Here is a 57,671-nt window from a genome sequence, read left to right on the forward strand (position 1 = left end):
CGCGACGCGCGCATCACATAGCGCCGTAGCTAGCGCGGCTTGGCCGCGGAGGCCGACCCGTTACCCCATCTACGAAGTCCCCGCGCCGGGAGCAGAGGAGCCCTGTCCGGCCCAAGTTCCCGTTGCGCGCGTTCCCCCCGTGCGCTATCCGGCCGGAAAGGCCTGAGGCGGCTTCGAAATTTTGCCGCGCCCGGCCAGCCAAACCCGAGGACGGAAACCGCCATGCCAGCCTATCGCTCCCGCACCACCACCCACGGCCGCAACATGGCGGGCGCCCGCGGCCTCTGGCGCGCGACCGGCATGAAGGATGGCGATTTCGGCAAGCCGATCATCGCGGTGGTCAATTCCTTCACCCAGTTCGTGCCCGGCCACGTCCATCTGAAGGACCTCGGCCAGCTCGTCGCCCGCGAGATCGAGCAGGCCGGCGGCGTGGCGAAAGAGTTCAACACCATCGCGGTCGACGACGGCATCGCCATGGGCCATGACGGCATGCTCTACAGCCTGCCGTCGCGCGAACTGATCGCCGACAGCGTCGAGTACATGGTCAACGCCCATTGCGCCGACGGCATGGTCTGCATCTCCAATTGCGACAAGATCACCCCCGGCATGCTGATGGCGGCGCTGCGGCTCAACATCCCCGCCGTGTTCGTCTCGGGCGGACCGATGGAGGCCGGCAAGGTCACGCTGCAGGGCAAGACCAAGGCCGTCGACCTGATCGATGCCATGGTCGCCGCGGCCGACTCCAAGGTCAGCGACGAGGACGTCAAGGTGATCGAGCGCTCAGCGTGCCCGACCTGCGGCTCGTGCTCGGGCATGTTCACGGCCAACTCGATGAACTGCCTCACGGAAGCCCTTGGCCTTGCGCTCCCCGGCAACGGCACGGTGGTCGCGACCCACGCCGATCGCAAACGCCTGTTCGTCGAAGCCGGCCACACCATCGTCGATATCGTGCGTCGCCACTACGAGCAGGACGATGCCTCGGTGCTGCCGCGCAATGTCGCGAACTTCAAGGCGTTCGAGAACGCGATGACACTGGACATCGCGATGGGCGGATCGACCAACACGGTGCTGCATCTGCTCGCCGCCGCCCATGAAGGCGAGGTGAAGTTCACCATGCAGGACATCGACCGCCTGTCGCGGCGCGTGCCTGTCCTTTGCAAGGTCGCCCCCTCGGTCGCCGACGTCCATGTCGAGGACGTGCATCGCGCCGGCGGCATCATGGGCATTCTGGGCGAGCTCGACCGCGCCGGCCTGATCGACACCTCGGTCTCGACCGTGCACGCGCCGACCATGAGCGACGCGCTGGAGCGCTGGGACATCAAGCGCTCGAAGAGCGAGTCCGTCCGCACCTTCTTCCGGGCCTCGCCCGGCGGCATCCCGACCCAAATCGCGTTCAGCCAGGAGCGCCGCTACGACGAACTCGATTCCGATCGCGAGAAGGGCGTGGTCCGCAACCTCGAGCACGCCTTCAGCAAGGACGGCGGCCTCGCCGTGCTCTACGGCAACCTGGCGCAGGACGGCTGCATCGTGAAGACCGCCGGCGTCGACGCCTCGATCCTGAAATTCGCAGGCCCCGCCCGGGTGTTCGAGAGCCAGGATGCCGCCGTGGAAGGCATTCTGGGCGGCAAGGTCGTTGCCGGCGAGGTCGTGGTCATCATCTACGAAGGCCCGCGCGGCGGCCCCGGCATGCAGGAGATGCTGTATCCGACCAGCTATCTGAAATCGATGGGCCTCGGCAAGGCCTGCGCGCTCGTCACCGACGGGCGCTTCTCGGGCGGCTCGTCGGGCCTGTCGATCGGACATCTGTCGCCGGAAGCCGCCGAAGGCGGCAACATCGGTCTCGTCAGGACCGGCGATCGCATCGCCATCGACATCCCGAACCGCAGCATCACGCTGGAGGTCTCCGACGAGGAGCTGGCCAAGCGCCGCGCCGCGGAAGAGGCGAGGGGCGATGCCGCCTGGCAGGCGATCGGCCGCAAGCGCAACGTCTCCACCGCGCTTCAGGCCTACGCCGCGCTCACCACCAGCGCCGCGCGCGGCGCGGTGCGCGAGGTGAAGCGTCGCGCGCGCTAGGTCAGAACGCCCAGGAGAATTTGCCCTTGGCGGCGTGATCGGTGACCGTGTTGCCGATCTGACCCACATAGGAGAGGCCGACCGTGATGTGTCGGCCGATCGCAAGATCGAAGCCCGCCTCCGCGAGCAGCGAGTCGCGCGCAACCGGCACACCCGCGATCGTGAACGGGGCCGGGGCGACCTGGAACGCCATCACGGCAGCCGGGGTCACGTTGTTGAATGCATGCTGCCAGGCGACGGTCGTGCGGGGGATCAGCGTCATGTCGTGCGCCAGCGGCACGAAGGTCGCGGCGCGCCCGCCGAGCGTCGCATAGCCGGTTTCGAAGGTCTGCGCCGCAACGTTCAGCGCCGCCGGGCCGCCGAGTTCGGCGGTGGCATCGGTGTGCACACGCACCCAGGCAGCCCCGGCAAACGGCTCCAACGCAACCTTGCCGAAGGGGATTCCGTAGCCGATCTCGCCGAAGATCTGCCCGGTGCTGCCGTCAGTCCGTGAGGTCAGGCGATCAGCGAAGCCGACGATGTTCACCAGCCGATCGGTGTCGATCGTGTGGAACGCATACGCGCCGCCCGCCCGCAGGTTGACGTTGCCGAAGCGCCAGCCGCCGTAACCGGCAATATGCGCGGTATCGACATTCGAGGAACCACGACCGTCGAGCATATTCTTGGTGCCAGTATAGCCTGCGGCCATTCCGAGACGGCCAGCGCCGCCGACGCGCGTATCGAAGCCGGTGATGAAGCCGGCAAGATCCCGCCGCACGCCGGCTGCATTGCCATCGCCATTGAAAGTGCCCCAGGCGCTCAAGCCCTGGGCCCAGAACACGGTGTCGGAGATCGCTCGCGGCGGCGCCATCGGCGCCTTCGTCACAATCGGCGATTTGCCGTAGGCGAGTGCGCTCTCCATCGCGTATGCCGCGAACGCGGCCTGCGATCCGCCGAACGACAGCGCGGCCATGGAGTCGATGTCGCCTCCATACGAGGCCTGCCGCAGCCGCCCCAGGATCGCGCCGCGCATCGCCAGGCTGTCATTCGCCAGCGTGCCGACCGTCGAGGCGTGCACCTCGCCCGAAAGCTGATCCAGCGCGGCGTTGAGTTGCGGCGAGGTCAAGCCAATCAGCGCCGAGAATGCGCCGCTGCCGCCGAGGAAAGCGGAATCGACCGCTCCCGCCGTCGCGACCTGGTTGCGGGTGCCGTTGATCAGGAACGGCGAGACGAGCGCCTGATCAAGCACGAGATAGACGTTGTTGGCGTCGTATTCGACGTGCGGCCGCGTGACGCCGAAATTGCCCGAGATCGCCAGCGCGCCGAAGCTGCCGCTGAGTGTGCCTGCTGCATTCAGGACGGTGTAGTGCGTGCCCGGCGTGTAGGTCCCGCCGGTGCCGATGGCGCGGAGCGTGCCGGCGAGCGTCGCGTTGCCGGTCACGTTGGTGCGATCCGCCGTGGCCGGCGAGACCTCGACCACGTAATTGCCGCCGCCGGCGAAGGTGAGATTACCGCTCACCGTGAGCGTGCCGATCGAGTTGCCGGGCGCGAGCGAGCCGCCGGCATTGATGATGGTGGACGACACCGTGCCGATCCCGCCCAGCGTGGCGCCGGCATTCACCGTGACGCCGCCGGTCGAGCTGATGTCGCCGTTGACCGACAAGGTGCCGCCGTTGACCGTCACGAATGCGGTTGTCGTCGACGTTCCGGTCAGCGCCCAATTCGAGGAGCCTGTCTTGTCGATCAGCCCCCAGCCGGCGTCGATCTGGCTCGCATCGAATGTGTTGGAGCCGGTGCCGGAGAAACGGATCGTATCGGAGCCGCTGCCGACGACTTGGCCGGTGAGAGTGGCGTTGGGTCCTTGCATCTCCAACGTGCTGCCGGCGCTATCGAACCGGACCCCCTCGGAAAAACTCGCAATCGTGCCGGCATTGACGATCGTGGTCGCGCCGGTGGCACGGACACCGCCGAATCCGCTGATGGTGCCGAAATTGTTGATCAAGTTGTTCGTGCCGCTGACCGTGATGCCCTCGAACTGAGACCCGGTGACGGTCGCGCCCGCCGCGATGTTGATGGTGGCGCCGCCGCTGCCGGATGCGGTCGCCGCGATGCCTGGGGCGAGAAAGCCGGCGGCGCTGCCGCGGACGGTGCCGGCGTTCACGTTCACGGTGATGCGGCCGTCTACCGCGTTTGCGACAATGCCGCCGCCGAAGGGGCCGTTGATCGTGCTTGAGGTCGTGATGTTGATGTTGCCGGTTCCCGCGGTGACGGCGTTGATGCCTGTGAATGTAGCATCGACCGTGCCGCTGCTCGTGACGGTGATGTCGCGCGAATTGGCGGCGTTGAAGATCACGGCATTGACGCCGAGGGCGCCGCCCGTGATCGCGCCAGCCTGGTGCACCGTTACGGCACCGGTGCCGTTCGTGCTGGCGTCGATGCCGCTCGCCGCCGGATCGGTGAGTGTGATCGCGCTGCCGGACGCCGTGTTGACGATGACGGAGCCCGATCCCGTGGCGCCGCTGCTCGCGTTGATACCGAAGTTTGTCGCGAAGATCGTGCCACCGGTCTGATTGACTGTGACGTCGCCGCTGCCGGCGGTCGCTATCGCGAGGATGCCGGTGCCGAACGACGTGGCGGCGCTGGCGCCGCCGATGGTCGCATTCGACGTCACGGTCATAGTCCCGGTGCCGAAGACGTCGAGACCTCTGGCCGCGGTAGCGCCGCTCGCGTTGACGATGGCGCCGTTGCCGGTCAGTGCGACGGAGACGTCCCCGCCGCTGATCAGGGCGCCATCGCCGAAGGACGACAGCGTCGTCAGCGAGCCTCCGTTCAGGGTCATGTTTATCGAGCTGGCAGCAATGAGCTGCATGGCCGTCGATCCCTGGAAGTTCGGGGTGACGGGGGTTCCGCTCGTCCCCATCGTGATGGTGCCGGGCCCGTTGGTGTTCATGTTGAGGCCGATGCCGGAGCCGGCCGTATTGCTGGCGCTGCCGTTGCCCGAATAGACGATGTTCCCGGTGCTGGTGCTGATGTCGAGCGCGTGCACCGCCTGGGTGGTGGTCACCGCGCCGTTGTTGACGACGTTGATGCCGGCACCGTTCGCGCTGATCGCAAGGCCATAACCGCTGACCGTCTGGCCCGTATTGATCGTGGCGCTCACGGCCCCCGCGCTGAAGGCCTGCGAGCGATCGACTGACGACGCCGTTGCGGCGTCGGTATTCGTGGTGTTGGTGGTGACGGTGCTGTTGCAGGTGACCGTGTTGGGACCAGCGGTGACGGCGCAGGCGGCGAGCGCGCTGCCGGGATGCCCGGCAATGACGGCAATGAATGCGCCCGTGAAGGCCGTGCTGGCGAGCAGGGCGCGCCTGTGGCCGAGGGCGAGCTTCCCGCTCAAGGCGCGCTGGTGGCGCCGTGACACTGGTCGATGATGCATCCTTCCATCCCCTGCCGGCGGGTTCGCTTAGGTCACGGGCAGTGATTCCCAACCATGAATTATGGCAAATCCGGCTGCGGGCGTCAGCAGGACGCGATGCAATCAGCGCGCGAGAAATGCACAAGATGCGGTCACACCCCGGGCCTGTTGGCGGATTTTCCGGAGAGTGTGATCCGGCGGCAACGCCAACCCGCACCGACAGCGGCGGGCCGCGCCAGCGGCCGGGCGCGAGCGGCACCGGAAGGCGCCTGGTCGAGCGTTGGGGATCCGCCGGGCGCCATGATCGTCGATCGCGAGCCGCGACCATTGGTCGATGGATCGACAGGCGCGCCCGAATGGTCAACGAGTCCTTAGCAGCGGGCGCAAGCCGGCCGTTTGCATTAAGGATGCCCCGACGAACTTCGGCAGCTCAGAATTTTGCGGCGTATACTGCCAGCTACCTTCGCAAATCCGTTTCGGGCAATTGGGGCACCACAACAATGTCTCGCACTCTCGCTGTCGTTTTCTCAACAGTCGTCGCTGCGATTTCAATGACCGGTGCGGCTTCCGCCGGCTGCTACAATTGCTACACGCCGCCGCCGTGCACGACCTGCTACCAGCAGCAATACGTGCAGCCGCAATACCGAACTGTCGACGAGACTGTGATGGTGTCGCCGGGCTCCGTCGTGGCGCACCGCGCGCCGGCGCAGTACCGCACCGTGATGGTGCCGCAGACCGTGATGGTGGCGCCGCCGAGCGTCCAGTACGAGCGCATTCCGCCCCAATACGCCACGCGCCAGCGCGTCGAGATGGTCCAGCCGGGGTATTCGTATTACGCCCCGGTGCAGATGGGGTGTGCGTCCTGCGGCGGCTACTGAGCTAGAGCAACAACGCAGAATTCAAGCGGCGCTCCCTCGGGGGCGCCGCTTTTCTTTGCAGCCGGCAAATGATGCCCGGAAACGGAAGCGACTCCAAACCGGGCCTCGCAACCGGCGACGCCTTGGGAGATGTCGCCAGTGTCCGGGATTGCCGAGAGGGCATAGGGTAAGGGAACAGGCTGACGCTCGCCTGACAGATCCGATGCCGGAGAAGGGGACGGGCGCCAACTTCGCGTTGCCATGCGCCGTCGACTACGTTAAGCGACAGCCACTCCGGGTTTGGAAGGGTGGCCGAGTGGTTTAAGGCACCGGTCTTGAAAACCGGCGTGCCCGCAAGGGTACCGTGGGTTCGAATCCCACCCCTTCCGCCAGTACATTGTATCCCGCTGGCGCCCGGCCTTCAGAAGCCGGTTCAAACCGCGAGCACCACTACCATGTCCAACATCATCGCACTTCCCACGCGCACCGTGGTTCGCCCGGGCTTGCCTCCTGAGAACGTCGCCGAGGTGAAGGCGCTTCCTACAGCGTCAGCCGCGGGGCCCACTCCGGGAAGCCCCGCCGCTCCAAGAACGGCACTCCGGAGGAGCGAGCGGGGAAGCAGCCGGTCCAAGTGCTCTATGCCGGCCGGATGTACCTCACGCCCGCGCGGAGCGGGGACCCGACGTTCGTCCGTATCGTCGAGCATCGCGACGCTGTGAGACGGTATGACCGCGCCGTCAGTAAGTCCTCCGCAAATAATCGATTTAGTAGGTCGAGGCGGTCGCGAGCCACTGCGCGTAGTGGGTGTCGAAAGCGAGGCAACGCGCCAACCAAACTACGCAAGCTGCTCGGTCAAAACCCGCGGTTTGCTCAACCGCTCGCTCAGACGGATCATCGGGCGCTCGATTGCTATCCATGTGAAATATGAAAGAAGGCAGCAGGCGAGCAGAGTCGCGAAGCGCCAGATTTCGCAGCTCCACGCCGGCAAAGCGAAAGGTAACCACTGGCCGCCGACTATGGAGGCCGTCAGGAACACGATGTAGTGCAACAGGTAGATCGAGTAGGACGCGTCGCCTGCAGCAACTAGCCAGCTGAGCGGGCGTCGGCGCCAGGGCAGTTCGAGAGTGGCCAAACCAGCAAGGATCAGCGCCATCGAGAGCGGCACCGAAAATATGAAATCGTGACTGCGCGTCCAGATCAGCAGAGCAACGCCCGCGATCAGCGGCAGCGTGCTTCCGGCGCGGACGACCACGCCGCGGGCGAGGAAAACGACGACACCGGCTAGGAAGTCCGCCTGCGTCGTCGAGACCAAATGAAACGACCACGGATTGCCAAGGTACCAGCCTGTCGCGGCGAGCGTTGCGAGCGCGGTCGCCAGTCCGCCGACGCCCGCAATTGGGACGACTGCAGCAGCCAGCGCATAGAACACGATCTCGCGCTCGAGTGTCCAGCTCGGGTCGTAGGCCGATGCGCCGGCCTGTGGCAGCAGCGTCATCGAATACAGAACGTGCGATGCGGCTTGGGGCGCGTATTTGCCCGAGGCAATCAACCCCAGCACGGCCGCAATGGCGATCCAGTACATCGGATAGAGACGGAAGGCGCGCTTCAGTGCGAAGCTCGCGACCGTGAACGAGGGTTTTGCGACGACTAGGCAAATCACGTAGCCAGAGATCGCGAAGAACAGGTTCACCCCGAGGAAGCCCCACTGCTTGAGCCATGGGATGGGCATCCACGCGGTTTCCGGAAACGCTCCGCGCACCGCGACGTAGGAATGGAAATAAGCCACGGACAGCGCGGCGAGCGCCCGAGCGGCCTGTAGTCCCTCAAGCTTGTGCTCTTTCCCCATGATGACTGGCTACAGATGTCGGTGCGATCGATCAAGCCTCCTACGTCTTTCCAGGGCTTCGCTCCTTCTTGACGAACCGAGCTTGAACGCGGCGCGTGACAAGGCGTTGAGATAGCGCCGCCCACTTGCAAACAGGAACCGGCCGAAGTCTGATCGGCCGCATGGGTCGCCATCAGCACGACGTCGACGAGCTCGCGTACATGGAGCGTCTGCGTCGCGACCTGGCGGAGGAGAGCAGGGTGCCCGGCGAGGCCGATGCACTGCTTGAGATGGCCGAAAACTACGGTCGTGAGGCTGCGAAATTCGCCGTGGATAGGACCGTAGATCGCTCGCGACGCGCTCGAAAGAGTCGAGCAATTTCAAGACGATTGATCGGGCGCCCCTTCCGCCACCTCCTCGTCCGACGGTGTCCTGATACGTCTTTTTGTGTCGAAGAAGCGCTTGATCTAAAACGGCTGGGTTCGTTGCTTGCGCTTGGTGGCAGCGCGGGCTCCGGCAGCGTGCCCACGTGGTCTGGTGCCGCTCTCAGCGCCAGAACGGGCGGCCACTCCATTCCCATGTTCGCAAGCGGCACCAGTTCGGCGCCGAGTGGACATGCCATGGTCGGCGAGAAAGGTCCCGAACCTTCCGTGCGGCGCGCGCGCAGGTTTTCAACGCCGGTCTAACGCGGGGAATGCGAGGGGATCAGAGCGGCCCTGCAGTGTTCATGCAGGACGTGTGCTGGGAGTAGCTGCCGAACTTGTGGACTGACCGCCCCGCCGCTACGATTTGCAGCATGGGAAGGACCAAAAAGCTGATCGATTGCCACGACTGCGACCACCCGGTGCCAGCGAGTGCGTCGGCCTGTCCAAATTGCGGCTCGAAGGTGCCGTTCGGTCCTCCCATTCTTCACCGCAAAAGGCCCCCGATCTATAACGTCGAGGCGCGCAACGACCGCAACATGGTCGTCTTTGCCGGGACGCTGGGAGGCTTAGGCGCAGCCTATGGATTTGCGACAAGCGCGGGGCCGCTTGGTGCTGCGCTGCTGGTCACGTCGTACGGCATGCTGGGTGTCTTGGTGGGCGTCCCGCTTGCGGCGTTGTTCAACATCACGCGCCGGCTGTGGCAGTAGCGCCCCCCCGGAATATGGGAAGTCTACGTACCGCCTAGCGTCGCTCCCGGCGCTCTGATCCGCAGCCGGGAGCATGGGGCTGGTAAGGAACCGGTGCCATTTCATCTTCCGGGTGACAATCTGGGCCGCTTGGAATTCCGGTAGTCTTACGGAATCCTTATTCGGAACACGGTGTTCTACTGTGAGAACACCGGCGAGATTTAAGTACCAGTTTCTAATTTGCCCGGGATGGCCGCAGTGGGGGCTGGAACCACCCTGCGGCCTTTCGCTTTAGCGAAACCCATTTTTAAGTTGAGCCGTACCGTCTCTGGGGCGAAGCCGGCGGAGAATTTGTGAGCATTCAAATCATTATAGCCGCCATGTTGGAGCGCGAGCTAGCGGCGCGCGGCGTGCAATCGTTGGGACCTTCCGATTGCATGGAGATCGTCGAGAACCTGCTCGGGCGCCTGAAAGATTTGGACCGGGAGTTAGCTGCGCGAGGCGCCAACCTAGCGGTAGTCTCATGGAGAGACGGCCCCGGCTCAGAGGGGCCGGGGACTGGTTAGACCGAGGCCGCTAGGCGAGAGCCTTTTAGATCGTCTTCCGGTGTCCAATGGTCGGCGCGTATTTGTCCGCTCCAGGCTCAAGATGCTGAGGCCAGTCAATTGCCGTGCAAAACAAACCGCGCCGCTCGATTTCGCGTGCAAGAGCCTCCGCGCGCAGCCTCGCTGGCAATCCGACAAAACGCGTGCCGGCTAGCCTATCTGCTTGCACCTCTTGGCGGATGAACTCGTGCATCCGCAGAATGAACTGGTCAGATAGGCCTTCGAACTCGCTCATGCCAGCCAATCGCGTCAGCCAAAGATATAGGCAACCAAAAAGGTGGCTGGCTGCCAAGCGATGAACCCAATCGCCTCCAGCGAAACAGCTGTTGCCAGGACGGCTACAGCGCTGAAGGTGAGGGGAATGGCGATATCGAAAAAGTTGTGGGGCTCGTCTGCATCTGCAGTTTGAAATGCGGTTCTAGTGGACATTCGAATATTCCTCTGCTCGAGGTCATATCGAATTGGACGCTCTCAGCAAAACGTTCGCCGGAGTTAACCTGACCGCTAAACCTTAACAGCGAAGCTAGTCCCTTCAGGAATGTGTCGCGGCACAAAACCGATCGACGGCCTTGATCACTGCGTCTTTCAATGCACCAGTCTGCCGCGACTAACCTCAGCAAGCGCAGGGATCAAAGCCCGCTGACTGCAAGCTCGAAATACTGTGAACACGACGCAGCCGCCAAAGCCAAGGCGCAACCTCGTTCGGCTTGTGGTGGTCTGCTTCCGAACGGTGATCTGTCAGTTGCGGTAGAATTTGAGCGAGAGCGTCGATTGGAGTGAAGCCTCGTCTCTGCATGTTACGATCAAGTGCGGCGAGGTCGTGCACCGCACGGTAGATGGAGAGCGAGGTCCGTTCGAAAAAGCGTCGAAGATCAATACAGTTGACAAGACACCCCTTCCGCCAGTCTATCCGACCGGGTTCTATACGTCGGGTTTACCCGGACAGGTAATCAGTGCATCAGACCTCCAATCCAGCCGCGCTCGACAAGCTGAAACTCCGCATTCAGGCGTTGCGCGCCAAGACGATCGCCAATGGCTGCACCGAGGACGAGGCGCTGTCTGCCGCCGCCAAGGTTGCCGAGCTGCTGGATCGCCACGATTTGTCGCTCTCGGACGTGGAACTGCGGGCTTCGCCATGCGAACGGAGGGTCTACGAGACTTTTCGTAAGAAGCGCATTCCGCTGGGCGACTGCATCGGCGCGATCGCTCGTTTCTGCGATTGTCGGGTCTGGCGCGAGAAGAGCCCGGCCGGCGAAAACCGCTATGTGTTCTTCGGTCTCGGCGCGGATATCGAGGTCGCGCATTATCTGGCTGAGTTGATCGACGGCGCCGTGCGCACTGAGCTCGGCCGCTTCAAGACCTCGGTCGACTACTCTGGGTTCCGGCACCAGGAGCGGCACCTGGCCAATGCCTCCTTCGCGCTCGGCATGGTCGCCTCAATCGCGGATAGGCTGCTGGCGATCAAGGCCAGTCGCGATCAGGTCAACGAAAGCTCCGGTCGCGGGCTCGTGGTTCTCAAGGCGTCGGTGGTCGATGCAGAATTTGACAAGCTCGACCTGAAGATGCGGACCCAGCGCAGCGCCAGCCGGATGGTGTCGATGACGGCCTATGAAGCCGGCGGCGCCGCCGGAGCGTCGCTCGCCATCAATCCCGGGCTTGGCGAGTCGCAGGCGGGGACAGCTTGCAAACGGAGTTGAACGCGTCGGGCGAGGCCGTGCAGCGTCACCGTCATCGCAGTTCAGTCGATGGACTTCTCGAGCTTCTGGGCTGCCCGGAAGTCGTCCATATGCTGCAGGTTCGGCCCGTACGCAGCCTCCTTGGTCAGCAGGTGGTAGATCCGGGCCACGATGGTTTGCAGATGTTTCATGCGTCCGCGCGGCATCGCCCGGGCCTTGCAAAGGGCCCGGACCGCGTGCGCTCGGAGATAATCAAAAGCGTCTGACATCGCGGACTCAACGTCGCGCGCAATGATTGGTTCTTGGATTGGTCCTTGGATTGATTCTTGTTCGCGCGTCCCAAAACGCCGCCAGGAACGCTGTCGAATGGGAGAACTTAGCCCGGCACGAAGCTATGGGATGGGCAACGCATGTTCTTCTTTTTCTCGAACCGGCTGGGATGCCTCGGCTCGCTGCTGGTCTCCGGATTGATCACTCTCGCGCTGCTTTTTATGTTGGGGATCGTTCGGTTTTAAACGCTCGCGCGTTCAGGAACCTCGCCCTCGCTGGCCTGTTGTTCGCTGGTCCAGCAACGGAGGGCGCCCTTGGAAAGCACGATCATCGGAGAATTCGACACGCGGCGCGGCGCCGAGCTTGCGGTTGAGCATGTCGTGCAGGAATGCGGCGTGCCGCGAAGCGACGTCTTCGTCCAGGCCGTCGGTGGCGCGAACACATCGGGGACACGCCCGGCCGGTCCTGACGCCAAGGCCGCGCCTGCGCCGGAGGGGCATCAGAAGCTGGAAGGCCCGATCGAGGTCTCCGTGGATTTCCACGGCGACGCGCCCGAGAAGATCGCGGACGCCTTGAAAGGCGCAGGTGCAAAGACGGTCCGAACCAAGTAGCGGCGAGGGGAGACTGTGGGCGCCGGAATCCGCACACGCTGAACAGTGACTCCCGGGGCTGAGTTGGGGAACCCCTTGCGCGTTCAATGCGTTTCAACGCGAACGCAATTTGCGAGGTCTCCCTGCTTCAGAGCTCATCGACCCTGATCCCCGGCGACACCGTCTGGCGGCGCTGCGAGGCGCGGCGCGTGGCGGTTCTGAACGATGCCGCCGCTTATTTCGCGGCCCTGCGGCAGGCCCTGCTGCAGGCGCAGGATCTCGTTTATATCGTCGGGTGGGATATCCATAGCGAGACCAGGCTGGTCGGCGAGTCCGGACGAGCGGAGGATGGCTTGCCGGAACAGCTCGGCCCATTGCTGCGCGCGCTGGTCCAACGACGTCCCACCTTGCGGATCAACATTCTCGTCTGGGACTTCGTCTCGTTCTACGCCTCCGAGAGGGAATGGAATTCCGCGGCCAAGTTTACCGCCGACACAGATGGCCGCGTCCGGTTTCACCTGGATGCCACGCTTCCATTCGGGTCCGCCCAACACCAGAAGATCGTCTGTGTCGACGGCTCACTGGCGTTCGTCGGCGGGCTCGATCTGACGATCAGGCGCTGGGACACCAGTGATCATCGCGCCGCTCACGCCTCGCGCTGTGATCCCCAGGGCAAGCCATATCTGCCGTTTCATGATGTTCAATGCCTGGTCGACGGCGACGCGGCGGCGTGGCTGTTCGACCTCGTGGAGCAACGCTGGCGCGCGGCAGGCCGACAGCCTGATGATCGGCGCGTACGGAAGGGCATTCGGTGGCCGGAGACGGTGCCGGTGCAGGCCGAGCACTTGCCCGTGGGTATCGCCAGGACCGAGGTCGTCTTTCCCGCAGGTGCTGGCACTCATGAGGTCGAACGCTCGTTGATCGCAGCAATCCGGTCCGCGACGAGCTTCGTGTACATCGAGAACCAGTTCACCAGCGCCACCAAGATCGCGCGCGAATTGGCGGAGCAGATGCTGCGCGTGCCTTCGCTTCGGGTTGTGGTCGTCACGCCGAAACTGCATTCCTCGTGGCTGGAATCCCAGGCCATGCAGAACGGCCGGGGCGCTTTCATCGACTGCTTCAGTTCGGCCGGCGTCGCCGATCGCATTCGCTTCGTCTACCCGGTGTCGCGGACGGGGGATACGGAATCGGCCGTGATGGTGCACAGCAAGCTCATGGTCGTCGACGATCGGATCTTGCGGATCGGTTCGGCCAATCTGAACAATCGATCGATGGGCGCCGACAGCGAGTGTGACCTGATCTTTGAAGCCGCCTCAGACGAGCATCGAAATTTCATCGCCTCGGTCCGCCGTCGCCTCATCGGCCATTTCTGCGGTCTCGATGAACAGGCCGTCGCGCAAAACGAGGATCGTCTTTTTGCGCTCCTGGACGACGTCTCTAAGGCCAGGGGGACGAAGGCCCTGCGGGACGTGGAATCCTCGGTGCTGACCAGCACTCTGGCCACAATGGTTCAGCCCGTGGCGGATCCTGAGCGGCCTCTTCATCTGGAGCGGGCGGCATCTCGCATGTGGAACACGAAGACGATCATCGGGATGGTATCGATAGCCGTGGCGCTTTTTGGACTGGCGATGGCCTGGTCATACACGTCCTTGAGCGATTTTGCCGACGCGGGCCGAATGTCGACGTTGCTGTCTGCCTACTCGCAGTCCGTCTGGGGGCCGCCATTCGCGATTGCAGCTTTCGTCGTCGGCGGGTTGGTCGTGTTTCCGGTTCTCGTGCTCATTGCGGCAACTGCTGCCGCACTGGGGCCGTGGCTGGGCTTCGTCACCGCCATGACGGGCGTCGTGCTCAGCGCCTTTGTCCTCTTTGCAATTGGTCGGGCACTCGGCCGCGAACGCCTCCAGCGTTTGCTCGGACGACGTATCGCGCGCATCCAGGAGCGTGTTGTCGGCAAGGGCATTCTGGCTGTCGTCATCATCCGGATGATTCCGATCGCGCCGTTCTCGGTGGTGAATGTCGTGGCTGGCGCGAGCACGCTGCCGCTGCGTGACTTCCTGGTCGGAACGCTGCTCGGCATGACGCCCGGCATTCTCGCCATGGCCGTTTTGGGTGCTCAGATCGCAGATCTCGCCAGGAATGCGTCTTGGCTCAACATATTGCTGCTCGCACTGGCGTTCCTGGGCTGGCTCGCGATCTGCGCAGGCGCGCAATTCGTCGCGACGTGGCTCGCCGGGAGGCGCTGATGCGCTTCATGACATGGAATGTGCATGGCACCTTCAATCTCAATCCGAAATTCGATCTCGAGGGTATCTGTTCCATCATTCGCAAATGGGCTCCCGATGTCGTCGCGCTTCAGGAGGTGGATTCGCGATCCCGATCGGACGATCCGTTTGCGAAGCTGGCGAGTGTCGTCGGCGATCACCGTGTTCACGCCAAGTCGATCGTCACGGCCGATGGTGAATACGGCCAGACGCTCCTGAGCCGCTTCCCATTCTCCGGCCCCCCCGAGATCGTCGACGTATCGTATCGTGAGCGCGAGCCGCGCCGAGCGATCGCCGCGGGACTGCTGACGCCGGTCGGCGATGTCCGTGTGGTGGCCACGCATCTCGGCTTGAGCATCCACGAGCGTCACGCGCAAGCTCGGGCGCTGGTGAGCCTGGTGAAACCTGCAAGGACCGTCGTCCTCGGGGATTTCAACGACTGGTTCTGGATCAAATCGGTGCGGCGCGTGCTGGCGCAGGTCTGCCCGAACCGTACGCGGCTGCGAACTTTCCCGTCGCATCTGCCGCTGCTGCGGCTTGACCGGATTTATGCGACGTCCGACAGCCCGATCGGGAAGGTTTGGACCGACGAAGGGGCGAGGGCCTATTCAGACCATTTACCTGTTATTGCCGACATCGAGATCCCAGCCGAGTCGAACGCACCGTCAGCGCGATGAAAAAGTGCTATCTGCAGAAGCACTTGGCTACTGTGCATGGGGTTGTTTTCGCACATTTGTACAGTCGGCCCAACGTGCCGCCCGGCGGGACCAGGGGAACCCTTTCCTGACCTCCGCGTTATCTGGCCATGACGGAAGACATTTCCTACCGGCGCAAGCCCTTGACCCCCGAACAGCGGCAGGCGCGCGATGCGACACGCCGTATCGAAGCCGAAAAAGCCATGCGCGATCATGAGGCGGCGCAGAAGGCGTTTTATGCCAACAAGGAACGGCTGAGGGCCGAACGGTTGGCACGTGAACAGACGGAAGCGAAGGGCTGACCGCACGCGGTCGCCCCCTCAAAGATGTCCTTGCCCGCGAGCGCTGTCCTTAGTGCCGGTGAGGGACGCGCGTCACGCTCAACGCCTGCTTCAGCGCCTGAACGGCAGTTGCGAAAGGTCTGCGAGGCGATTGTGCCTCAATCGCTTCGGCTGCGACGCGACAATCGTCAGCGACCTTGAGCAACCCGCTTCGCGCGAGGTCCATGGTGGAGAGGGCTGCCTGCTCCAGGCAGACCCGTTCAAGCCGTCGAAACTCCCGCAGTTCTTTGTTCATGCGTCAGCTCTCGATGTCCCCCGGCCATGCGGCGCTGAGTCTGCTTAATGAACGGTAAACATCCCTGCCTAGCAGAACTGGCTGGCGTGGAGCTGGTCTGTGTCCTGCGCACGCCCGGTCGGCACGCCCAGCGGGCTTGACGGCATTTGGCTTCCGCCGGAAGCTTCAGATGATCCTGATTTGAACCGCGGAGACGTTCGCTTCCAGCCAGTCCGATCCCGATCAGCGAAAACGACAATGGAGCTGACCATGACCACGTTCGACAAGCGCGAGCAGGGCTTCGAGGCCAAATTCGTCCACGACGAGGAGCTCATGTTCAAGGCCACGGCCCGGTCCAACAAGCTGCTCGGGCTCTGGGCCGCAACCCAGCTCGGCCTCAGCGGCGATGCCGCAGCCGGCTACGCGACGGCGCTGGTGACGGACCATCTCGAGAACCAGTCGATGGACGAGATCCTCGACAAGGTGGCAGGCGATCTTGCCGCCAAAGGCGTCGCGCGCGACCAGGTCGCAGCCAAGCTTCAGGAATGCATGCACCACGTGCTACAGCAGCTCGAAGCGGATAAGTGAAACAAAGCCGGCCCTCGACGGCTGGGATCGGGAGGCGGGTGGTGGCTTGCGGACTATCCTGCGGAGCATCTTGCAGCAGCCTCGGCAAATGGCCCGGCGTGATCGCGCTCGCTGCTGCGATCCTGGTCGGCTGCAGCGCCGCTGAGGTATCGGCCACGCCGCTGACGCCATTTCGCTACGAGGCGCAGGCGCAGCGTCATTGCCCGCACGACCGGGTGGTCTGGCTCGATTTCAGAAAAGGCATCTACTACGGCAAAGGCCAGAAGCGGTACGGCCAGGGTTTTGACGGCAGCTTCGTCTGCCTGAGCGAAGCCCGTGACAGTCTCTATCGGCGCTCGCTGCTTGGACTGCGGTAAGCGTATTTGTCGGGAAGTGCCGGGCTGCTCATGCGAAGGCCAATGCCACGAGGCTGGAGCACAGCAGGACCAAACCGCCGGCGGTCAATGCCAGGAAGCCGCCGGATACGAGGTCATGGGATACGAGGTCATGGTTGCGCATGGGACACCTGCCGCTCTCGTCTGCGATGCTCGATCGGATCGATTAAAAATGTCCGAACGCGCCGTCTTGAAAGGGTGATGCTTGCCGTCCGCGCGAGTGCCTCAGGCCCTCGTGCGGTAACCTTCAAACGCATGGGCCAGGAAGATCCCCGCGCTTACCAAACCCATCAGTGCCGAAACCGTCTCGATCATCGTCTCATTCCATTCCGCCCTGCACGCGAGAAAACGCGGGCGGCCTTGCACAGTCAAAAGAATTCCAGTGAGCGGCGCGACAATGGGGGTGGAGTGAGGATTTGGCGCAACAGAATGTCCGGCCGTGGCACGGAGCAGGGCGCCCGCGCCCCGTAGTTCAACGGGGCGAACGCATACGCCCCGTTTACCATCCCGGCGTGAACGCTGTGCGCTCCCCATTTCCGCCGTGTTCGGGTTGCGTTATCGTTACCACTTCCGATGCGGTGGTGGGCCGCCTCGGAGCAAAGGACCGGATAGCGCTGCCCCGTAGCCAAAGCGGGTTAGGTACGCCTCCGGCAAAGTGGTATTTGGGGCGAATGGGGATCCGACGTTCAGATTCGGTTTTGCGGGCCGCGCGCGCTGCTGCGGCGGTCGCGACCTGCCTTGCGCTCGCCAATTGCGCGTCCTCCAACAAATTCGCCAGCCGGGTCGATCCGAAATACGGCGTGTCCTCGAGCCCCCGGGTCGTGGCTTTGGGTGATCCGGTCCCAAAGGGCGGCGGCGCCTACCGCGTCGGCAAGCCCTATGTGGTAGGTGGCCGGACCTATGTGCCCGAAGAGGACGTCAACTACCGTGCCGAGGGCATGGCGTCCTGGTACGGCGACGACTTCCACGGCCGCTTGACCGCCAATGGCGAAGTGTTCGACATGGGCTCGCTGACCGCGGCGCATCCGACCCTGCCGATGCCGTCCTATGCGCGGGTGACCAACGTCTCGAACGGCAAGTCGCTGATCGTCCGCGTTAATGACCGCGGGCCCTATCATGGCAACCGGCTCATCGACGTCTCGAACAAGGCCGCCGAACTGCTGGAATTCAAAGGCAATGGCATCGCCAAGGTTCGTGTCGAATATGTCGGCCGGGCGCCGCTGGAAGGCTCCGACGACCGCCAGTTGATGGCCACCTTGCGCACCGGGACCCCGGCGCCGTCACCCTCGATGGTCCGGGTCGCCTCCGCGAGACCCTTCGTGCCGGAGCTGCCGTCGTCGAACCGCGGCGCCATGCGCGGCGAAGTTCCGACGCCGGAGGGACGGCCCTATAATCTCGGCAACACCTCCGCCGACATGGCTTCACTCAGTGCGACCTCGGAAATGTCGGCCTCGAGCCGCAACCGGGGCCGGGCGCTTCAGAACGCTCACGCCGTGTCCTATGACGGGGACGGCCGCTATGCGACCGAGAGCGCACCGTCCGGCGCCTACGCCTCGGACGGCGCTGCCGAGGCCCGGGGCATCCTGAGCGGCCGCGGCCTCTACTGAGCCGCGCTTTCCTTCAGGAAGGTCACCAGCGCCGCATTCACCTCGTCCGGCCGCTCCTGCTGGACCCAATGGCCGGCGCTCTCGATGATCAGCTTTCGCTTCAAATTGGGCAGCACGCGCACGAGCTCGTTGACGCGCTTGGCTCCGATCAGGCCGGTGATGACGGCGTCTTTCGAACCGGCAATGAAGAGCGAGGGCTGGTGGATTTGCGCGTCCTGCCACGGCGCCGTCAGCTCCCAATTGCGATCGAGGTTGCGATACCAGTTCAGCCCGCCGCGAAAACCGGATTTGCGGAAGGTTTCGGTGAAGTAGGCAAGGTCAGTCTCGGTGAGCCAGGCCGGCAAAGGCTCCTCCGGGTTGCCGTGGCCGAGGAATCCCTTGCCCTCCTGCACGAACATGGCCGCAGAGGGATCGGCAAGGCCGCGCCCGCCGAGCACGATGCGCATGGTGCGCGCGACGTCACGCTCGAACTCGGCTTCGGCAACGCCGGGCGCCTGGAAATACTGCCAATAGAAATTGGTGATGCCGCCCTGGCGCAGAAGGTCGAGCGGCTTGCCGCGACCGCGGAACGGCGGCGGCACGCTTAGGCCGGCGACCGCCGTGAAGATGTCAGGCCGGAACAGCGCCGCGTGCCAGGCCACCGGTGCACCCCAGTCGTGGCCGACCACCATGGCCTTGGTCTCGCCAAGCGCCTGCACGAGGCCGACGATATCGCCGACTGTGTCGAAGATCGAATAGGCCGTCGCTTCGGGCGGCGCTGAACTCTGGCCATAGCCGCGCATGTCGGGGGCGACGACGCGAAACCCGGCCTGCGCCAGCGCCGGGATCTGGTGGCGCCAGGAGTAGGAGAGTTCCGGCCAGCCGTGGCACAGCACCACCAGCGGCCCCTGACCGGCTTCGCGGATGAACAGGTCGATCCCGTTGGCCTTGATCACGCGGGTGGAGGACATCGCTTTTCCGCCTTGTTTCAGGGGTTTGGTCAGAAAATCTGAGGTGCCACGATAGGGGCCGGACGAGAATCGTGCAATCTCGGGACAAGCGGCCACCCCGTGTTGTTCGCACCGGCTCCAACTGTTAGAACGCCGCTCTCAGGGCTTGGCCATGGAATTTCATCTTTCCTCGTTTGGGCGCACCCGGCTCACCGCCGGAGCGCTGGCGCGCGGGCTGATCGCGACGGCTCTGGTGGCGACCATCGGCTGGGGCGGAGCGCTCTACGCGGCCAACCAGAGCGTCCAGGGCGCTAAGAAAACAGATGATTCCGGCTTCGACGGCGACGCCCCGACCGCGATCCTGATCGAGGCCTCCAGCGGCAGCGTGCTGTTCGAGAAGAACGCCGACGAGCTGCGCGCGCCCTCCAGCATGATGAAGCTGATGACCGCCGAGGTCGTCTTCAACGCGATCAAGAAGGGCGACATCAAGCTGACCGACGAATACCGGATCAGCGAGAACGCCTGGCGCAGGGGCGGCGCGCCCTCCGGCGGCTCAACCATGTTCGCCGCGATCAACAGCAAGGTCACAGTCGACGATCTCCTGCACGGGGCGATCATCCAGAGCGGCAACGACGCCTGCATTGCGCTCGCCGAAGCCATGGCGGGCAACGAGCGGATTTTCGCCGCCGACTTCATGACCAAGCGCGCCCGTGAGCTTGGCCTGACGAAATCGACCTTCGGCAATTCCAACGGTCTGCCCGACCCCGCCAACAAGATGACGGTGCGCGAGCTCGGCATCCTTGCCCGGCACATCATTCTCGACTTCCCCGAATTCTACAAACTGTTCGGCGAGAAGGAATACACCTGGAACAAGATCCGCCAGCCCAACCGGAATCCGCTGCTCAATTCCATGGAAGGCGCCGACGGTCTGAAGACCGGCTACACCAAGGAAGGTGGCTACGGCATGGTCGGCTCAGCGGTCCAGAACGGCACGCGGCTGATCGTCGTCATCAACGGGCTGGAAGACCCCGAAGATCGCGCGACCGAAGCCAAGAAGATGCTGGAATGGGGTTTTCGCAATTTCGAGACCCGCACGCTGATCGCGGCCGATCAGCCCGTCGGCTACGCCAAGGTGTTCGGCGGCGAGAGCCGCTCGGTGAAACTGGTGGCCAAGACGCCCGTGAAAGTGATGGTGCACAAGAACGGCAGCGACAAGCTGATTGCGCGCGTCGTCTATAGCGGTCCGGTGCGCGCGCCGGTCGAGGCCGGGCAGAAGGTCGGGCTGGTCAGGGTCTGGCGCAGCGGCAACATCGCGGTGGAGACGCCGGTCTATGCCGCTGACGCGATCGGCACCGGCTCGACCGTGCGCCGTGCGATCGACGGCGCCAGCGAGCTTGTGATCGGCATGTTCCGTGCGGGCGCCGAGAAGCTCTGATCATGAGTGAAAGCGCGGTAAAGTGGCCGTCCGGACGCGGGCGTTTCGTCACCTTTGAAGGCGGCGAGGGCACGGGCAAGTCGACCCAGATCAAGAAGCTCGCTGATCGCCTCAAGGCGGCGAGGATGCGTATCCTCGTCACGCGCGAACCGGGCGGCTCGCCGGGCGCCGAGATCATGCGGCATCTGGTGCTGTCAGGCATGGGCAAGCTGCTCGGACCCGAAGCCGAGACGCTGCTGTTCGCGGCGGCCCGCGATGACCATGTCCGCACCCTGATCCAGCCCGCGCTCAACCAGGGCACCTGGGTGCTGTGCGACCGCTTCGCCGACTCGACGCGGGCCTATCAGGGCAGCCTCGGCCAGGTGCCGGCGGCGCTGATCAACGCGATGCAGCGGGTCACGATCGGCGATCTCAAGCCGGACCTCACCATCATCCTCGACCTGCCGGTCGAGATCGGCTTGCAGCGCGCGGCCGCACGCCGCGGCAGCGGCACGCCAGACAGGTTCGAGGCCGAGAAGCTCGGTTTCCACCAGGGCCTGCGCGAGGCCTATCGCAAGATCGCGGCGGACGATCCTGCGCGTTGCGTGCTGATCGACGCCAATTCCGATCCCGACACGGTTGCCGGACGCATCTGGACCGCGCTGCGTGATCGCCTGCTTCCGACGCCGGCATCGGTGGTGTCCATATGAGCCCGCGTCAGACCGAGCGCGAAACCGCCATGTCTCATCCGCGCGAGACGGGCGTTCTGTTCGGCCATCGCGAGGCCGAGACCGCGCTGCTCGCCGCCTATCGCAGTGGGCGCATCCCGCATGCCTGGCTGATTGGCGGGCCGCAAGGCATCGGCAAGGCGACGCTGGCATATCGGATGGCGCGCTTCGTGCTCGCTCACAGCCAGCCGCTGGCACCCTCGGTGCAGCGCGCCGAAGACCTCGCCATCAATCCTGATGACGCCGTGGCGCGGCAGGTTGCGGCGAGCTCGCATGGTGGCCTGCTGACGCTGGAGCGCACCGCCAACGACCGCGGCGTCATGCGCACCGTCATCACCGTGGACGAGACGCGCGAGACGATCGGCTTCTTCGGCTCGACCGCAGCGGCCGAAGGCTGGCGCGTCTGCATCGTCGACACTGTCGACGAGCTCAATCCGAATGCCGCCAACGCGCTGCTGAAAATTCTCGAGGAACCACCGCAGCAATCGCTGTTCCTGCTGGTGAGCCACGCGCCGGCGCGCGTGCTCGCCACGATTCAGTCGCGCTGCCGCAAGCTGCGCCTGCGCGCGCTCGCAACCGACGACGTGATTGCTGCAGCCGCAACCGCCGCCGATCTCGACCCGAATGATCCGGCGTTGCGCGAGGCGGCGGAGGCGTCCGAGGGCAGCGTCGCGCGGGCGCTGACGCTGCTCGGCGGTGACGCCCTGAAGCTCCAGCAGCGCACGGCCGCGCTGCTGGCGCGACTGCCGCAGGTCGATCCGCGCGAATTGCACACGCTCGGCGAATCGCTCGGCACCAGTGACCGCGTTGCCCTTGCCGCCTTCATCGACGGCATCGATCGCTGGATCGCGGAACGCCTGCACACCGACGAGGCCGACGCCAACCAGAACCTGCCGCGCCTTGCGCGCCTAGCTGAGGTATGGGAAAAGATCGTCCGCGCCGCGCGCGACACCGAAACCTACAATCTGGAGCGAAAGCCCTTGGTTTTCTCGGTGTTCGGCTGGCTGGCGGACGCAACACGCTAGAGCATGATCCGGAAAAGTGTGCAGCGGTTTTCCCGATGGGATCATGCTCAAGACAATAAACTAACGCAAGTTCGTTTCCAAATTTCGAGAAGCCGGTAAAGGAATTCGTCGTGGCAGCGCGAGCTAAGAAAACCGCCAAGGGCAAGAGCAGCAAGAAGAAGGCTGCCACAAAAGCCGTCAAGAAAGCCACGAAGAAGGCCGTGAAGGCGCGCGCGCGCAAAGCTCCCAAGAGCGTCAAGAAAGCCACCAAGACCAAAAAGACGGCTGCCAAAAAAAACGGGAAGAAGAGCACCGCGAAGACGGCAAAGAAGGCAGCGAAGAAGCAGGTCGTTGCCAAGAAGACGGTGAAGACAGCGACCAAAAAGCCAGCCAAGGCTTCGGCGAAGAACGAGACTTCGGCAAAAAACAAGGCTACGGCGAAGAACAAGACCCCGGCGAAGAAGATAGCCAAGACGGCGAGGGTGGCTGCGCCTGCCGTGACCACCACATTAGCTCCTGTCGCCACGCCGCCGAAGGCTGTGAAGCCCAATGCATCGAAGCCCAAGGCCCCGCCCGCACCGAAGTCCGTCGCAGCGCCGCAGGCCACCACGCCCGTGGCCGTGGCCGTGCCCGCGCGGGACAACGTCTTCTACATCACGACCGCGATCGCCTATCCCAATGGCAGTCCTCACATCGGCCACGCCTATGAGGCGATCGCGACCGATACGTTGGCGCGTTTCGCGCGACTCGACGGCAAGGATGTGTTCTTCCTGACCGGCACCGACGAGCACGGCCAGAAGATGGTTCAGACCGCGGCCAGCGAAAAAATGTCCGTCTCGGAGCTCGCGGCCCGCAATGCCGGCCGTTTCAAGCAAATGGACGAGCGCCTCAACGTGTCGTTCGACCGCTTCATCCGCACCACCGAGGAGCAGCATCATCGCTCCAGCCAGGAGATCTGGCGGCGCATGGAGGCGAACGGCGATATCTATGCCGACATCTATGCCGGCTGGTATTCCGTGCGCGACGAAGCCTATTACGCCGAGGACGAGACGCGCCTGAACGACGACGGCGTGCGGCTCGGACCGCAGGGCACGCCGGTCGAATGGGTCGAGGAGAAGAGCTACTTCTTCCGCCTGTCGGCCTATCAGGACAGGCTGCTCAAGCTCTACGAGACGCAGACCAATTTCATCGGCCCCGACTCCCGCAAGAACGAGGTGGTGAGCTTCGTCCGAGGCGGCCTGCGCGATCTTTCGATTTCGCGCACGACGTTCGACTGGGGCGTCAAGGTGCCCGGGGACGAAGAGCACGTGATGTATGTCTGGGTCGACGCGCTCACCAACTACGTCACCGGCGTCGGCTTCCCCGACGAGAGCGACAACAACTGGCGTTATTGGCCTGCCGACGTGCACATCATCGGCAAGGACATCATCCGCTTCCATGCGGTGTACTGGCCGGCTTTCCTGCTGTCGGCCGGGATCCCGCTACCGAAGCGGGTCTATGCCCATGGCTTCCTGTTCAGCAGGGGCGAGAAGATGTCGAAGTCGGTCGGCAACGTGGTCGATCCCTTCAACCTCGCCGACCAATACGGCGTCGACCAGATGCGCTATTTCTTTCTGCGCGAGGTCCCGTTCGGCCAGGACGGCAACTATAATCACGAGGCCATCGTCGCGCGCATCAATGCCGATCTCGCCAACGATCTCGGCAATCTCGCGCAACGCTCGCTGTCGATGATCGCCAAGCAGCTCGGCGGCGTGCTCCCGGAGCCCGGCGAATTCAGCGACAACGACAAGGCGATCCTGTCGCAAGCTGACGGCATGCTCGCGGCGTCTCGCGAAGCGATGGCGACGCAGCAAATCCATCACTGGCTCAACGCCGTGTGGGCTGTGGTCGCGGAAGCCAACCGTTATTTCGCGGGCGAAGCGCCGTGGGCGCTCGCCAAGACCGATCCTGTCAGGCAGAGGACGGTGCTCTACGTCACCGCCGAAGTCGTGCGCCAGATCGCGATCCTGGCCCAGCCGGCGATGCCGACGGCCTCGGGATTGCTGCTGGACAGCCTCGGGATCCCCGAAGGGGAGCGCAGCTTCGCCGCGCTCGGCGGCGCAACGCGCATCGCGCCCGGTACGACGCTGCCGGCGCCGACGCCCGCTTTCCCGCGCTACATCGAGCCGGCGGCGTAAGGCGCTCGCACCATGCTGGTCGACAGCCACTGCCACCTGGATTTTCCGGACTTTGCGGAGGATCTCGACGGGATCGTGTCGCGGGCGCGAGCGGCCGGCATCGGCCGCATGGTCACGATTTCGACGCGGGTGAAAAGGCTGAACCAGCTCTTGGCCATCGCCGAGCGCTACGACGACGTCTATTGCTCGGTCGGCACCCATCCGCATAACGCGGATGAGGAAGACGGCATCGCACCGGACGAGCTGATCGCGCTGACGCAGCATCCCAAGGTCGTCGCGCTCGGCGAAGCCGGGCTCGATTATTTCTACGACAACGGCTCGCCGGAGGCGCAGGCGAGGGGCTTTCGCGCCCACATCGCCGCCGCCCGCCTCACCGGCTTGCCGCTGGTGATCCACACCCGCGAGGCGGACCAGGATTGCGGCCGCATCCTTGAAGAGGAAGCCGCCAAAGGATCGTTTCGCGCCGTGTTGCATTGTTACACCGGCGGGCGCGAGCTGGCGCTGAAGGCGGTCTCGCTCGGGCTCTATATCGGCTTCACGGGCATCCTGACCTTCAAGAAGTCCGAGGCCCTGCGCGCGCTTGCGGCCGAACTGCCGTCCGACCGTATTTTGGTTGAAACAGACTCGCCCTACCTTGCGCCGGGCAAGTTCCGGGGCAAGCGCAACGAACCGGCCTATGTGGTCGAGGTCGCAAAAGTGCTCGCCGAAACACGCGGCGTGTCGTTTGACGAGATCTCGCGCCAGACAAGCGAAAACTTCTTTCGCCTGTTCTCCAGGGTGAAAGCTTAGAACTGGGAGCCGCATGACGCTGACGCTGACGATCCTGGGCTGCGGCTCCTCCGCCGGCGTGCCGCGCCCGGCACTCGGCTGGGGTGCCTGCGATCCCAACAATCCCAAGAACCGCCGTCGCCGCTGTTCGCTGCTGGTCGAGCAGACATCGGGCGAGGGCACCACGCGTATCGTGATCGACACCTCGCCGGACCTGCGCGAGCAATTGCTCTCGACCAATGTCGACCACATCGATGCAGTATTCCTGACCCACGAGCACGCCGATCAGACCCACGGCATGGACGATCTGCGTTCGGTCGTGATGCACATGCGCCGGCGGATTCCGACCTATCTCAATCAGTCGACTGCGAACGACATCATGTCGCGGTTTTCCTATTGCTTCGTCTCGCCGGCGGGCAGCGACTACCCGCCGATCCTGACGGCGCAGTCGATCGAGGCCGGTGAAAGCCAGACCATCCAGGGAAAGGGCGGCGCGGTGACGATGACCGCCTTCCTGGTGCAGCACGGCAACATTCCCGCGCTAGGCTATCGCATCGGCGATGCCGCCTACACACCCGATCTCAACGACATCCCGCGCGAGAGCTGGGGCGCCCTGGAAAATCTGGATCTCTGGATCGTCGATGGCCTGCGCTACACCAGCCATGTCAGCCATTTCAGCATCAACGACGCGTTGTCCTGGATCGAGCGCTTCAAGCCGAAGCGCGCCGTCATCACCAACATGACGGCCGACGTCGATTATGAGGTGATCCGGCAGTCGCTGCCGGCGGGCGTGGTGCCCGCGTATGACGGGCTGCGGCTGGAGACCCGCTGAACCTGCGGTGGAAATTCCGGCGAGAGCCGGCATACTCCTTGCTTGCGCTGGGCCCATCATGTTGATCTAACGTCTGAAAGACAGGCGCTGGGGCAGGGGCGATATTCATGCAGGACCGGCGCGCGACGTGCGATCGCCGGGACCGTCTGAATCGCCTCGTGTGAGGATGGGGATCGCGTTGGCAGGGGACGATGTCACGAGCCGGGGACCGGTGCGACGCGCGCTGGATCTCCTTTATCTCGGTGCGGGTTACGCCGCCGGTGCCTTCATGGTTGCGATCTTTGCAATCATGATGATCATGTCGATCGGGCGCCAGTTTGCGGTCAACATTCCCGCCGGCGATGATTTCGCCTCCTGGTGCATGGCCGCGATGGCATTCCTCGGCCTCGCTCACACCTTTAAGCGCGGCGAGATGATCCGCGTCGGCCTGCTGCTGGAGCGTCTGCATGGGCGCTCCAAACAGGTTGCGGAGGTCGTGGCCCTCGGTATTGCCGCCGCTTTCATTCTCTATTTCACCCGGCATGCCGTGCAGATGACCTACGATTCCTGGCGCTTCAACGACGTGGCGCAGGGCGTCGTCGCGCTTCCGCTCTGGATTCCGCAGCTCGGGTTTTCCGGCGGACTCGTGATCCTGTCGATCGCGCTCATTGATGAAATGGTCAGTGTCATCAGCGGCAACCGGCCGAGCTACGAGAAGGGCTCGCCGAACGAGACCCCGGACGAATTCATCGAGCGGATCTCACAAGGCGGCGGAGGTTGACGATGGCCAATCTCGGCATGATCGAACTGTCGTTTATTCTGCTCGGCGTCATGATCGTGCTGCTGGGAAGTGGCATCTGGATCGCGGTTTCGCTGGGGCTCGTCGGCTTCGTGGCGATGGCGCTGACCACCAGCCTGCCGCTCGGCTCGGTGCTTGCGACCACGACATGGAGCGCAAGCTCGTCATGGACGCTGGCGGCGCTGCCGCTCTTCATCTGGATGGGCGAGATTCTCTTCCGCACCAAATTGTCCGAGGAAATGTTCCGGGGCCTGTCGCCCTGGGTGCAGTGGCTCCCGGGGCGTCTCACTCATGTCAACGTGATCGGCTGCGGCATCTTCGCGGCGGTGTCGGGCTCGTCGGCGGCGACCTGTGCGACGATCGGCAAGATCGCGCTGCCTGAACTGGACAGGCGGGGCTACGATAAGGGCTTGAGCCTGGGCTCGCTCGCGGGCTCCGGCACGCTCGGACTGCTGATCCCTCCGTCGATCCCGATGGTGGTCTATGCGGTCACCGCGAACGTCTCCGTGCTTCAGGTGTTCCTCGGCGGCTTCCTGCCCGGCGTGCTCGTGATGGTGCTCTATTCCGGCTACATCATCATCTGGTCGCTGCTCAATCCGAAGAAGATTCCGCCGCGCGATCCTCCGATGCCGTTTCGCCGGAAGCTGCAAGAATCCGCCAAGCTCGCCCCATGCCTGCTTCTGATCCTGGCGGTCTTCCTCTCGCTCGTGCTCGGGTTTGCGACCGCAACCGAATGCGCAGCCTGGGGCGTTTCGGGCGCGCTGCTGCTGGCGTGGTGGAGCCGCACGCTCACACGCAAGAACTTCCTCGAAAGCATCATGAGCGCGACGCGCCTGACCTGCATGATCATGCTGATCCTGGCAGGCGCTGCCTACACGACCGCAGCGATGGCCTATACGGGAATTCCGGCGGCACTCGCCACCTGGGTCCAGGGCCAGCAGCTCACCCCGGGCATGCTCGCGCTGTATCTGAGCATCATGTATATCATCCTGGGATGCCTGATCGACGGCATCTCGATGATCGTCCTGACCGCCGTGATCGTGCTGCCGATGGTCAAGCAGGCCGGCCTGGACCTGGTCTGGTTCGGCGTCTATCTCATCATCCACGTCGAGATGGCGCAGATCACGCCGCCGGTCGGTTTCAATCTGTTCGTGCTCCAGAACATGAGCGGCCGCGATACCTTGACCGTCGCGCGGGCGGCGTTCCCGTTCTTCGTCCTGCTGCTCGCGGCCGTGTTCATCATCACGGAATATCCGCAGATCGTGATGTTCTTGCCCAAGCTCGCTTTCCCGGACTGAGCGTACCGTTTTGAAATTGACTGTGAGGAGAAGCCCCATGATCTCTCGTTTAATCCGCGCATCCCTGATCGCCGGCGCCGTGCTGGCTGCGACACCCGCTTTGGCTCAGACCAAATGGAATCTGCCGGCGGCATATCCGGCCGACAATCCGCACTCCGAGAATCTCGTCGCGTTCGCCAAGGACGTCGAAGCCGCGACATCAGGCAAGCTTCAGATCACGGTTCATCCCGGCGCCTCGCTGTTCAAGGCGCCCGACATCAAGCGCGCGGTGATGACCGGGCAGGCGCAGATGGGCGAAGTCTTGCTGTCGATCCACGAGAACGAGGATCCGGTATTCGGGGTCGACGTCGTGCCGTTTCTGGCGACCAGCTTTCCGGACGCCATGAAGCTGTATCAGGCGTCGAAGCCGTTGATTGCCAAGAAGCTCGATGCGCAGGGGCTCAAGCTGCTGTTCGTCGTGCCGTGGGCACCGCAGGGCGTCTATGTCAATAAGCCGCTTGCAACGATCGAAGACATGAAGGGCCTGAAATGGCGGGCCTATAATGTTGGTACTGCGCGCATCGGCGAACTGGTCGGCGCGCAGTCGGTCACCATCCAGGCCGCCGAGTTGCCGCAGGCGCTTGCCACCGGCGTCGTGAACTCCTTCATGTCGTCAGGCGGCACGGGCTACGATGCGAAGGCATGGGAGTCGCTGAAGTACTTCTATGACGTGCAAGCCTGGATCCCGAAGGACTACACCTTCGTCAACAAGGCGGCGTTCGAGGCGCTCGACAAGCCGACCCAGGAGGCCATCCTCAAAGCCGCCGCGACCGCGGAAACCCGCGGCTGGAAGGCCTGGCAGGACAAAAGCACCTGGTACATCGATCAGCTCAAGGCCAAAGGCATGACGGTCGAGCCGCCGAGCCCGGCCCTAAAGGCGGGCTTCCAGAAGATCGGCGAACAGCTCACCGCCGACTGGCTCAAGAAGGCGGGAGCCGACGGCCAGGCTCTGGTTGACGCCTATAAGAAGATGTGAGGGCGGCAATACCTTCCGTTCGCCTTCGCGAGGCGGGCGGAAGGTCTCTCCCGTATCAGCGGCAATTGACCACCAGGCAGGATCACGAGGCGTAACGCAGCACGGCCTTGCCGGTGGGAGCGCACGGAGCGCCGAGCCGAAAGCCTCGCGCCGGCGACACGGCTGCTGCGTTTCAGAACATGGTCATCCGGGATTAAGCTTTGCGGACCAGTCGCCAGCGTCCTGGCGTGGCACCCGTTGCCGCCGAGAACACTCTGGTAAAATGACTTTGGTCCGCGAAGCCGCATTTGACGGCAATTTCCGTGAGCGACAGCGGCGAGCTTGCCAGCAGGCTCTTGCTTTGCTCGATCCGCTGATTGATCAACCATCGATGCGGCGGTGTTCCTGTGCTGACTCTGAAAGCGCGGGCGAAGTGGGCGGCTGACACGCCACACTCAGCGGCAATTCGGGCCAACGCGATCTCGCCATCGAGATTTGCGCGAAGGAGCGCCTTCGCCGTCCGCAGTTGCCATGGCGCCAATCCGCTGCGGTGAGAGCGATTGCGAGGTTGGCCGATGGCATAGGTCTTGAGAAAATGAGTGTTGATCGCCATCGCGACGTGGCCCACGAAAAGCTCGTTGGCCTCATGCGGTCTTTCGAGCGCCGGCAGAAGGCAAGCACCCAGATGAGCCATGACTGGATCCATGAAGTTCGCGCCCGCGCCAACGTCATATTCAACGCGACCAAGATCAAGCTGGTTCGCCAATTCATTTAGCGTGCCGTGCGGCAGATACAGGTAGAGAAAGTCAAAGGGATCGCGGAAGTGAACGACCGTTTCACATCGCAGATCGTAGATGCTGGTCTCGTCCTTCAAGGCGCCCTTGGGTGCGTATCGACCATCCAGCCACGACTCGGCTCTCTGATGCTGCAGCCGAAGGCAGAGTGCGAAGGCCTCGTCCGGAGGCGACGGCAGCGTCGGATCGCCGACCGGTCCGGAATATGCCATCCGCACCGCGGCGAACGTTCCCTTTTGGAGCGACTTGACGAGGCTCGAGCTCGGCTCGCTGATCATTGGAAATAGCTGCGCAAGCCGGTCGCCGTAGAGGCCATCATCGCTCATGATGTGTCTCCACTGCGCGGCCGATCACGACCGACCCACTCTGCGTTCGGTTTTGAGGCCCTTGCCTGATTCCTTCCAGGCCGGTTTCGATCAATCGCGGCTCAGGACGTTCAAGCACCTTGGGTCGGATGACCTTAGATGGAGGCAACACTTCAGCTTTCACGTTGGTTGCCTCCGGGAGCATTGATGTATTTTAAGACGATCAAACCGCACGTCATGTCAGGGTCAGCACAGACCAATCTGTCTTTCCTGGAAGATATCGTCCGCGCGGCCCGTTCTCGGTTCGCTGCGCTTGTGGACAAACTCGCCGGATTGCAGGCCAGGCAATCATCGAAGCCCTCGATCGAGCGGAGTTCACATGACGACAATCCGGGCAGCCGCGCGCTCGGTCTGGCGACCGTGACCGATGATCTGCTCGCGATCGTCACCGTGATGGATCGGATGGCAGGCGAGCTCCTGCTGGAATCCGAGCAATTATGGGCCTCGGTCGGATTTGTTTCCGGGAACGTCCACAAGATCGCCTTTGGACGATGGCGTTTGCTCGGTAGCCGGAAGCGGAACGACCTGTTCGCCGCCGCGGTCGACGACAGGCTCAGGCGCACGCCGCGCTTGGTGATCTCGCTGCTGGAGGTTGCTACCATCCTGGAGGAAGCGGTTGCAGACCTGCATCCAGTCCAGACCGGGGAAGGGGCTCGCAGCAGGTAACGATATCGCCACCGATCATCGCGACGTCGTATCTGGCTAGCATGCGCGTTCGACCGAACGCGCATGCCAACAATATTGCGCGGCCGCCGCCCACATGGCGGTGGACCCGCAACTTCGAACGTCATTCGCCCGCCCCGACAATGACGGAAACCGGCCTTTGCTCCTTCGAGAGGGCTCGGTAGATCAATCCGCCGGCAGTGGCCCCGATGAGCCATCCCCAGTCGCCGACGTTGAAGATCAGCCCATAAGCACCTGCCAGCGAGAGTCCGATCGACAGAGTGCCGGATACCGCAAGTGCAATCAGCGCCTTGTAGTTCCAGCCGCCGTCGTAATGAAATTCACCGGCTGGTGACATCGTATAGAGGTCCTCCAGCACGACGATCTGCTTTTTCACGAGATAGTAGTCGGCGATCATGATGCCGAACATGGGCCCGAGCGCGGAGCCGAAGATGCTGACGAACAGCGTGATGGCCGATGGGCTGGCCACGAACAGCCAGGGGCAGACGAGGACCGACAGGATCGACGTGATCAGGCCTCCCAGCCTGAAATTGATGCGCTGCGGATTCAGGTTGGAGATATCGTAAGCCGGCGATACGAAGTTCGCGACGATGTTGATGCCCATCGTCGCGACGATGAACGTGATCGATCCGATAATGACGACGAACGGATTGCCGATCTTCTCCACGATCAGCACTGGATCCATGATCGCCTCCCCAAACACCTTCAGCGTACCGGCCGTCACGATCACCGTAATGATCGAGAAGACCAGGAAGTTGACGGGAAGCCCGAGCAGATTGCCCGTTTTCATGGCTCGCTCATCCTTGCCGAACCGGGCGAAGTCGCCAAAATTGAGCAGGAGCGCCGAGAAGTAGGCCACGATCAGCATCGCGGCATTCGCCATCACGCCGATCGTCGCCGCGGTTGTGGCGGCCGGCGGGCTGAGTTGAAGAGACAGGCTCGAGAAACCGGCCTGCCATAACATCCAGATCGCCAACGCGAACATGACGACGTAGACTACGGGTCCGCAGAAATCGATGAAGCGGCGGATGCGCTCCATCCCGCTCAGGAAGATGAGAAGTTGGAACAGCCACATGAAAAGGAAGCTGAACCATGCGAGCGTCGACAGGCCGGCGATGCTGTTGTGGGTGAGATCGGCGGCCGAGGGCATCAGAGTCACGATCAGGACTTGCACCGCCTTCGAGGCGAAGTAGGTCTGCACGCCGTACCAGACAATGCCGACGACGCCCCGCACCATGGCGGCGAGATTGGCGCCCATCACCCCGAACGAGATGCGGGCCACCACCGGGAACGGAATGCCGTAGCGTAGCGAGGGCCGTCCGATCAGGTTCATCAGGAAGTAGACCGCCGTGATACCAACCAACATGGAGATCAGCACCTGCCAGCCTGTCAGGCCGAGAAAGAACAGGCTCGCCGCGAAGGTGTAGCCGCCCACGGAATGGACGTCCGACATCCACATCGCAAACAGGCTGAAGACACCCCAGGTTCGGCCCTCAGGCGCGGTTGGAGCAAGGTCGTGATTGTAAAGCTTTGGGTGGGCGCCGGTGATGATCAGCGTGGGAACGTCGCCGCTGTTGGATGACATGTCCTCTACCTCGGATTTACTGGCGCAGGGCAACGGCGTTGGAGGCCGCGGTCCCTGCGATTGGTGCTCGCACTTTGCGGTAGGTCGGGTCGAAGCAAGCGACATGCCATTTTATAACGATCGATAAAATGATTTTACGATCGATAAAATCATTTTACAAACACGCATTTTCGATCCGGCGTCCACTATCGGCGCAAAGTGCATCGCTGCGACCGGACATCAGTGCAGTTCTGGCTAGGATGTCCCGCGCGTGAGCGAAATGGCGGAGATGGGGAAAATAGGTGCGCTGGCTAAAAATGAGCCGCCGAACAACAGGCTAGGCGCCAGCTTCGGCAGGGCCTGAAAGGCCAAGTCCGCCGAGAACGAGCTGGACGATCGTCGCCTTGGCCGCAGTGTAGTCGGCCTCTTCGAGCTGTCTCTTGCCCTTCATGATGGTCATCTGGCTGGAATAATCCGCATAGGCCTGGGTCATCGCCCAGATGCAGAAGAAAAGATCGACAGCGCTGATCGGCCGAATCGCCCCGCTCGCGGTCCATTGGTCGAGCGTCTTGACCTTGTCGAGCAGCAACGGGGTCGAGACTTTTTCGATGAAGCTGCCGATGAATTGAGCGCCGCTGATGATTTCGTTGGCATAGATGCGCGACAGATGCGGGTGATCTCGCGAGAAGTCGATCTTCCTGCTGATGTAGCGCACCAGGATGGTCTCGACATCGGACGTCATGTCGAGACTGTCCATGTCTCGTGCCCACATGTTCATCGCACGTTCCAGCACCGCGCGATACAGATCCTCCTTGTCTTCGAAATAATAGTAAATGTGGGGTTTCGCGATCGATGCCTTTTTAGCGATCAGTGCCGTCGTCGCTCCGCGAAAGCCGAAATGCCCAAAGACGAACTCTGCCGCATCGAGGATTTTTCCTTCGATGTCCGGGCCCGGCGCTGCCTTGCGGCCGCCTTTTGGCGCGCGGCGGATGCGAAAGTGCTTCAACTTGTCGGCGGGCATGGCTGCCATAGAGCCTCGATAGGGAGCTTTGCCTTCACCAGCGAAGGCTGAGCGGGATGGGTCGCCGGATTGCTGTCGGCGATTCCGGCTGGACGTTGCCTTGCCCGTCCAGCTTTATCAAGCAATTAGGAAGGCAGGGACGTCTTAATGCGTTGGCAGACCCAAGGCATCGGCTCAGGCCGAGATCGCCTTCGCCGATCCCGCTTCGTTGCGCAGCAGGAATTTCTGGATCTTTCCTGTCGACGTTTTCGGGATCGGCCCGAACACGACGGCCTTCGGCGTCTTGAAGCCGCTCATGTGCGAGCGGCAGAAGGCGATGATGTCGGCTTCGCTCGCGCTCGCGCCGTCCTTCAGCTCAACGAAGGCGCAGGGCACTTCGCCCCATTTCGGATCGGGCTTTGCGACCACGGCGGCGAACAGCACGGCCGGGTGCTTGTAGAGGACGTCCTCGACCTCGACCGAGGAAATGTTCTCGCCACCGGAGATGATGATGTCCTTGGAGCGATCCTTGATGATGACGTAACCATGCGCGTCGAGCACGCCGAGATCGCCGGTGTGAAACCAGCCGCCTTCGAAGGCTTCCTTCGTCGCCTTGTCGTTCTTGAGATAGCCCTTCATCACGATGTTGCCGCGGAACATGACCTCGCCGATGGTCTCGCCGTCGCGCGGCACCTGCCTCATGGTCTGCGGATCGATGACGGTGACGGCTTCCTCGAGCGGGTAGGGCACGCCCTGCCGCCGCTTCAGGCTGGCGCGCTCGGCTGCGGGCAGATCATCCCAGCCAGGCTGTTCGGCGCAGACGGAAGCGGGGCCGTAGACCTCGGTCAGGCCGTAAACGTGCGTCAGCTTGATCCCGATGCTCTCGGCGCCTTCCAGCACCGCGACCGGCGGGGCGGCACCGGCGATCAGGCCGACGACGCGGCGCGTGGCATCACCCTTCGGTGCGTCGGGCGCGTTGATCAGCGTGTTGTAGACGATCGGCGCGCCGCACATGTGGGTGACGCCGTGCTGCTTGATCAGCTCGAAGATCTTGGTCGGCTCGACCTTGCGCAGGCAGACATTGATGCCGGCGGCGGCCGCAATGGTCCAGGGGAAGCACCAGCCGTTGCAGTGGAACATCGGCAGCGTCCAGAGATAGACCGGATGCTGGCCGAGTTGGCCTGCGAGAATATTGCTGACGGCATTCAGATAGGCGCCGCGATGATGGGTGACGACGCCCTTGGGATTCCCCGTGGTGCCCGAGGTATAGCTCAGCGCGATCGCGTCCCATTCGTCGCCCGGCAGGATCGCCGCGAAATCAGGATCGCCTTGCGCGAGCGCGGTCTCGTACTCGATCTCGCCGATGCGCCGGCCGCCCTTGAAGGCGTCGTCGTCGGCGTCGATCACGAACGGTTTTGGGCCACTCATCTGCGCGAGCGCGTCGGTGATGACGCCGGAAAACTCGGGATCGACCAGAATGATCTTCGCGCCGCCATGGTCGAGCTGAAATGCGATCGAAGGCGCATCGAGCCGGATGTTCAGGGCGTTGAGCACCGCACCTGTCATGGGGACGGCGAAATGCACCTCGTTCATCGCCGGAATGTTCGGCAGCATCGCCGCGACGGTGTCGCCGACGCCGATGCCCTTGCCGGCAAGATATGAGGCAAAGCGCTTGCAGCGCTCATGGGTCTCGCGCCAGGTGAAGCTGCGCCCCTCGTAGACCGTGCTAACGTGATCGGGATAGACTGCGGCGCTGCGCGCAAGGAAGCTCAACGGGCTCAGCGGCACGTAGTTGGCGGGCGTCTTCTCGAGGCCGATATTGTATTGGTTCTGCCGCTCGCTCATCGACACCTCCCTTACGCGCCGGCCTACAGGAATCCGATCGAGATCCACGGAAAGACGGCGACGACGATCAATCCTACCAGCAGCGCCAGCAGATAGCCCCAGATCGGCCTGATGCCTTCGGCCGGATCGACGCGTCCGATGGCGCAGGCGGCATAATAGCCGACCCCGAAGGGTGGGGCGAATAGCCCGATACCCATCGCGAGAATGATCACCATGGCATAGTGCACCTCGTGCACGCCGACCGCACGCGCGATCGGAAACAACAGCGGCCCGAACAGCACGATCGCCGGGATGCCCTCCAGCACGCTGCCGAGGATGGTGAAGGCCAGGATCGAGACGGCGATGAAGGTCGCCGCGCCGCCCGGCAATCCGGTCATGGCGGACGCCAGTGAGCGCGAGAAGCCTGATTGCGTCAGGCCCCAGGCCATGCCGGTGGCCGTGCCGATGATCAGCAGGATCGCGCCCGACAGCGCAGCGGTCTCGACCAGCATCGGGAACAGCCGCCGCCAGTCGAAGCGGCGGTAGACGAGGAGGCCGACCAGGGCGCCATAGACGATGCCGATGGTGGAGACTTCGGTGGCGGTCGCGATGCCTTCGACCACGGCGTAGCGAATCACGAAGGGCAGCGCGAGCGCGGGCAGGGCGATGACGAAGGTCTTGCCGATCTCGCCGCCTGTGGCGCGTCGGACATGGCTCATGTCCTCGTGGCGGTAGCGCCACCACACCAGCATGCACAGCGTGATCGCGAGCACCACGCCGGGCAGGAGGCCGCCGGTGAACAGCGCGGCGATCGAGACGCCGGTGACCGATCCGATCGTGATCAGCACGAGGCTCGGCGGAATGGTTTCGGTCTGCGCGCCGGTGGCCGCGAGAAGCGCGACGAGATCGCCGGGCTTGGCGCCGCGCTGCTTCATCTCCGGGAACAGCACGGGCGCGACCGCCGCCATGTCGGCCGCCTTGGCGCCTGAGATGCCGGAGACCAGGTACATGGCGCCGACAAGGACGTAATGCAGCCCGCCGCGGACATGGCCGAGCAGGCTCGCCAGGAACGCCACCATGGCCCGTGCCATGCCGGTCATTTCAATCAGGAGCCCCAAAAATACGAACAGCGGCACCGAGAGCAAAATGAGATGGCTCATGCCCTCGTCCATCCGTCCGACCAGCACCATGACCGGCGTGCGCGTGGTCAGTGCCAGATAGCCGAAGATGGCGAGCCCGAAGCCGAACGCGATGGGAACGCCGGCAAAGACGCAGAAGCCGGCGACGCCCACGAAGAAGATGACGAGGTTGAGGTTGCCAAGCGGCCGCAGATATGGCTGCGCCAGCCAGAACAAGCCGACGACGACGGCGACCGACACCACGGCCGTCAGCACCATGCGGTAATCGGCTGCGCGCAGCAGCCGCAACAGCGCGAACACCGCCATCAGGCAGATGCCGGCCGGCAGCGCCGCGGCGCGCCACATATTGGAGATCTGCAGCGCCGGCGTGGTGATGAAGCTTTCCTCGTAGGCGTAGTCCCAGGACGGCCAGACGATCAGCGCCAGGAAGGCCAGCGCCGCGCAGGTCGCGACGAGATCGAGCCAGGCCCGCGTAGCCGGCTTGGCGCTGCCGACGACCGCAGTCATGCGCATGTGCTCGGAGCGGCGGAACGCGACCGCCGCGCCGAGCATGGCAAGCCACAGGAACAGGATCGAGGCGAGCTCGTCCGACCAGATCAACGGCCGGTGCAGGCCGTAGCGCGCGACCACGCCGGCAAACAGGATCGCGATCTCGGCGACCACCAAAATGGCCGCCGGGATTTCGACGAGGAGGCCGAGTGCGTGCTCCGTCGAGGCCAGCAACGAAGGTCGGCGAGGGGACTGCACAGCCGCCTCGCCCGCCACTCCGCTCACGTCGACCTCGATATGAGCCATGACGGCTCCAACGCGTTACGACAGCTTGCCGACGGCTTTTTCGAGCAGGTCCCAGGCCTGGTCGCCATATTTGCCCTTCCACTCGGCATAGAAGCCGGCGGACCGCAGCTTGTCGCGGAACGGCGCGACGGTTGGCTGGTTGAAGGTCAGGCCCTTGCCCGCGAGTTCCTGCTGGAGATTGGCATTGAGCTTGGCGGTGTCCTCGCGTTCCTTGATCGCTGCGGCATTGATGTTCTTGGCGACGATGGTGCGCACATCCTCGGGCAGGCTGCTCCACGATTTGCGGTTGGCCAGGAACCAGAAGCCGTCCCACATGTGGTTGGTCAGCGAGCAGTATTTCTGCACCTCGTAGAGCTTGGCGGTCGAGATGATCGCCAGCGGGTTTTCCTGGCCCTCGACGATCCTGGTCTGCAGCGCGGAATAGACCTCGGCGAAATTGATCGAGGCGGGCGCCGCATCGAACGCCTTGAACATCGAGGTCCACAGCGGCGACACCGGCACGCGGATCTTGAAGCCCTTGAGATCGTCCGGGCCGGTGATCGGCTTGCTCGACGACGTGGTCTGGCGGAAGCCGTTGTCCCAGATCTTGTCCATGACCTCGAGCCCGGCCTTCTTGATCTCGCCGCGGACAAAGGCGCCGAGATCGCCGTCCATGGCCTTCCAGACCGTGCCGTAGTCCGGGAACGCGAAGCCGATGCCATTGATGGACGCCGCCGGTACCAGGGTCGACAGGATCAGGCCGGACAGCGTGAAGAATTCGACGCCGCCGGACCGGATCTGGCTCAGCATGTCTGTGTCAGACCCGAGCTGGTTATTCGGGAAGATCTGGAGGTCGAACTTGCCACCGGTCTCGGCCTTGATCGCCGCCGCCATCTCCTTGGCGCGCACGTTCAGCGGATGGGTGTCCGGCAGGTTGTTGGCGTATTTGTAGGTGAACTCGGCGCTCTGGGCGCGGGCCACATGGGGCGCACTGAGGCCGCCCAGGACCGCGGTCGCGGCGGAGGCCTTGAGAAGCGTGCGGCGGGAAAAGCTCATGGGTCTGCTTCCTCGGAAAGTTTGTTGTTGTTCTGAGATGCAGACCTATACGGACGGAAAGTCAGAAGGTCATCTGCGATCTCGCGAAGCTTCGCTTATTGCAGCCGGACATCGTCGCGGCAATATCGGCTTTCGGAGGCATGGGTCGGATTCAAAAACGCGAAAACAACCCCATGCACAGTAGCCGTCAAAAGTTGGGCGACGTGCCACGGCCGGGCCGAGAAAGAACTGGGAACGAAGGTACAGTGAGAGGAATTCCAGCTAAATATTTGATCTGATTGTATATAAATATATTCCATAATATACCTTATGCGAATTATGGATATGGCTTTGCAGATCAGGCCTGCAAAATCCAAATGAATCTGCGCGTCGTCCAACTGAATTTGCGCCCTCTCTAAGACGCTGGAAGACCAACCGGAAATGCCGTCCGAGGCACCTGAATTGATGGACAGCATTTGGGGTCAAGGGTGGTCGGCAGCACCCTTGCCGACGGGTCTGAAGCAGGAGCGACAAAGCCCGTCTCGCACCGATCTTCCACCTTGAGCGCCAACAGATCGTCGGCACGCGTCTGCCAAGATTGACGGCAGCGATCGGAAAGCCGAACCGAGCTGGTGCCTGGGCGAACCGAAACCTTAGTTCGGCTGAACAGGTCATGCAGCGGATGAAGTCAAGGCGCTCGTGGAGGTCTATCAGCACCCTGCTCCCAGCGGCCTGATGCAGCCTGTCCACGTTCTGGGTGACCCTGCACCCGTATTATGATGCCGAAGTTGGCGCCAGCGTGATTTCCCACCAGGCACGGGCTTGTCAGTTTCCCCAAGGTTTGGAGCGGCTGCCGGCCGCCAGGTCGCGATCCGGTTCGTGCGTTCGTCCGAGAGCTTCGCGTGACCTTCGGCGTTGTCCAGGTAACGCAGATAGCGGTGCGCTTGGAGATCGAACGGAATGTGGTCCGGATAGTGTTGATCGGGACTACATGCTTTCCTAGTGTATGGGCAATTCCCGCTTCGTAGAGACGTTCGGGTTCTTCCCGGTAAAGTCGCAAACCACAATGAACGAGCGGTAGATCAGCGAGAAGATGTCCTGAACCACGGTCGAATGGATCTAGATCATCGGCCCGCTGGCACCGCAGGCCGTTCCGGTCGACGGCGGCTGCCACCGCGACATGCATCGCTCCGAACGCCACCCCGAACGGCATCATCACTGACACTAAGTCTAATTCGGTTTCGGTTGCCGGAACTTGGAATACCGAGGGCGTGAAACAGATGCGTTTTCCGGCGCCTCAATGCTCGAAATTCCGAAATCACCAGCTGGAAGGTTTGAACTTACGTACGCTTCGGATTACGTCGATATTTGCGGGGTCCGAGCCGACGATAGCCGCGAGGACCGAAAAGGCCTTTCCGCCATAATCATCGTCTCCAAAGCTCAAACTGCGTAGCAGGCGGCCGTTTCTCACCGTATCCAGCTGGCCGGTCAATGCTCCGAGCTCGAGCCAATGTTCTTCAGTGAAATGCGCCACAATGGCATTTTTCACCTCAAGCAGTCGTTTTCGGACTTCAGGCGTCACCCGAACCCCCTCGCCGCGATTTCACATCGCGCAACATATCGGCGGGCTGACACGCCGGCATCATGAATTGCGTCGGCCAGCAGCGCGCGGACACTGAGATAGCCGAAGAGCTTCGGTGCGGAAGATCACTATTTCGCGGCCCAGTTCGTCCATTGGTCCATCAGAACGCGGCGTAGTCGCGCAGCGCCGGGCGAACGATTCGATCCAGATGGTCGGTATCTTGCGCATCAGACCTCATCGGGACCAACGACATCCACGGGCCATCCGAAGTACGAATAGAGAAATTCTCCCCGCCTCGCCGATCGATCAATTTCGCTCTGATCCCGAACAGCGTACCGACCTTATACAGGGCGGGATTCGGGAGAGCCTTGTTGCATTCCACGTGGAGCTGCGTCGGAAACGGCTGGTTGGCGATAGGGCGAATGTGCACCGGCCGTGCAGTCCGGAGGTGTCGGCCGGGTAGTAGCTCTCGAAGATGTAGTACCTGTACGGCTCGTTTCGCAAGGCTATCGGTCAGTCCGCTTCAGCCATCTTAGAACCTCCTCCTCCGTACATGGTAGGGGGGCGCCCAGCGAGCGTCTAGAACGGTCGGTGTAGCGTCAAAGCTTTGCGCACTGATAATTGGCCTTAATATTGGCATTCAAGTATTGGCCCTTTGAGTCTGCGTGTTGGAACTCTTGATATCTCCACTCTTCGACAGCGTAATATGCGTACGTCTCACCGGATTTTAGGAACCGCACGTGAAGTTCCTGTGTCTCAACGTCGTAACCGAATGCTTCGATGTTAGTGGAGTCGATAAAAATCATTTCAGGCATTTGCCTGCCCCTCCCCATCTTCGTCCTCGTCATTCTCAACTTCAACAGATGTTGACTGAGCACGCCAATTCGCCAGCGCTTGCGTATACAGGTCGCCATCTGGACGATCCGGTACTTGCCATACGTCGGGTAGCTTTGGATCGTCGCCGACGGGTTTTTGCTTGGCCTTGCGCACTCTGACGCGCGACGGGATCGGCATCACCTCGCCCAGGAAGACCCCCTCGCCCGTCCGCAGCGAAGGCAACTGGTCCACCAGTCCACCCAGGTCGTCAGGGACCGCTGCTGAGACCTTGGCGCGGTCCGCCGAATTGGTAAGCCGCAACGCGATCATGGAGCCACATTGACTTAGAATTGCGCTGTCGATCTCGGATGGGCGCTGCGTGACCAGCATGAGGCCAGTCCCGTATTTCCGGCCCTCTTTTGCGATCATCGACAACGTGCGATGGGCGGGCGTGTCAACGCCTTCCGGAACGAAGCGATGCGCCTCATCGAGCACCACAAGAAGCGGCTGCAGCCGCCCCCCGATAGGGAGGTCCTGCGCCCAAAACAGCATGTCGTAGACGATCCGGAGCATTGTGCCGACGATGGTTGGAAGAACCTCCGACGGTAGTCCCGAGACGTCGAATATCGTTATCGGCTTGTCGTGTCCGACCCAGTCCCTGACAAGTGTGTTGAGGTCGTTCGCGACCTCTCCATTCAAGTCGGGCTCGTAGCCTGCGCCGGGCGAGAAAAGGAACGAAAAACGGGCGTCCTTGAGGCGGCTTCGCATGAGGTCGAGCTGCCGCTCAAGATTGCGCTTTTTCTGATTCTTGTAGGGCGCCTGATTGTATGGACTGGCTGCCGGATACCGGTCCGAACGGAGCAACATCGCGTCTCCGATTTGCTCCGGAGGATGAACGTTGGCGTCGGTCTGGTTAGCGCTGACGGGGAACGTCATCCTTTCGAACTTGTCGAGTTCGTACCACAACTTCTTGATGCTGAACGGCACCGGGTGTCCGCTGTCAGTGTTTCGGGCGGCGGCGGCACCGCGAGATGCGTGGCCGCGGCCACCTTCATATCCAGCACCACGTCGCGAATTGTGGCCTCGTGGTTGGGCTGAAGGCCGCCCAGTGTCAATTGCTGAAGTTCGGCAAATGGAAGTGCCCAGAACGGCACCCAAAGTGCCCTTTCGCCCGCCGCCTCATTCGGCCGAATGCGAAACACTCGCGCACGATCGCCGAGCGCGGTGGCATATTCGCCGTGCGGATCGATGACGATCGCGCGCGCATTCGGCAGACTTCCGTCAGAGACGGTCTCCAGGAGAACGGTGACGAGATTGGATTTTCCGGCGCCGGTTGAGCCGACGATGGCGCTATGGCGGCTTACAAGGCCAGCAACGCTGATGTCGGCCGATATTCCCGACGCCGCCGCGATGCGCCCAACCGAGATCGTGCCTTTCTTCCCCTTAACCCAGCCATAAATGACCTTCAGGTCATCGTTGGTCACCAAGTGCACTTCATCTCCGACAGTCGGGTATTGACCCACGCCACGTTCAAATTCGCCGCCGAGGGCTTCGCCGAACAGCACGATCGTCATCCAGCGATAACCGGAGAGATGAAGCTGCCTGTCATCTTCGAGCGCGGCGCCGAACGCTTTCTCCGCACTGCCTGGCGGGGCGGCATCGGCACCTATCTGCGTACATACGGCGTAAAGGTTTGTGTACCCCAGGGGCACCCTGAAAAATCCGCCGATTTGCCCGACGCGATACGACTCGCCGCCGATCATGACGAGAGTCGACGGCATGTCCTCGCGTAGGCGCACACGGATGATCGCGCCCGTGACGGACGCGATCTGACCGATGTACGTGGGGTCGCCGAGCGGCATAGGTCGTCAACCCGCCATTGAATCGAGGAAGTTACAGAAGCGAGCGAAGTCGCCTATTTTCATCAGCCCTGTCTTGGACGTTTCCGGAACTCCGGCGGCGGCTGGAGTCTCCTGGAGCTCGAATACGCCATCCATGAATGCGGGCGTGTCAGAGGGAGCCCACTTCCCGCGGCGTCCCCCGATCAGGCCGGTTTTCGGCCCGACCACGATCAAGTTCGAGCGCTGATAGGCGCGCTTAATCAGGACGCTGTCTTCCGAAAGCTCCTCGAACTGCAAGGCATAGACGTGGGTGCGTGGTCTATTTTCCAAGGCGCCAAAAATCAGGTTGTTGATGTGTTCATCGCCAAAGCTGAATCCAGCCACGATCAGCAGCGCATCGTCTTGTTCGAGAAAGCGGGTCAGTCTGTCAACGAAAGCCGCATACGGCTGCTGCCGTGATTCGTCGTATTTCTGGGATGACGGCAGGATCATTTCACCGGCGAGGTCGGGATCGCCGCGGACGACGCGCATGCGCCCATCCTGGTCGATGCGTCGCCACGTGACCGAGCCGTGCATCTTCCACAGGCGGGTCCAATGTGGTCCTGGTGCCGTTTCGGCTCGGCGCAAGCTGTCTGCGAGAAAGAAGGGCTGATAACTTCCGACGAAACCGTCGAAGACGGGAACACGCTCGGACTCGAGGCCGTGCTCGATGAGAACGTCGTAATTCACGGTAAAAATCTCGACACAGGCTTTCCGAGACGTCTTCGCAAGCCACCGCGCGAACTTCCGATGCGGAAAGTCTGTGGGAAGCGCCTCTAGATCGGGCGTGACGAGCCTCGCGATCGTTTTTCGCACTGATTCCTCGAGCTTCTCCAGCTCATCCGTCTTCAGGCCGGACAGCGTATCGTCCTTACCGATCGCGTTGAGCATCATCCTCAAGCGCGAGAGAATGTTCTCAACGTGCGGGTCCTGCTTGGCTTCGACGCACTGGACCTCCATCAAGGCCCACGCCTTTGCGTATTTTTCGCCCAGGTCCGCACCATCCTTCTTGCATGCAGCCGTGAGGCCGGGGACCGCGGGTATCAGCGGCTGCGCTGGTGAGCCGTCGCCGGTGGGCACCCTGACTGAGCACGAGGTGCCCGCACCAAAAAAGAATGCTATCGGCTTGTCGTGCCGCGCCAGATGGTCCCTCAAATCGGTGAGCGTCTTCTGCGCGTCGTGCGACTGTTGCTCCCCGTTCATGCTGGGCTCCCTGTCGTGACCGGAAGGTTTTGAGGTGATGCCGGAGGACGCGCGTCGCCCGGCGATCGTGCTCACTGGTATTGAGAATGCTCAGCCGGAGTGCGAAATCCGCGAATCAGCCGTTGTACCCTAGACGAGAAAACAAGTGTGTTGGCAACTTGTACGTAAACGCCACTTTAGAGAGCCGATCACGTCGCGCCAACGCAGAGAGCGGTGTTCGACATCAGCGCCCGCCGGTCGCCGAATGTGGTACGTGGTCCATCAGTGCAAGCTGACCCGCTCCCGGGCGGTCCGTACGATGAGAATCCGCCGGCTGCGTCCCTCGGCCTCGACCTCTAATTCGTCCTCCTCGTCGGATCCGAGCAGTTGCTTTCCGAACGGCGTTTCCGCCCCCACAAGGCCATTGACAGGATCGTGGCGGTCGCGGCTCAATACGAAGCTCGTCGTCTTGTTGTCGTCGAGGAACCGGACAACGATGCTGTCGCCGACCTTGATGCCGTTGTCGGCATTGCCGCGCAGCGTCGGATCTGGTGCGTCGGTCCCGCCGGTAGTTCTCACAGGCCGCGGTTCGGCAATGCGAAGCTCGGTGTACCTCTCCGGCCGGGTGTCTTCCGTCGTCGGCTGTATCCCGTTGGCATCGAGCACGGCGAAAAGCTCCGCCATGCAGCCGTCGGGGTCGATCGTGAAGCTCGATGCCCAGCAACGCCAGAACCGCCACCCGACGCGTTCGAGCACGCGCTGCCTCGCCATGTCGTCCGCCCAGCGCTCAGGCCCATGATACTGGTCGCCGTCGCATTCGACCGCGAGGCGCCGGTCGCCGGCGCCCTCCACCACCAGGTCGATTCTGTAACCCATCGCGCCGACCTGGGGCGTGACGCGGTATCCGCGGTCCAGCAGCCTGCGGAGGACGGCGCGCTCGAAATCGGAATCGCACAGCGAGGACGGATCGCCTTCCGGACGCTTGCTGCCCTTCATCGGATCGCGGAAATGGCGCAGCACCTTTGCCTTGAGATCGTCGGGCTTGAGCTCCTCCTCGCGGACGGACCGCACCAGGTACATGCGGTCACGGGCGCGCGACATCGCGACGTTGAAGCGCTGCTCGAAATGGAGCGCGGTTTGGGCCTGCTTGCTCGCCGGGTCGGCCACCATGGAGAGGAAGATGACGTCCCGCTCGTTGCCCTGGAAAGTCGCGCTATCGCCGCACGCGATCCGGTGCCTCAGCACCATCTCCTCGCCAAGCGCCTCGAGCAGCATGTGGTTGATTAGGGCGGCCTGCTTCGAGCCGATGAGCGAGATGGCACCGATGCTGCGCCAGCGCTCGCCGTCGCCGACCCTCGACAGCAAAGGATTTCCGACGATCCGCACTACCTCGTCGACGATGACCTCCGCCTCACGGCGGTTGATCTTGTCGCCGGTCCTCCTGCCGTCCGGGACGTAGATGTCGACCAGCGGCGGATCAATCCGCTCATGGGCAGTCGGTATGCGCAGGGGGACCAGCGCCTCCGTATAGAACTGCGTTGAAAAGCGGATGATGGGTTCGACGCAGCGGAAATGCTCGCGCAGCATGACGAACTTGTCCGGAAACATCACCTTCGCGAGATCGTAGAGGGAGGCGCCCGGAAGCAGGAGCGTCTTGAACGGCTGATTAGTCAGGAACGTGCGTTCGAGGCGGTCGATCTTCGCATTGTCGATGAAGGCGGCCGTCGGGCTGACCTGCTTGTCGTCCCCGACGACGAGGATCTTGCGGCCGCGCAGCAGGGCAGTTACCTCCTTAATGTCGGATTGCGAGGCTTCGTCCATGATGACGAGGTCGAACGTACCGAGTTCGCCAGGAAGCTGCTCGGCGACGCGCCACGACGGCATGATCCAACAGGGTATGCCGTCGTAGCAGGCGGCCATCGCCTTGCGGGCGTCGCGCCGGTGCCGCAGCGCGCCCTTCCCCGTTCCCTTGCCGATCCTGCGAAGCGCGGTGGCGAACATCATCAGCGCAGCGCGGACGGGTCCTGTCATCGAATTGGCCAGCGCGTAGAACGTGCGCTCGCGAACCACCTGCTCGAATCCCTTTGCAACGGACGCATCCAGCGTCGCCCGCTCCCTAGCCAGCGCGGCTACGTGGTCACGCTGGTCCAGATCGGCAAGATACCGCTGCGCCGCCGCCCAATCCCAAGCTTCCCGCCAGCCGGATGGCGTCTGCGCGTCGACATCGTCGACAACCGCCAAGCTCCGCATCCGGTCGGCCCACTCCGGCGCTCCGGCGGCCGCCACGTCGTCGGCGCCCGAACGAAGGACATCGAAATGAGGCTGGTTCCGGGCGAGGTCGTCGATGGCCTCCAGCAGCCGCGACCAGGTCTCCTCGATCCTGGCCTCGTCGAGATCGCTCCTTCCGACCGCGCTCGTGAGGAATGCTTTCGCGAGGGCCCCAATCTTGCCTGCGGCCGGACCGAACAGGGCCGACAGACGGTTTACTTCCTCGCGGGCAGCGGCGAGACGGACGGCAGAAGCGGCATTGCGCAGCAACGTGCGCGTCGCGCGCATTCGCTGTTCGTCGGGCCACAGTTGCTGCGTCTCGCCGACCGCCACGACCCGCATGGCGGTCCTGAAATCGCCGTGTATTTTCGGCGCGGCTATCATGATGTCGTTCAGCGCCACGGTGAGTTCGGAAAGCTGCCGTAGGCTGGCGAAGCCAGCCGCGTCCGCCCCGAGTTCGGGCGCCAGACCCCGCCAGCGAAGCTGCGCATCGAGAAATCTGCCGCGCCAAGACAGGTAGTCGCGAACGTGCGTCCATTCCGAATCGCTGGCAGGTGCGCGCGACAGGATGCGGATGGCATCGATCGCGGGCTTCAAGGCCTTTTGCTTGAACGCGAACACGCCGAAGACTCTCTCGCCGGCGGCGAGCCGCGAGATGGCCTCGAAGATCTCCGGCGAGGAGACGGCCTCCTCCGGCACGGCTACAGGAGTTTCGAGAAATTTCCTGTGTTCCGCGAGCACGCCCGCGGCTTCCGAGAGAAAGGATCTCAGTGCCGCGTCGAAGGGAGCATCGCGAACCGAGTGAAGCGCCACGCACAAGGGGCGCAGGAACGGATATGCGTCGAGATGACGGCAGGCGTCGAGCAGCATGTCCAGGCCATCGGCAGCGCGATCCGCCAGGTCCAGCGCCTCGGCCGAGTTGATGCGGAGCGCGACGGACGGATCGTTCTTCGCCTGCGCACGGTACTCGTCGGCGCGGAGGATATCCGCGTGGAGATGCGCGAGCGCGCGTCCGCTGGGCAGGTCGGCACTCGACGGCAGCCGACCCTTCAAGTGCTCAATCCGTGCACCCAGCGCCACACGGGCGCTTCGGATCCGAGCGATATCGTCGTCGGACAGCCCGACTTGCGAGGAGAATTCCGCGGGCCTGTCCGTGAACCAGTCGTGGCTGCAGGTAGCCGAGATGACCGCCGCCGCCAGTTCGGCGGGCCGGATCTTCTGACCTGGTACGGCCGACAATTGCTGAGCCGCGAGCGTTCCGATCTCGGCATCGATGGTGCGGATGCGGCCGCGCATGCCGATGATCGACGCTTCGAGATCGGCAATCAGACGCAACTGCTCGTTCGGACGCAGACTTTCAACGATGGACTGGAGCAGACGAACGGCGCCTTCGAGCTGCTTGTACCCCTCCTTCTCGGAAGTTGTGATGCTAATGGCGAGATCGCGGACCTGCTCCGGAAGCTGATCGCGCAGCACCGCGAGAGCGGCTTCGCCGTGGGAGACCACGAGCACACGGCGGCCTTGGGCGAGATAATGACAAATGATGTTGGAGATCGTGTGGGTCTTGCCGGTACCCGGGGGGCCCTGCACCACTACTCCGTCGTTCACCTCGAGGCGGCGGACGATCTCGACCTGCTCGTCGTTGAACGGTTTGGGGAAGAACAGATCGCCGAGAGGCGTCGGGTCGTCTTCCGGCGGCCCCGCGCCGCCGCCGGCGGCTGCGCCCATGGCATCCGATAGCGGCTTCCAGCGCGCGCCAGCGGCACGCGCTGGTCCCATCACCAACGTGCGTGATGGTCCGGGCAAGTCTTCCGGAGCCTCTTCGACGGAGGCCTTGAGGTTCGCGAGGTCCTGCAGCAAAAAGTTGTCGGATCGGCGGCGCGCGAAGAAGACCCACCGGTCCGATACCACGAGATGCTGCGAAGGCGCCGGCGGGGCCGCATCCGGAGCTGTCTGCTGGGTGTCCGGCAAATAGGTCCCTTCGGGATCTAGCCTGGTCTGGCAGGACCGCAGCACGGGCTCGAAGGTATCGCGATTGAACGGGCCGACCCCCATGTCTTCGTCCACGGTGGCGATCGCCCTTCGGGCGGCGTCCTGCGCCACGGGTACGCCGTCAATCTTCAATTCGTCGTAGGGCCGAAGATTCACGGTGGCTGGCGCCTGACGGGGGCGGATCCGGATGGTGCCGGCGGCCCTTTCGTCGATCTCGATCTCGACGAGGCGTTCGATGAGCGGAAGGTCGATGACCGCGCCGTCCTTCACCCACCGCGACAGGCCTATGCCCCACACGAGCTCGAACGTCTGTTCGGCGCCTCCTAGCTCCGACAGTTGGACGACCTCGAAAAGCTTCTGGTAGAGCGCTATGGAACGGCGCCGTGGTCGCTCGGCGATCGACCACGGCAGCCATGATAGTGTGACGTATTGTTCGGCTTCCGCGGCGATGCCGGGCTTATCTTCCAGACGGAGACGGACGTCGAATTGTCCCTTTGCGTCGGGGGCCAGTGATTCCGCGCAATCCTCGGCGCGGGCCTGCCCTGTAGCGACGAGTTCGTCGCATTCGGGCTTAGCGACGGTCAGCAGTATGTGGTCGCGTGGCTGCGGAGTGCTGTCGGGATCCGGGGTGAGTTCGAGCCAGGGCGCGAGGGTCTCGGAGGGCGGCGGCGGATCGTTTCGCTTCAGCCGTTCGGCGCACAGCCAGACCGCTCCGTCGTCGTCGACCAGATCGTGCGTTATTCCGGGGAGCGAATGAATTTCATGCTGATGGAAGATGAAGGATTGGCCGTTTGCCAGCCGGTGTTCGGAAAGCTTGCAAGCCGGACGCTCGTCAAGCTTGATGACCTGGCCGACGTAGTCCAGCAATTCCACGAGACGTTCCGCGGGTAAATCGCCGGTACGGCCCGGACGCGCGGCATCCCCCTTCATCGAATCCAAGCCAACCCCTCCCCGATCGGGGGCATTCTATAGAATTTCTCCTGGGTATACCTCGAATTTCGAGCCGGCGGAATGTGAGGCGCCCCGGTGCCGTCAGTACGCGGCCGCCTTTCCAGCAACGTCTCGCCGGGTCCGTTTTTGGTCCGGGCATCGAGGGCGCCACTCAGGCGGAAACCAGAATCCCATCGGAATGGAAGCTAAACGGTGGCACGTTTGGCATCGGAGCCCTGAACTACGGAACACGTCGACCGGAAGCCTCACCCTTCGGATCCCTGTATGCGCCGGCCCTATGCGTCGAAAATTCGCCATGTGGAACGATCTTGGACGTTTGGGAAGCTAAGCCGAATTAGCTTCCTTCCGGCGCCTCATCAAAGCCCCTCACGGCGCCGTTCACGGGCACCCTCGATCTGGTCGCCCGCTTCCGCTGGACCTTACTCGCGGACGGTTATGAAGCTCGGTCATGCGATGCAAGTGTTTGTTATCGCTGCTTAAAAAATTGTGGTTCTGCAGCTTAATGGTGAGAAACGCGGATAGTGATGCTTTGCATCCGAGACGATTGGCGGCGAATTTCCTTAGCCGGGACATGCTGCTGCCTCCCCTGACGTGTGACACCTTTTGCGGTAACATGTAACCACCATGTGCTGACCACGTCTGGCGAGAGCGTCGTCAGATCGGTAAGATGAGCGGGGCTCCGGCCCGACATTTCATGTCCGCGGTAATTCTGGGCGCGATGAATCGATTGGTCCATCAGTGGTGCCGCGGTAGGCCGCTGGTCGGCGACCTTTTTGACGTTGAAAGTCGGCACCTTCACATGTCGCCCGCCCAGGCTCCGCAGCGACATAGCTGAGCCGGTCGTTTTGGCCTCTCCAGGGAGGATTCGGGGCACCCCGACCGCCCTGGCGAGGTCTTCGTGTACGGACTCCTTGTCGGACGAATTGACGTGAAGCAGCCCCGCCTCGGCGTCGTGGTGGAGCACGAAGAGGTGCCACAGCCGGTCGACGACGATCTTGCCGCGCCCCCATTTGACCGGATCTTCCCTCCGAACCACGAAGAACAGCAGGTTGGCCTTCGGATTCAGCCACGCTGCGTGCACGATGACGGACTCCTTGTCCTCTCCTCGTCCAAACACCCTACCCCACAGGTAAGGGCGGATCCTTGTGTGGTTTGACGAGAATGCCGGCCAGCGGTGGAAGTTGAAGCCGCTTTCCGAACCGTTGGTCTAGGTTTTCTAGCACAGCCGCAAAGGAAGGCGCCCCCATTTCCTCGCGGGAAAGCTTCATGAATACCATAACCGCAGTGGCAAGGTTGTTCAGAAACGGAGCGAGCTTCGCACAAGCTGGATTCATTTTGGTCGCTGTCGCGGCGGCATTTGCCGACCAAGCACAGCAAGCCAGCGTTTCGAGCAGGTCGTCCGGAAGTCTGTCGTGGCTACGATCGAGCATCAGGCGCCGAAGAGCAGGACTGGGTCCGCTGAAAACGACGGCCAGTACGCGGCCGATTAGCCGTGGCCAAGTTTCCGTGTGGGTCGGATCGTAGCAGGGCAGAACCTGGACCTGGGAAGGCGTATACGGCCCCTTGCCCACTCCAGGCCATCCGGCGACCGTTATGATCATGAGCAACGCCCGTAGCCGGAGGACGTCGATTTCATCGAGTATGCGATTTGGCTGGCGCAGGTCCTCGGTGTAATCGTCCACAGCCGCTACGATGGCGGCGATGTCTGCCTGCCGTCGCTTTCTGGATAACTCCACTGCCGCTTTCGGGGATTGCTTTGGATCCCGCGGATTGAAGCCCTGCTCAAGCGCATCATTCGCGCCAGCCGTCTCGTCGCCGGTGTCAAGCGCGGCGGCAGCCTCTTCTTGGCTGATCTCGCCAGCGCTTTGGATCGCTGCCGACTTCAATCCAAGCAATCTGTTCAGCGCGGCGCGCACGAATGATGTATGACTGCCGGTTAGTGAGCTTCTTTCTGCCTCCGAACCCTTGATCTCGCGCCGTCGCCCTCGCATGAAAGCTTCGTAGTCGAGTTGCCCGGGAAGTTTCTCGTCGCCGGCCTTCTTCGTGTTTCCTAGACGCCCCTGCGCGGTTGCTGGCCTCTCTCCCGGTGGCGCCGACAGGGTCTGGATGACGTCCAGGAGCCACAGCCCCTCGTCGTCGTCCATTTCGAGCTCGCGGATTGCCCGTTCGGTGCTGACGGTCAACGGATCTCTCGTCTGCATCTGGAGATCCTGGACGCGCGCGATTACGGCGGTGCAGGAGTTCGTACCGTCACGATGGCAGAATCTCGCGAAGACTGGCGGCCGCCCGGACTGCTCGATCCTGAACTTCCGATCCGCCCCGGAATGCAGCAAAGGCTCCGCCTTCAATTCGAGAGGCCGGCAATTTGCGTCGAGCAATTCCAGTGCGCAGTGACCGCGATCGTGAGCGGTCGCCATAGCTGCGGTTGAAGGCCACCAGTGAATCGTTTCGTAGATCAGCTCGAACGTCCCGGGATCGCGAGCCTCCATCTCATCCAATGGCAAGTTTTCCTGCGGCTGCATCTTGGGGATTTGGTCCAGCCTCATCGCCCGATCCGCATCGAGCAGGGGCGTGAGCCCGAGGCGATCGAATAACGCACCCGCTGGCAGTCGACGGTAAAGGCAGGCCTCCTGGTTGATGCCAGGGCGGTTTGCGGTGCCTAAGGCGGCGAGCGTGCAGTTCGCGCTGCCAGCCAACACATGATCCACTCCTCCAATCGTGGCGACGATCATCTTCGCGTGGATGAAGCGGCTATTCTTTTCCGGCAGATGGGTCGGGCTGAAGCCGCGCAGATCGGACACCTGGATAGGTGCCTTTCGCGGCAGAGCCTCCACTGGAAAGGCTCTTTGTTCGGCGTCGATCAGAAGCACGGTCTTCTTTGGTCGGAGCATGCTCCGCAGGTTGTCGAGGGCGGCGAGATTGTCATCCCAGTATGGTGAGAGGACGGTCAGCCTGTCCACTGCACGCTGCGCCCCGACTAGATCGGTAAAACGTGCGGACAACCCCACCGCCCCGCCGGATGCCAAGAAGCCTGCCTTCGTCCCGTCCCCAAGCTCAACAACAGCGTCGGGATCGGATCGTTCGCTCAACCATGCACTGCGGTCGCGCGCCCAGCGGAGCTTGTCTTCAACCGCCTTTTGCCTGGGATCGAGGAACTGCAGCGCATAGCGCCAGCCTGCAAGCACCAGACCGCGCGCCTGGCTTTCCTGCGCGCTGCACTCGATGGCCGCGGCCAGTTCGAGATTGCCGGCAAGTCCGGAGGCGGTGGCGTTCGCGGAGCCAACAATCAGCCTGCCCCGATTCTTGCCGATCTGCACAATCACCTTGGGATGGAAGACGCCATCGGCTCGGGCCTTGGCCACCAGATAGTTTGTCCCCGCGAATTTTGGCGGGCTTGCCTCCTCGGCGAGAGCGAGACCCAGCATGTCCGCGTCGCAAACGAGGATCACATTTCGGCATTCGGCACCCCGAAGGCGATTTAGCGCGATCGACTCGAAAGCGTCAAATTCGACGCAAAACGTAGTCATGATGGTGGTATGGAAACCGGTATCCTGAAAGACCTCGTAAAGCTTCATGCGGCGCTCGCCAGACGGTTGCCACGCTTCGTGAGCCCGTTTTCGTCCACGAGGTGGATGTCCTTGAGGAAGGTGAGCGCGGGTCCAAGGCGGGGATTGGTGGCGACGGGCCCGTCTTTCGCACGCAGACGAAGCCGGCCGTCGTGGGTCTCGACCAAGAACGTGTAGTCACGCTGATACTGCAGCTTGCGCATCGCGACCCAAAGGTGGCGTTGCAAGATTCGTTTTTTGAAGATTAACCTGAGCAGGTCGGGGATAGGTGTCCCGTCTTGGCCATCGAGGAAGCTGAGTTCGTTGGCAAAAGACCGATCTGGCGCATCGGGATGATCGCCACCATGTTGGTTCGCGAAGAACTGCCTGTGGTCGGCACACTGTCTGGTGAGCACTGCCATGAGCTCGACAGCCGCCTGTGCGCTGCGGACCGGAGCTTGGCGTTCGTCGGTTCCTGCCTCGAGAACATCCCAACTCAGCGCCAACTCCGACGTCGGTTCGTCGGACGCCAAGCGATGACTAGCCTGCGGCAATGCGGCAACGAGATCCGACCAGGTCTTCGGCCACCCCGCTTGCGTGACCTCGAGCCTGTCCAGCGCTGCGTCGACCAATTGGTCTGTCGTCAGTCCGAACTGATGGGATTCCAACGTGTCGAGTAACCACTTCAGCAGCGCCTCATAGGCCATGCGTCCCAGATCGCCGGCCTGATACGCCCACCAGCCTCGACGTTGCGCTTCCAGTTCCGGCTCGGAGATCTCGATAGATTTGCCCTCCCAGTCGTGCCCCGCATAGAGTAGCCATCGCATGTCACCGGCTTCGACATCTTCGCCCAGGAGCCGGATCACGCGAAGGACGAGCGTGAGCGTCTTTCTCCGCGCGTGGTCATTCTCTGTGGCGTCCGGGTACCCGGCAAAAAGCATGCGTTCGTAGGCGTCGCGCTCATGGCTCAGTGCGTGGATACGCGACGGGAGTATTGGCGCGAGCTCGTCGAGCGCGTTGAGCGATACCCTCCCCGCCCTTACGATCTTCAGGAACTTTTCACCCGCCTCGCCGGCAGCCCTGGCGAAGACTCTGGAAAAATCATCACCGATGATGTCCGTCGGCACCGAGAGTGCGTGAGTCTCGGCGTCTCCCAGCACTCCGGTCTCCCTGAGCTGGCTTTCGTAGGCGGCTCCGAACGCTCCCCATGGCTGTTGCAGGTAAGGAGTTGAGAGTCCACCCGGATCGGTATGTGTTGCAAATTCTATTGCGCCGCCCTCATGCTGCGAGAGCCTCCTCTGTGCCCAGAGAACCCCAGCAACTCCGGTTTCCTGGTGTTCTTCCTCGAGATTTGCCCTCGCGGCCGTCAATGCGTACAAAGCTTCCGCGCGCCGCACGGTCCTCTTCCAGGCCTCGGGATCGGCATCATGACTTCGCTTCGCGTACTGCTCGCTTAGCCAGGCATATAGTCCGTAATACCTTGTCCGGAGCGTCACGTTGCTGATCCCAGGAAGCAGAGTTTGATAAAGGCGTACGCTTGCCGCCTGCAGGCCAAGCGGATCAAGGCCGCTCTTTTGGCGCACCTGCGTCCATTCCGGCACGGCCATAAGGTCGTCCATCGCAGCACCTCACTCCTACATGTCGGAGGTTAATCGGCGGGAAGGAAAAGTCCCACGCGGGAGAATCAGAACCAAGCTCAGTATGCTTTCCATTGCCACAAGGAGCAATTTGAGCGGGGAGCGAAAATGCTCAAGACTCAATAGAGCGTGCTGCTGGCGCGCAGGGACTGAGCACCCTGGAATATAGTGAAGTCTGCCCTACTCAGTCTCGGGCTCCCTCAAGCAGCGGAATGTCCAAGCTGGCGATCTCAGGCAACGCCTGGCCGGCATAGCCCAGCCGCCGCAGGCGAGCTCATCGTCTTGCGTCCGCGCCTGAGCGACGCGCTCGATAGATATGTGGAGGGTCCTAGCTACCGTCGATCCCCAATTTTCGCGTCAGGATTTTTCAAGCCCTGTCTCTGCAAGGACTTACTAGCAAGAAGTATCTGGAATGGCTCCAGCGGCTCAACAACCGTCACAGATGCAAGGATCCCAGGATGTATGGCCTCGGTGGAGATTGCATAGGGCAACTTCAGGTCCGTCATTTGTTTTTCGAAATTTGACGCCGCTCGCCAATATCCTTCGCCGCCAGCAAAAACATTGATGGCGAGCACCGTGAGGGTGAGAGGTCCATCAACTGAGGCTTCGATATTAAAAAAGTCACTCCAATCACTCATCTCATTGGAAATGACTCGAACGGCATGAAACGCTGGCAACAATTCTTCATCCTGTCCGTATTCTTCGTGGTTTATTTCGTGACGGCTCCAGTCCTTGCAGGCCAGCACGTCGATACCTGGATCAAATTCCGACTTCACAGCAAAATAAAAGTTACCAAGAGAGTGTCGGAACGTATTCCCTTTGACGTCCGTCACAACCGAGAGCCCATCATCCGCGAGTAGCCGGGCTATCCCTCTAATCCACCAACTTATGGATGTGTAACGCGGCGCGACATTGCAGCTTTCTTCGAAGTCCTTGGCCGCGGATTGAACCACCTTCATCACCTGCCGAAGTTCAAGTGCTGGTAGTGGCGCTATTGTTCGTCCTGACCCGACGGTTCGAATCGGCCGTCTCTGATCCACGAGGCACCTCCCAATTTTTGTTTCGCACGAGCATCTGTCGTCTCGTCGGGTCCACTTTTACGATGTACTGTATATCTGTTCAAACGAGAAGGTGCGAATGGACGCCCGCATCTGCCGCACCCGCCAGTGCCTCGCTTCGAGCGACTTGATTGGCAAGAAGAGCTGATATCGGAGAACTCCAATTGCCGGGCCGCTTGGATACCAGCCACGATCCTATTTTCTCAGCTTGATCAGGCGACATCGACGACCTGCCCGGTGGTCATAAAGACCAGCAGAGCCCGCTTGGCCTTGGTCTGCTTCCGATAATCGGCGATCTGCTGTCTGTAGTGGCCGATGCTCGACGCATCCGGAGCCACGTCGCTTTTCCAATCGACGACCGCGTCGACGGCGCCGGCGTCATCGCACGCTATCGCGTCGGCTTGTCCGGAGAGCAGGACCTCGCCGCCTTCGTGGGTCTGGCTTCCGAACAGCGGGAGCTCGGGGAGTAGGCGCGGTCGCAGCGTCAGGACGTCGGGAAGGGCGAGCGTCCGCAGCACCGTGGCGGCCAGTTCGACGGCGCTGATGCCCATCTTCTGATCCTCCGCCGGCTCGTGCCCCATTTGCCGGATCAGTTCCGCAGCCCGCGTTTCAAGGTCCTTCCTGGCGTCGGAGGCTTCTCCCGTCAGTACCTCCTCCATCAGCTTGTGGAGGATGGTGCCGCGGGTCGAACTACCCAGAACGGCAGCCGGCTCCATAGCGCTGGTTTCTGGAATATCGCCACTTTCGATCTTCGCTTCCGGCACGTCCACCCGATCGAGCTCGCTCCGGCTTGGGCGACGCCAGACCACGGTCTTCCGTGCGTCGAAGATAGCGGTCGCCTCGGCGGCGAAGGCCTCGCCGGTCTGTCCGTTTTCTCGCGGCGTGACATTCCTGTCCTTCGCTGTGCCGAGATCCTTCGGGTTGATCGCCGGAAGACCAGCGAGGCCCAAATCGACGAGCTTCGCCCAGCACTTGTCCGACAGGTCGGCGGAGTGCCTGGGCAGGATCAGCAGGTCGCGGGCCCGGGTCGCGGCCACGTACCACAGGCGTACGCGCTCGCGCCGCTGCTCGTCTTCCGCACGAGCCTCGATATCGGCATGGCCGGTCGGACAGGCGCCGAAGATCGGGATCGAAAACAGATGTTTCGAGCGATCCTGCACCAGGCCCGAGTCGGCCTTAGGCGCGCCGGTCATGTTGATCGGGATGACGACCGGCCATTCGAGACCTTTGGCCGCATGAACGGTGATCAGCGAGACCGCTTCCTGCTCGGCGTCGGGCCGGCCCTCGACCTGGCGGACCGCCTCCTCCCAGTTCGCGCGCATGTCGCTCGCAAAGGCCCGCAGTCCGCGGACGTCATAGGCCCGCGCCACGTCGAGGAAGAGATCGACGTTAGCCACTGCACGTTCGGCACCGGCCTTGAAGCGCTGCCGTATCTGCGCGCGGACATGGAGGGCCGCGACAGCATCGGCGAGGAGCGCGTAGGGCGTTGTGGTACGCACCCGTTTGCGCAGCGACGATAGCTTCGTCAGGACGTCCTTGGCGAGGACGTGGGCCACGCTCGCCGGATCGGTCCGGATCGTGAGCATCGGCAGCCCTTGCCGTGCCGGGTCGGCCGGCAGCGCTTCCGAGATGTCGAGCAGTTCGGTTTCGGAGAGCCCGACCAGCGGTCCACGCAGCACCGCGCCGAAGGCGAGCGTGTCGCGGGGATCGGCGAGAGTGCGGGTCAGCCCGATCAGATCCTGGATCTCCTGCCGCCGAAAGAAGCCCTTGCCTGCCTGGGTCGAAACGGGAATTGCGAGGCCTTCCAGCGCGTCCTCGAAGCGCCAGAGCTCGGTGCCGACGGGCGCCAACAGGGCGATGTCGCCGAACCGACACGGCCTCATCTCGCCCGTGTGTTGATCGCGGACCTCTAGATTGCCGACCAACCTGTCGCACAAGTCGGCGACCACGCCCGCCTCGGCGTCGCGGATCGCGGCGGCCTTAGGCTTTTCCCCTTCGACCACGACGTCGAGTGCGCACACACCGGGTTTGTCTCCGATCGCGGGATGGATCGGGGATAATTCGGAGAACCCGGGCTGCCCGGCCGCCGACAGCACCGCCTCGAATCGCGCATTGACGAAGGCGAGGATCGGCTCGACCGAGCGGAAGTTTGCGGTGATCTTGATCTGCGAGCCAGCATCA

General features: G+C 62.8%; 48 protein-coding genes and 1 tRNA gene (1 of these 49 running past the window's edge). 23 read left to right on the top strand and 26 right to left on the bottom strand.

Features of this window, described 5'->3' with window-relative positions; translation table 11 throughout:
- The first annotated feature begins 222 nt into the window (after positions 1 to 222).
- Positions 223 to 2,073: a dihydroxy-acid dehydratase gene (gene ilvD / locus AC0L3S_RS29335; RefSeq protein ID WP_473283053.1), complete on the top strand. Its 1,851-nt coding sequence runs from the start codon at positions 223 to 225 to the stop codon at positions 2,071 to 2,073.
- 1 nt (position 2,074) lies between these two features.
- Here ilvD and AC0L3S_RS29340 read toward each other — a convergent pair whose 3' ends face one another.
- Complete coding sequence (locus AC0L3S_RS29340) at positions 2,075 to 5,485, bottom strand: autotransporter outer membrane beta-barrel domain-containing protein (protein WP_473283055.1); 3,411 nt, start codon at positions 5,483 to 5,485, stop codon at positions 2,075 to 2,077.
- A 530-nt stretch (positions 5,486 to 6,015) separates the two neighbouring features.
- Here AC0L3S_RS29340 and AC0L3S_RS29345 point away from each other — a divergent pair.
- Positions 6,016 to 6,342: a hypothetical protein gene (locus AC0L3S_RS29345; protein ID WP_275172536.1), complete on the top strand. Its 327-nt coding sequence runs from the start codon at positions 6,016 to 6,018 to the stop codon at positions 6,340 to 6,342.
- A gap of 281 nt (positions 6,343 to 6,623) precedes the next feature.
- Positions 6,624 to 6,713, top strand: a tRNA-Ser gene (locus tag AC0L3S_RS29350).
- Positions 6,714 to 7,156: 443 nt separating this feature from the next.
- Here the strand turns inward: AC0L3S_RS29350 and AC0L3S_RS29355 are convergent.
- Positions 7,157 to 8,167 (bottom strand): acyltransferase family protein, encoded by a 1,011-nt coding sequence (locus tag AC0L3S_RS29355; protein ID WP_473283057.1) that lies wholly within the window; start codon positions 8,165 to 8,167, stop codon positions 7,157 to 7,159.
- 161 nt (positions 8,168 to 8,328) lie between these two features.
- Between AC0L3S_RS29355 and AC0L3S_RS29360 the strand changes: the two genes are divergently transcribed.
- Together AC0L3S_RS29360 and AC0L3S_RS29365 are read left to right on the top strand one after the other, a co-directional pair.
- A complete protein-coding gene (locus tag AC0L3S_RS29360; protein ID WP_473283059.1) occupies positions 8,329 to 8,832 on the top strand; it encodes a hypothetical protein in 504 nt (167 codons plus the stop codon).
- 110 nt (positions 8,833 to 8,942) lie between these two features.
- On the top strand, positions 8,943 to 9,278 hold the full coding sequence (locus tag AC0L3S_RS29365; protein WP_473283061.1) for a hypothetical protein: 336 nt from the start codon (positions 8,943 to 8,945) through the stop codon (positions 9,276 to 9,278).
- Between the two features lie 570 nt (positions 9,279 to 9,848).
- Here AC0L3S_RS29365 and AC0L3S_RS29370 read toward each other — a convergent pair.
- Positions 9,849 to 10,097: a hypothetical protein gene (locus tag AC0L3S_RS29370; RefSeq protein WP_473283063.1), complete on the bottom strand. Its 249-nt coding sequence runs from the start codon at positions 10,095 to 10,097 to the stop codon at positions 9,849 to 9,851.
- A gap of 14 nt (positions 10,098 to 10,111) precedes the next feature.
- Positions 10,112 to 10,291: a hypothetical protein gene (locus tag AC0L3S_RS29375; RefSeq protein WP_456764339.1), complete on the bottom strand. Its 180-nt coding sequence runs from the start codon at positions 10,289 to 10,291 to the stop codon at positions 10,112 to 10,114.
- A 524-nt stretch (positions 10,292 to 10,815) separates the two neighbouring features.
- Between AC0L3S_RS29375 and AC0L3S_RS29380 the strand changes: the two genes are divergently transcribed.
- Positions 10,816 to 11,559, top strand: coding sequence for a DUF7168 domain-containing protein (locus AC0L3S_RS29380; RefSeq protein ID WP_473283065.1), 744 nt, complete (start codon positions 10,816 to 10,818; stop codon positions 11,557 to 11,559).
- 41 nt (positions 11,560 to 11,600) lie between these two features.
- Here AC0L3S_RS29380 and AC0L3S_RS29385 read toward each other — a convergent pair whose 3' ends face one another.
- Entirely contained in the window at positions 11,601 to 11,729 is a 129-nt protein-coding gene (locus AC0L3S_RS29385; protein ID WP_473283067.1) for a hypothetical protein, read from the bottom strand.
- Between the two features lie 393 nt (positions 11,730 to 12,122).
- On the opposite strand from AC0L3S_RS29385, the gene AC0L3S_RS29390 reads away from it, so the two are divergent.
- Positions 12,123 to 12,419, top strand: coding sequence for a hypothetical protein (locus AC0L3S_RS29390; RefSeq protein WP_473283069.1), 297 nt, complete (start codon positions 12,123 to 12,125; stop codon positions 12,417 to 12,419).
- A gap of 134 nt (positions 12,420 to 12,553) precedes the next feature.
- On the opposite strand, the gene AC0L3S_RS29395 is transcribed toward AC0L3S_RS29390, so the two are convergent.
- Positions 12,554 to 12,793 (bottom strand): hypothetical protein, encoded by a 240-nt coding sequence (locus AC0L3S_RS29395; RefSeq protein WP_473283071.1) that lies wholly within the window; start codon positions 12,791 to 12,793, stop codon positions 12,554 to 12,556.
- Here AC0L3S_RS29395 and AC0L3S_RS29400 point away from each other — a divergent pair.
- The 3 genes from AC0L3S_RS29400 (at position 12,773) to AC0L3S_RS29410 (ending at position 15,656) form a co-directional block, all read left to right on the top strand.
- Positions 12,773 to 14,641, top strand: a complete 1,869-nt coding sequence (locus AC0L3S_RS29400; protein ID WP_473283073.1) for a VTT domain-containing protein — start codon at positions 12,773 to 12,775, stop codon at positions 14,639 to 14,641. The genes AC0L3S_RS29395 and AC0L3S_RS29400 overlap by 21 nt on opposite strands.
- The gene (locus AC0L3S_RS29405) at positions 14,641 to 15,336 is read left to right on the top strand and encodes an endonuclease/exonuclease/phosphatase family protein (RefSeq protein WP_473261224.1); all 696 of its coding nucleotides are present in this window, start codon (positions 14,641 to 14,643) and stop codon (positions 15,334 to 15,336) included. Before AC0L3S_RS29400 ends, AC0L3S_RS29405 begins: the two co-directional genes overlap by 1 nt.
- A gap of 128 nt (positions 15,337 to 15,464) precedes the next feature.
- Positions 15,465 to 15,656, top strand: a complete 192-nt coding sequence (locus AC0L3S_RS29410; protein ID WP_007591059.1) for a hypothetical protein — start codon at positions 15,465 to 15,467, stop codon at positions 15,654 to 15,656.
- A gap of 49 nt (positions 15,657 to 15,705) precedes the next feature.
- On the opposite strand, the gene AC0L3S_RS29415 is transcribed toward AC0L3S_RS29410, so the two are convergent.
- The gene (locus AC0L3S_RS29415) at positions 15,706 to 15,930 is read right to left on the bottom strand and encodes a hypothetical protein (protein ID WP_473261226.1); all 225 of its coding nucleotides are present in this window, start codon (positions 15,928 to 15,930) and stop codon (positions 15,706 to 15,708) included.
- Between the two features lie 249 nt (positions 15,931 to 16,179).
- On the opposite strand from AC0L3S_RS29415, the gene AC0L3S_RS29420 reads away from it, so the two are divergent.
- From AC0L3S_RS29420 to AC0L3S_RS29430, 3 genes are all read left to right on the top strand, one after another.
- Positions 16,180 to 16,497 (top strand): DUF1476 domain-containing protein, encoded by a 318-nt coding sequence (locus AC0L3S_RS29420; protein WP_473283075.1) that lies wholly within the window; start codon positions 16,180 to 16,182, stop codon positions 16,495 to 16,497.
- 41 nt (positions 16,498 to 16,538) lie between these two features.
- Positions 16,539 to 16,853, top strand: coding sequence for a hypothetical protein (locus tag AC0L3S_RS29425; RefSeq protein WP_473283077.1), 315 nt, complete (start codon positions 16,539 to 16,541; stop codon positions 16,851 to 16,853).
- 689 nt (positions 16,854 to 17,542) lie between these two features.
- Positions 17,543 to 18,478: a septal ring lytic transglycosylase RlpA family protein gene (locus AC0L3S_RS29430; protein WP_473261233.1), complete on the top strand. Its 936-nt coding sequence runs from the start codon at positions 17,543 to 17,545 to the stop codon at positions 18,476 to 18,478.
- Here the strand turns inward: AC0L3S_RS29430 and AC0L3S_RS29435 are convergent.
- Positions 18,472 to 19,428 (bottom strand): alpha/beta fold hydrolase, encoded by a 957-nt coding sequence (locus AC0L3S_RS29435; protein WP_473261235.1) that lies wholly within the window; start codon positions 19,426 to 19,428, stop codon positions 18,472 to 18,474. The genes AC0L3S_RS29430 and AC0L3S_RS29435 overlap by 7 nt on opposite strands.
- 151 nt (positions 19,429 to 19,579) lie before the next feature.
- Here AC0L3S_RS29435 and AC0L3S_RS29440 point away from each other — a divergent pair, with 151 nt between their 5' ends.
- From AC0L3S_RS29440 to AC0L3S_RS29480, 9 genes are all read left to right on the top strand, one after another.
- Complete coding sequence (locus tag AC0L3S_RS29440) at positions 19,580 to 20,842, top strand: D-alanyl-D-alanine carboxypeptidase family protein (protein ID WP_473283079.1); 1,263 nt, start codon at positions 19,580 to 19,582, stop codon at positions 20,840 to 20,842.
- A gap of 2 nt (positions 20,843 to 20,844) precedes the next feature.
- The gene (tmk, locus tag AC0L3S_RS29445; protein WP_473261239.1) at positions 20,845 to 21,531 is read left to right on the top strand and encodes a dTMP kinase; all 687 of its coding nucleotides are present in this window, start codon (positions 20,845 to 20,847) and stop codon (positions 21,529 to 21,531) included.
- On the top strand, positions 21,528 to 22,574 hold the full coding sequence (locus AC0L3S_RS29450) for a DNA polymerase III subunit delta' (protein WP_473283081.1): 1,047 nt from the start codon (positions 21,528 to 21,530) through the stop codon (positions 22,572 to 22,574). The genes tmk and AC0L3S_RS29450 overlap by 4 nt, the downstream gene beginning before the upstream one ends.
- 110 nt (positions 22,575 to 22,684) lie before the next feature.
- Positions 22,685 to 24,730 carry a methionine--tRNA ligase gene (gene metG, locus AC0L3S_RS29455; protein WP_473283083.1) on the top strand — a complete coding sequence of 682 codons (2,046 nt, stop codon included), beginning with the start codon at positions 22,685 to 22,687 and terminating at the stop codon, positions 24,728 to 24,730.
- 12 nt (positions 24,731 to 24,742) lie between these two features.
- Positions 24,743 to 25,519 carry a TatD family hydrolase gene (locus AC0L3S_RS29460; protein ID WP_473261245.1) on the top strand — a complete coding sequence of 259 codons (777 nt, stop codon included), beginning with the start codon at positions 24,743 to 24,745 and terminating at the stop codon, positions 25,517 to 25,519.
- Between the two features lie 13 nt (positions 25,520 to 25,532).
- Positions 25,533 to 26,330: an MBL fold metallo-hydrolase gene (locus tag AC0L3S_RS29465; protein WP_027517964.1), complete on the top strand. Its 798-nt coding sequence runs from the start codon at positions 25,533 to 25,535 to the stop codon at positions 26,328 to 26,330.
- Between the two features lie 166 nt (positions 26,331 to 26,496).
- Positions 26,497 to 27,090, top strand: coding sequence for a TRAP transporter small permease (locus AC0L3S_RS29470; RefSeq protein ID WP_473261247.1), 594 nt, complete (start codon positions 26,497 to 26,499; stop codon positions 27,088 to 27,090).
- A 2-nt stretch (positions 27,091 to 27,092) separates the two neighbouring features.
- The gene (locus tag AC0L3S_RS29475; RefSeq protein WP_473283085.1) at positions 27,093 to 28,406 is read left to right on the top strand and encodes a TRAP transporter large permease; all 1,314 of its coding nucleotides are present in this window, start codon (positions 27,093 to 27,095) and stop codon (positions 28,404 to 28,406) included.
- 37 nt (positions 28,407 to 28,443) lie between these two features.
- The gene (locus tag AC0L3S_RS29480; RefSeq protein WP_473283087.1) at positions 28,444 to 29,421 is read left to right on the top strand and encodes a TRAP transporter substrate-binding protein; all 978 of its coding nucleotides are present in this window, start codon (positions 28,444 to 28,446) and stop codon (positions 29,419 to 29,421) included.
- 193 nt (positions 29,422 to 29,614) lie between these two features.
- On the opposite strand, the gene AC0L3S_RS29485 is transcribed toward AC0L3S_RS29480, so the two are convergent.
- Entirely contained in the window at positions 29,615 to 30,520 is a 906-nt protein-coding gene (locus tag AC0L3S_RS29485; RefSeq protein WP_473283089.1) for an AraC family transcriptional regulator, read from the bottom strand.
- A gap of 138 nt (positions 30,521 to 30,658) precedes the next feature.
- Between AC0L3S_RS29485 and AC0L3S_RS29490 the strand changes: the two genes are divergently transcribed.
- Positions 30,659 to 31,225 carry a hypothetical protein gene (locus AC0L3S_RS29490; RefSeq protein ID WP_473261255.1) on the top strand — a complete coding sequence of 189 codons (567 nt, stop codon included), beginning with the start codon at positions 30,659 to 30,661 and terminating at the stop codon, positions 31,223 to 31,225.
- A gap of 121 nt (positions 31,226 to 31,346) precedes the next feature.
- Here the strand turns inward: AC0L3S_RS29490 and AC0L3S_RS29495 are convergent, their stop codons facing one another.
- The 17 genes from AC0L3S_RS29495 to AC0L3S_RS29575 form a co-directional block, all read right to left on the bottom strand.
- Positions 31,347 to 32,828: an NCS1 family nucleobase:cation symporter-1 gene (locus AC0L3S_RS29495; RefSeq protein WP_473283091.1), complete on the bottom strand. Its 1,482-nt coding sequence runs from the start codon at positions 32,826 to 32,828 to the stop codon at positions 31,347 to 31,349.
- Positions 32,829 to 33,144: 316 nt separating this feature from the next.
- Positions 33,145 to 33,837, bottom strand: a complete 693-nt coding sequence (locus AC0L3S_RS29500) for a TetR family transcriptional regulator C-terminal domain-containing protein (protein ID WP_473283093.1) — start codon at positions 33,835 to 33,837, stop codon at positions 33,145 to 33,147.
- Between the two features lie 165 nt (positions 33,838 to 34,002).
- Positions 34,003 to 35,652 (bottom strand): acyl-CoA synthetase, encoded by a 1,650-nt coding sequence (locus AC0L3S_RS29505; protein WP_473283095.1) that lies wholly within the window; start codon positions 35,650 to 35,652, stop codon positions 34,003 to 34,005.
- A 23-nt stretch (positions 35,653 to 35,675) separates the two neighbouring features.
- A complete protein-coding gene (locus AC0L3S_RS29510) occupies positions 35,676 to 37,565 on the bottom strand; it encodes a TRAP transporter large permease (protein WP_473283097.1) in 1,890 nt (629 codons plus the stop codon).
- Between the two features lie 15 nt (positions 37,566 to 37,580).
- Positions 37,581 to 38,600 carry a TRAP transporter substrate-binding protein gene (locus AC0L3S_RS29515; RefSeq protein ID WP_473283099.1) on the bottom strand — a complete coding sequence of 340 codons (1,020 nt, stop codon included), beginning with the start codon at positions 38,598 to 38,600 and terminating at the stop codon, positions 37,581 to 37,583.
- A gap of 261 nt (positions 38,601 to 38,861) precedes the next feature.
- On the bottom strand, positions 38,862 to 39,329 hold the full coding sequence (locus AC0L3S_RS29520) for a hypothetical protein (protein WP_473283101.1): 468 nt from the start codon (positions 39,327 to 39,329) through the stop codon (positions 38,862 to 38,864).
- A gap of 568 nt (positions 39,330 to 39,897) precedes the next feature.
- A complete protein-coding gene (locus AC0L3S_RS29525; protein WP_473283103.1) occupies positions 39,898 to 40,161 on the bottom strand; it encodes a hypothetical protein in 264 nt (87 codons plus the stop codon).
- A gap of 599 nt (positions 40,162 to 40,760) precedes the next feature.
- Entirely contained in the window at positions 40,761 to 41,075 is a 315-nt protein-coding gene (locus AC0L3S_RS29530; protein WP_473283105.1) for a KTSC domain-containing protein, read from the bottom strand.
- Positions 40,969 to 41,964 (bottom strand): ATP-binding protein, encoded by a 996-nt coding sequence (locus AC0L3S_RS29535; RefSeq protein WP_473283107.1) that lies wholly within the window; start codon positions 41,962 to 41,964, stop codon positions 40,969 to 40,971. The genes AC0L3S_RS29530 and AC0L3S_RS29535 overlap by 107 nt, the downstream gene beginning before the upstream one ends.
- Positions 41,910 to 42,839: an ATP-binding protein gene (locus tag AC0L3S_RS29540; protein WP_473283109.1), complete on the bottom strand. Its 930-nt coding sequence runs from the start codon at positions 42,837 to 42,839 to the stop codon at positions 41,910 to 41,912. Before AC0L3S_RS29540 ends, AC0L3S_RS29535 begins: the two co-directional genes overlap by 55 nt.
- Before the next feature lie 6 nt (positions 42,840 to 42,845).
- Complete coding sequence (locus AC0L3S_RS29545; protein ID WP_473283112.1) at positions 42,846 to 44,060, bottom strand: SIR2 family protein; 1,215 nt, start codon at positions 44,058 to 44,060, stop codon at positions 42,846 to 42,848.
- 261 nt (positions 44,061 to 44,321) lie between these two features.
- On the bottom strand, positions 44,322 to 49,229 hold the full coding sequence (locus AC0L3S_RS29550; protein WP_473283141.1) for an AAA domain-containing protein: 4,908 nt from the start codon (positions 49,227 to 49,229) through the stop codon (positions 44,322 to 44,324).
- Positions 49,230 to 49,749: 520 nt separating this feature from the next.
- Positions 49,750 to 50,331: a hypothetical protein gene (locus AC0L3S_RS29555; RefSeq protein WP_473283114.1), complete on the bottom strand. Its 582-nt coding sequence runs from the start codon at positions 50,329 to 50,331 to the stop codon at positions 49,750 to 49,752.
- Positions 50,332 to 50,368: 37 nt separating this feature from the next.
- Positions 50,369 to 52,825: a hypothetical protein gene (locus AC0L3S_RS29560; protein WP_473283117.1), complete on the bottom strand. Its 2,457-nt coding sequence runs from the start codon at positions 52,823 to 52,825 to the stop codon at positions 50,369 to 50,371.
- Complete coding sequence (locus tag AC0L3S_RS29565; RefSeq protein WP_473283119.1) at positions 52,822 to 54,414, bottom strand: hypothetical protein; 1,593 nt, start codon at positions 54,412 to 54,414, stop codon at positions 52,822 to 52,824. The genes AC0L3S_RS29560 and AC0L3S_RS29565 overlap by 4 nt, the downstream gene beginning before the upstream one ends.
- Positions 54,415 to 54,764: 350 nt before the next feature.
- Complete coding sequence (locus AC0L3S_RS29570; protein ID WP_473283121.1) at positions 54,765 to 55,394, bottom strand: hypothetical protein; 630 nt, start codon at positions 55,392 to 55,394, stop codon at positions 54,765 to 54,767.
- A 308-nt stretch (positions 55,395 to 55,702) separates the two neighbouring features.
- A protein-coding gene (locus AC0L3S_RS29575; protein ID WP_473283123.1) for a UvrD-helicase domain-containing protein crosses the window boundary here: on the bottom strand, positions 55,703 to 57,671 show its 3' portion. 1,367 nt of this gene lie beyond the right edge of the window; the window shows 1,969 of its 3,336 coding nt (coding positions 1,368-3,336); the start codon falls outside the window, past its right edge; the stop codon is at positions 55,703 to 55,705.

This window comes from Bradyrhizobium sp. Ken01 (assembly GCF_055807355.1).

What these genes read in the sequence shown, in the direction of transcription:
- AC0L3S_RS29450 (WP_473283081.1), top strand. Translation starts at nt 21,528, where the DNA reads ATGAGCCCGCGTCAGACCGAGCGCGAAACCGCCATGTCTCATCCGCGC.
- AC0L3S_RS29550 (WP_473283141.1), bottom strand. Translation starts at nt 49,229, where the DNA reads ATGAAGGGGGATGCCGCGCGTCCGGGCCGTACCGGCGATTTACCCGCG.
- AC0L3S_RS29485 (WP_473283089.1), bottom strand. Translation starts at nt 30,520, where the DNA reads ATGAGCGATGATGGCCTCTACGGCGACCGGCTTGCGCAGCTATTTCCA.
- tmk (WP_473261239.1), top strand. Translation starts at nt 20,845, where the DNA reads ATGAGTGAAAGCGCGGTAAAGTGGCCGTCCGGACGCGGGCGTTTCGTC.
- AC0L3S_RS29530 (WP_473283105.1), bottom strand. Translation starts at nt 41,075, where the DNA reads ATGGCGACCTGTATACGCAAGCGCTGGCGAATTGGCGTGCTCAGTCAA.
- AC0L3S_RS29375 (WP_456764339.1), bottom strand. Translation starts at nt 10,291, where the DNA reads ATGTCCACTAGAACCGCATTTCAAACTGCAGATGCAGACGAGCCCCAC.
- AC0L3S_RS29480 (WP_473283087.1), top strand. Translation starts at nt 28,444, where the DNA reads ATGATCTCTCGTTTAATCCGCGCATCCCTGATCGCCGGCGCCGTGCTG.
- AC0L3S_RS29495 (WP_473283091.1), bottom strand. Translation starts at nt 32,828, where the DNA reads ATGTCATCCAACAGCGGCGACGTTCCCACGCTGATCATCACCGGCGCC.
- AC0L3S_RS29370 (WP_473283063.1), bottom strand. Translation starts at nt 10,097, where the DNA reads ATGAGCGAGTTCGAAGGCCTATCTGACCAGTTCATTCTGCGGATGCAC.
- AC0L3S_RS29490 (WP_473261255.1), top strand. Translation starts at nt 30,659, where the DNA reads ATGGAGGCAACACTTCAGCTTTCACGTTGGTTGCCTCCGGGAGCATTG.
- AC0L3S_RS29510 (WP_473283097.1), bottom strand. Translation starts at nt 37,565, where the DNA reads ATGGCTCATATCGAGGTCGACGTGAGCGGAGTGGCGGGCGAGGCGGCT.
- AC0L3S_RS29420 (WP_473283075.1), top strand. Translation starts at nt 16,180, where the DNA reads ATGACCACGTTCGACAAGCGCGAGCAGGGCTTCGAGGCCAAATTCGTC.
- AC0L3S_RS29460 (WP_473261245.1), top strand. Translation starts at nt 24,743, where the DNA reads ATGCTGGTCGACAGCCACTGCCACCTGGATTTTCCGGACTTTGCGGAG.
- AC0L3S_RS29340 (WP_473283055.1), bottom strand. Translation starts at nt 5,485, where the DNA reads ATGCATCATCGACCAGTGTCACGGCGCCACCAGCGCGCCTTGAGCGGG.
- AC0L3S_RS29345 (WP_275172536.1), top strand. Translation starts at nt 6,016, where the DNA reads ATGACCGGTGCGGCTTCCGCCGGCTGCTACAATTGCTACACGCCGCCG.
- AC0L3S_RS29360 (WP_473283059.1), top strand. Translation starts at nt 8,329, where the DNA reads ATGGGTCGCCATCAGCACGACGTCGACGAGCTCGCGTACATGGAGCGT.
- AC0L3S_RS29475 (WP_473283085.1), top strand. Translation starts at nt 27,093, where the DNA reads ATGGCCAATCTCGGCATGATCGAACTGTCGTTTATTCTGCTCGGCGTC.
- ilvD (WP_473283053.1), top strand. Translation starts at nt 223, where the DNA reads ATGCCAGCCTATCGCTCCCGCACCACCACCCACGGCCGCAACATGGCG.
- AC0L3S_RS29365 (WP_473283061.1), top strand. Translation starts at nt 8,943, where the DNA reads ATGGGAAGGACCAAAAAGCTGATCGATTGCCACGACTGCGACCACCCG.
- AC0L3S_RS29545 (WP_473283112.1), bottom strand. Translation starts at nt 44,060, where the DNA reads ATGAACGGGGAGCAACAGTCGCACGACGCGCAGAAGACGCTCACCGAT.
- AC0L3S_RS29465 (WP_027517964.1), top strand. Translation starts at nt 25,533, where the DNA reads ATGACGCTGACGCTGACGATCCTGGGCTGCGGCTCCTCCGCCGGCGTG.
- AC0L3S_RS29430 (WP_473261233.1), top strand. Translation starts at nt 17,543, where the DNA reads ATGGGGATCCGACGTTCAGATTCGGTTTTGCGGGCCGCGCGCGCTGCT.
- AC0L3S_RS29440 (WP_473283079.1), top strand. Translation starts at nt 19,580, where the DNA reads ATGGAATTTCATCTTTCCTCGTTTGGGCGCACCCGGCTCACCGCCGGA.
- AC0L3S_RS29405 (WP_473261224.1), top strand. Translation starts at nt 14,641, where the DNA reads ATGCGCTTCATGACATGGAATGTGCATGGCACCTTCAATCTCAATCCG.
- AC0L3S_RS29565 (WP_473283119.1), bottom strand. Translation starts at nt 54,414, where the DNA reads ATGGACGACCTTATGGCCGTGCCGGAATGGACGCAGGTGCGCCAAAAG.
- AC0L3S_RS29385 (WP_473283067.1), bottom strand. Translation starts at nt 11,729, where the DNA reads ATGAAACATCTGCAAACCATCGTGGCCCGGATCTACCACCTGCTGACC.
- AC0L3S_RS29415 (WP_473261226.1), bottom strand. Translation starts at nt 15,930, where the DNA reads ATGAACAAAGAACTGCGGGAGTTTCGACGGCTTGAACGGGTCTGCCTG.
- AC0L3S_RS29470 (WP_473261247.1), top strand. Translation starts at nt 26,497, where the DNA reads ATGGGGATCGCGTTGGCAGGGGACGATGTCACGAGCCGGGGACCGGTG.
- AC0L3S_RS29560 (WP_473283117.1), bottom strand. Translation starts at nt 52,825, where the DNA reads ATGAAGCTTTACGAGGTCTTTCAGGATACCGGTTTCCATACCACCATC.
- AC0L3S_RS29410 (WP_007591059.1), top strand. Translation starts at nt 15,465, where the DNA reads ATGACGGAAGACATTTCCTACCGGCGCAAGCCCTTGACCCCCGAACAG.
- AC0L3S_RS29355 (WP_473283057.1), bottom strand. Translation starts at nt 8,167, where the DNA reads ATGGGGAAAGAGCACAAGCTTGAGGGACTACAGGCCGCTCGGGCGCTC.
- AC0L3S_RS29435 (WP_473261235.1), bottom strand. Translation starts at nt 19,428, where the DNA reads ATGTCCTCCACCCGCGTGATCAAGGCCAACGGGATCGACCTGTTCATC.
- AC0L3S_RS29505 (WP_473283095.1), bottom strand. Translation starts at nt 35,652, where the DNA reads ATGAGCGAGCGGCAGAACCAATACAATATCGGCCTCGAGAAGACGCCC.
- AC0L3S_RS29540 (WP_473283109.1), bottom strand. Translation starts at nt 42,839, where the DNA reads ATGCCGCTCGGCGACCCCACGTACATCGGTCAGATCGCGTCCGTCACG.
- AC0L3S_RS29500 (WP_473283093.1), bottom strand. Translation starts at nt 33,837, where the DNA reads ATGGCAGCCATGCCCGCCGACAAGTTGAAGCACTTTCGCATCCGCCGC.
- AC0L3S_RS29515 (WP_473283099.1), bottom strand. Translation starts at nt 38,600, where the DNA reads ATGAGCTTTTCCCGCCGCACGCTTCTCAAGGCCTCCGCCGCGACCGCG.